This window comes from Bacillus sp. LL01 (genome assembly GCF_001037965.1).
On record NZ_LFEL01000003.1, the window covers coordinates 286,589 to 344,259 of the forward strand.

A 57,671-nucleotide genomic window follows, 5' to 3' on the forward strand; every position below is an offset into this window, starting at 1 on the left:
GATTCTTCCGGTTGTTTTAAAGGAAGAGGAGGTGGAAGCTCTCTTTCAAAAAGCCTTCAAAGAGTCAATTGAGGTGAAAGTGGATCTTGAGTTTCAGGAGATTACTGTGGGAGGAAACTTAAAGTATCAATTTGAGACAGACGAATACCGCAAGCAGATGTTATTAAAAGGTCTGGATGATATCGGGTTGACCGAAATGTACATGGAACAGATCAATGAATATGAACAAACCAGAAAAGTATATTGAAATGTGTGAGGACCATCGCCATTATGAAAAGGTGATGGTTTTTCTTTGGAATGAGTTTTTATTAGACCCATGTTCTGACTTTTTGTATGATAGATTCATAGTATCAACTCGAGAAGGAGGAAACGGTAGTGGACTTTATTGCACTTGACTTTGAGATAGCCAATAATGATCTGAGTAGTGCCTGTTCGTTGGGAATGGTTTTTGTAGATGATAAAAAGATTGTGGATGATAAGTATTATTTAATTAAACCACCTAGACTGAAGGTGGAGAAGTCCTTTTCAAAAGTACACGGATTGACGGAAGAGGATTTAAAGAATGCGAGGACATTTGATGAAATTTGGCAGGAAATCAGTGGTTATTTTAATACGGACACTTTGGTTGTCGCGCATAACGCCTATTTTGATATGAGCGTACTGAAAAGCTGCTTACTCCACTACTCGTTGGAGATTCCGGAATTCAACTATGCTTGTAGCATACCAATAAGTACTCGTGGCTTGAACGGTTTCAAGGTGGGGAACTCACTTAAAGCTAGAGTGGAGCATTTCGGTGTCACACTTGATCAGCATCATAATGCGTTGTCTGATGCCAGAGCGTGTGCGGAAGTAGTATTAAAATGTGTAGAGCTAAAGCAACGGGAGTCGCTCCAAACTTATTGTAGTACCTTTTCCTCCATCCCTTTGAAAAGTTTTACCGAGTTGAAACCACAGACCAGCTTTTACCCGAGGGCAAGAAAGACAAATGTGCGGAAATCTTTTAATTCAGTGTCGATTAGTGAAATTTCACCAACAAATGACAAGTTCGATGATAAACACCCGCTGTTTGAGAAAAACCTCGTTTTCACTGGCGAGCTGACAAGTGTCGACCGGGCGAAAGCGATGCAACTGGTAGTGGATAAAGGTGCTGTCATTAAAAGTGGTGTCAGCGGGAAGACAGATTATCTTGTAGTAGGCCAGCAGGATCCGTCTATTGTAGGACCGGATGGCCTGAGCTCCAAGGAAAGAAAAGCGCAGGAGCTTATGAAAAAGGAGAGTAAGATTAAGATCTTACGAGAAAAAGAGTTTTTGAAACTATTGTCTTAGAGCAATGTACTAGGACTCTCTTGTTTATATAACGCCATGCACCCGATAACCAGGGGGCGTGGCGTTTTTTCTGTGAGCTGTATTTGGTTAAAACAAGCGCTTCAATCGACATAAGTTGCTTCAATAAGAAAAAATGGGTATATTTAACTATTTATTCTTCATTTCGAAACCTATTATTAATAACGACCGTAATATAGTTGTAAAACAAAGAGTTTGGTAGCGTGAATATTACATATGAACTTTTTGTTAATATTGTTATTTTTATCCTGAAAAAGGGTAAAAAAGATGTAGATAAAATAAACAATCATGAATGGGAGAGGATTTTGTGAGGTTTTTGAAAATGATGCTGGTGGGGATTATGGCTGTTATGCTATTGACGGCATGTGGAAATACCTTCAATGAGGTCAATGGAAATGTAGAAGAAAATGTAACAGCAGACGACACAACCAGCGAGGAAACAAATTCCAGCGATGTAGAGGAAGTGGATGCAAAGGAAGAAACGGAAGCAACTGAAACGCTGACTGCTGATGAAGTGTTGGCAAAATCTACAGAAGCAATGGCTGCATTGTCCAGTTATTCGATGGAAATGGTTTCTGATCAGGAGATTTCCATGGAGGGGGAAGACACCATTAAGATGGTTACAATAACTTCAACCGATATGTCTTTAAATCCATTGGCAATGTATCAAGTTACATCCATTGAAGATGCAGACGGTATGATGGGAAGTATGGATAATGAATCCTATTTTTCTGAATCAGGATTTTTCGTCTATGATCCAATGGCAGGACAATGGTTTAAAATGCCGGATGAATTTGCTGGAGAAATCCATTCCATGTCTGACATGCAGACAAATCCTGCAGAACAGTTGGAAATGTTGAAAGCTTATTCCGAAAACATGACAGTTTCAGAAGAAGAAGATCATTATGTTCTGAATTTTGAAGGATCTGGTGAACAATTCAATGAAATGGTTTCTATGGTTGGCGGAATGATGGGTGATGATATGGGTGGCATGATGGAAGAGATGCTTTCCATGATGACGGTGAATAAATTAAGTTATGTCATTCATGTTGATAAAGAGACATTCTATCAAACTAGAGTACTGGTGAACATGGATATGGAGATGGATGTTGAAGGGGAAAAAGTAACAAGCATCCAAGTAATGGACTCCACTTTATCCAATTTTGATGAAGTAGGGGAAATCACTGTACCTCAGGAGGTTATTGACAACGCCCAGGATATTTCCATGGAGGACCTAGAACAAATGGAAGAGACAGGGAGCTATTAAACTAATAGCAGGAGTAGCATAAAAAGCGGTACTTTTAATGAAAATCGAAGAAACTAAGTTGATCGCAGTGGAAGGCGCGCAGACTCCTGCGGGAAGGAAGGGACAGGGGAGACCCCGCAAGGCGTAGCCTGAGGAGGCTCCCGGACCGCCCGCGGAAAGCGAAGCGCCTGGAACGGAGATCAACAGCTAAATGAAAGTCTATCAGGAGGAGCTTAAACGCTCCTCCTTTACTTTATTGAAGCCGAAGCTTAACAGGTTCATAATCATACAGCTTCCCTTCATACATCCACTCCAATCGGTCGCTCTGTCTGAAGTCATCAGGCGTTACAAGGGAGGGAAGTTTATCCCATAACCTGATACCGGAACGGTGAAGAACATCGGAAACGAACTGAGAACAGAAATAGCTTGAGTCTATTTCGACCGGCTCATTGATGGAAACTCCAATAACTCCAAGCAGATTATAAAACCACTTCTTTTCTTTCTTTTGAAAGATACCGATAATTCTCCTCATTTTGACGACTTCTCTTTCTGTTACCTTTAATTTATATAAAACACAAGTGGTACCGGGATAGTTCCGGTAGGTACCATTTTCAACATCCTCTTTCACAAACCCGCCGTTAAGGGGATTACTCGGCCGTTTTCTTCCAAAGCTGTATAGCTCATTGAGATTGCTGTCGAACGAAAGGGATACGTGATTATATGGTGCTTTCGTATATTTTTTGATTGATTTAGTAAAAAAAGTACCTGTATCTGTCAGCAATATGTAAACATATGTATCTTCCATCATTAACAACACCTTTGTAAAAAAAATTGTTTCTTCTATTATTATATAATTTCTCTTGACCAAAATTAACCATTAATTTCATAATAATAGGTAGATAGGGGGATTATTATGTTTGAGGTAGAAGCAGTCATAACATTACTAGTCATTGCGTTCGGTTTAGGTGTGTTTAACATCATTTTCTACATAGTGAAAAGAAATACAACTTCTAAGGATTTTTCCGATTTATCTGAAAGGGTGAAGACGTGGTGGGGAATGCTTGCGGTATTCAGTGTCGCAACATTGTTCAATCCTCTTGTATCCTTATTTGCCCTCATGTTTCTATGTTTTTTTTCATTGAAAGAATATTTCTCGATATTACGGACCCGTAAGGTGGATCGTCAATTATTCCTATGGGCTTATCTGTCGATTCCCATCCAATTTTATTGGATATATATTGGATGGTACGGTATGTTCATTGTCTTCATTCCGGTTTATGTATTCTTGTTTCTGCCGCTTCCGAGGATCCTTGGGAACGGGACGGTAGGGTTTTTGCGTTCGGTGAGTTCGACCCAGTGGGGTTTGATGCTGATGGTATTCGGTCTAAGCCATCTAGCATTCTACCAAACAGCTACACCGGAGTACGGTGCAAACCTAGTCTTATTTTTGGTCGTTTTGACCCAATTACATGATGTCGTACAATATCTGGTTTCGCTTTATATTGGAAAACGTAAGGTCATCCCATCCTCCAATCCTAATATCACATGGGAAGGTTTCCTGATCTCCACATTTGTGACAACAGGAGTTTCCTATAATTTGTACGCATATTTAACTCCTTTAAATGAGTTGTTCGGATTATTATCAGGTCTTCTCATCAGCGTTGCCTGTTTTGGAGGCAGTCTGGCAGTATCCGTACTGAAGCGGGACCTGTTAATAGGTGACGATGAAAAGGCATCAGTACTTAAGAAAAGCTATTTGACAAGAGTGGATAGCTTGGCGTATTCAGCACCGATTTTCTTCCATGTCATCCGCTATTATTTTGATTTTATGTAGGTTTAAAGAGTTTTTATAAAGGTGGAAAAGAAATACTTCTTTAGAATCACATATTTTCACATGACACCTAATATTTTACAATAAAAGGGTTTTAGGGGGATATGTGATGAAGCTGCTGATATTTTGTGACCCGGGAATTGACGATGCACTGGCTTTGATTTATGCATTATTACATCCGGAAATAGAAGTACTGGGACTTGTTTGCAGCTATGGAAATGTGGATAAGAAAACCGCCGCCAATAATGCATCCCATATCTTAAGTTTGGCTGGACGCTTGGATATACCATTATTCAACGGTGCAGAAATGCCGGTTACAGGGGAATTAGCCAATTATTATCCCGAAATTCATGGCGAAGATGGTATTGGCCCAATCAAGGTTCCAAAGGGTACCTACGATCTTCGCCTCCGTAATCTTGGTGAAGTATTTGATTTGATTAAAAAAAATAGAAGACTAGTCATCGTTGATCTTGGAAGGTCGACAACTTTGGCGGCCTGTTTCTTATTGAATAAAGAAGTAATGGGTATGGTAAAGGAACTGCACATAATGGGTGGCGCCTTCATGGTACCGGGGAATGTTACTCCTGTAGCAGAAGCGAATTTCTATGGAGACCCCACTTCCGTCAATCTATTGTTATTTCACGGGAAAAAAGTTTTCCTCACCCCATTGAATGTCACGCAGAAGGCGATTATCACCCGGGACTTTTCAGAGTCGCTCGGGAACTATGCCAGAAATAAATTCAGAGATATCTATGTCCCGATAATCGGGTATTATGCGGATGCTTATGCTAAATTGGTGCCCGGAATTGAAGGTGCCCCGTTTCATGATCTGTTGACTGTTTATTCCGTTGTCCATCCCAATAGAGTGCAATACTTGGCGAAGAAAGTGAATGTTATTGTAGAAGGAAAGGCCCGCGGGAAATCTTATGCAGATTTTCGAGACATGGATATGGAGGGAAATAGTAAACACCACATCGCTTTAGGGTTTGACTATGAACATTTCTTGGAGGAGATTTTTCAGGTGTTAACACGTTCGCTATAATGGTGATATGTAGTGTATGAAGGAGGAAAAAAAGTGGCTAATGTAATGGTGGGAAGCAATCCTGCAAGAATTCTAAAAGAATTAGAAGTAAAATAAAGAATCTATCATTTTTTCTAGTAATCGTTGCATATAATGTAACGATTCTTCTTTTGTTCTGATGAAAATCATTATAGGAATTCGACTTTATTTGTAGAACTTTACATACTAGTAATTTTTGTGGGAGGGACGGTTTTGGAAAAAGAAGAGCATTCCTTATTCGATCAACCAATCATAGCCTTTGGCTTGCCGATACTTATTATGCTTTTTGGTGTGTTCCTGCTGGTGGAAGCACATAATTCAGGAAAACTGAAATACATCCCGGTAGTTTTCATTCTGCTAGGGCTATCAGAGATTATTCGTGCTGTGATGAGAAGGCATTATCGTCCGACCAAGAGGAAGCGGGCAGAAATCAACCAGAAAAGTGGACATGTTGCCTACCTCTTAATGGCTACAAGTGTTGTCTGCTCGGTCCTGCTTTTGATCATGGAGAGAATTTCGGTGGAGATGGTGCTATATGTTCAGTTATCCATGGCGATAGTGATATATCCGCTTCTTAAGTTGATATTTCTTGTACGGCATTATTAAAGTGACGGGATCCCCGTCACTTTTTTAAATCTTTAATGGAGTAAAAGGTTCCTCTCCAGATGATACCGCCTCTATAATTTGTGAGAATGGTTGCACGTGCAATACTATAAATGAAAAGTAAAACCGTTATTGGGAATACAATTAAATAAAGATTTGCGCCTTTCCCCATTTTATTCGCCGTTTCGTTATAGGCGAGAAACAGCATTAAGATACTTAAAGCGTAGGCAAGTTGAGTGCTACCTGATGTTACGAACAAGGCGATAAAAGGGAAGAGTTGCGAAAGAAACAAACCGCTTATGGCGAACAACACCATGAAATAGCTATAGAAAAGTCCTGCAAAAGTGTTCTTTTCCAACCCGACAAGCGCTGAATGCAAATCAGGATACCACTCCACCTGCAAGTGGTTGAGTGCTAAAGCCAAGTGCTGCCTTTTTCCAGACTGCTTTATCTGACGGCCAAGCATCAGGTCATCATCTGGCCTCATTTTAAATTTCTTGTGCGTACCGATTCCTTCATAGGCTTTTCTAGACAGCAGATTGAAGGCGCCGATTCCGATAGCTGACTTGCTGCTTTGATCATTTGATTTCCAGGGCCTTTTGAAAAAACCGAAACCAAACAGGAAGAAGGAGATAAACGCATTTGTCCAGAAACTGCTCCCTTTCAGATTTGGCGCGAGAGTCAAATGGTCTATTTTATGGTTCTGAAAGTATGTGATTGCTTTTGCGATGGCATCTTTTTTAAATATGATGTCCGCGTCAGTAAATAGGATGAATTCTCCCTTGCTTTGTAAAAAGCCTTCATACAATGCGTGATTTTTCCCAAGCCATCCTTCTTTAAGGTTTTTAATATGGATGATTTTCAATCTGGGTTCAGTAAGAGCCAACTGCTCAAGGATGGCACCGGTACGGTCAGTGGAGCGGTCGTTAACAACGATCCATTCTATATTGGAGTAGGTCTGTTTAAATTGGGATTGTAGGCTTGCTTGAATGTGCTCTTCTTCATCTTTGGCAGCAACAATGATGGATAGAAGGGGACCACTATGGTGTAATCTTTCATCTTCTGTTATATATTCTATCTTTGCAATTTTCCTCATCCCGATTTTTGCATCCAGCCAGACGGCAAACCAGAAGAGGAAAGTGAGTATCGCTAAGTAGAGCATCATAAACCCTCCAGTATTTGATTACAGTATTGTACCAGAAGGAAAGTGAAAAAAGCACCTGAAGAGGTGCTTTTCAAAATTATACCGTTGGCTTAGTAACTGTCCAAGGAAAAGGATCGGGAAGAGCAGACCAGTCTTGATCGAATTCTTCAGGGGTCAAAAGACATCTGTCCAGCTCTCTTGTCAGTTCCCCACGGTCCATATCCACTCCAATTAGTACCAGCTTTGTCATCCTATCCCCAAACTCAAGGTCCCAATCATCGACTATATTCGGGTTCTCCTTTATGACTGCCTCTTGCTCTAATTTAGGAAGGGAGGCTACCCAATAGGAAACCGGTTGTAGTTGAACGGATGGACCTGCCTGGGAGAAAAGAAGCGCAACATTGTTTCTAGTGGCACACCAGACAATCCCTTTGGCTCTGACAATCTCCTCCGGAAGGGCTGCATACCAGTTACTGAATCTTTGAGAATGAAAAGGAAGCCTGCGCTGATAAACAAAAGAGGAAATCCCGTACTCTTCTGTCTCTGGAGTATGATGTTGATGTCCCAATTGAAGTTCCTTCAACCAGCCTGCAGATGCACTTGCTTTGTCAAAATCAAATTTTCCAGTATTCAATATGGAGAAAGGGGGTACCTGTGAATTTGTTGCTCTTATCAAACTTGCTTCAGGTTGGAGCGTCTTTAACACTTTTTCGAGTTTCACCAGTTCGGCTTCGGTTACGAGGTCGCATTTATTTAATATAAGGACGTCGCAGAATTCAATTTGATCTATCAGTAAATCAGCAATTTCTCTCGTATCTTCCTCGCTCATTGCTTCTTTTCTGTCAAGAAGGCTGTCTCCTGATTCGAAGTCATGCCAAAAACGGTAGGCATCCACTACGGTAACCATTGTATCAAGTTTGCAGAACCTGGTTAAATCAATGCCGAGTTCCTCATCTATGTAAGAAAAGGTTTGAGCAACAGGAACTGGTTCACTTATACCTGTCGATTCAATCAGAATATAATCAATATCACCTGATGTAGCTAGCTTTTCCACTTCAACAAGTAAGTCCTCTCTCAATGTGCAGCAAATGCAGCCATTTGACATTTCCACTAGCTTTTCATCTGTTCGCGAAAGGCTACCTCCTTGCCTTACAAGTCCGGCATCAATATTCACTTCGCTCATGTCGTTAACGATGACCGCTACTTTCATTCCATCTCTATTATGTAACACATGATTTAAGAGGGTGGTTTTACCGGCACCCAAATAGCCGCTTAATACAGTGACAGGAATTTTATTTATAGTCATTTCCAGGTCTCCTTCAGCTTATAAATAGTAATGATTACGATTTATATAGTATCCTACTAGAGCCGGTATGTAAAGATATTTGATAGTGCCGTTATTTCAAAGGTAGAGTCATCTTTTTTTATTTGCCTTCTAATATCTACTAATTGTGCATATTCATTAGATAGAAAGGAGGGGGGAAAGATAGAATCTACCAACCGAACCGGATTTTTTCTATTTATTAATAATACCGTACTTTTTATGATCATCCTATTTGTGGTCATTTCCACTATCACCACCGTCCTATCTACTAGACTTTCCTCTGAGTATATTGGAAATATATTAAGAAATGTACAGTCAACAGAGCTGTACTTGACCATCATTCAAAGCCAGAACCATTATATGACCGGCAAGAATGTCGACGTTCCGAAGCTTCCAATCATGGAGTTCACTTTTGAACTGGCAACCAATTTAAAGCCTTATGATATTAGAAGCTTCTTGGGAAATGAAATCCCCGGTTTTTATGCCTATGACACACAGTTTTATGTGGCAGGGAAAGGAACCGACTATACGGATATTCCATTTGAATCCGTAGCCCCGATGGAAGTCCTCCTGAAGGAGCGGGAGATTGCGCAAGAAATGCTACTGGATGATGAGAAGGAAGAAGAGCCCGCACCTGCACCGGAAAGGTCGATGGATGAGACCATTGTGCATATCTATCAATCTCATAGTTGGGAATCATATTTGCCACTTTTGAAGAATGTTACTAATCCGAATGATGCGACAAGCAACAATCCAGATGTGAATGTCATCGCTGTAGGAAAAATGCTGAAGGACGAATTGGCCGACAAAGGGATAAAGGCAAATCAGGATACAAGGAATGTACCTCAAGATTTACAAGCAAGGGGATGGACTGCCAATCACTCTTATAAATATTCGAGAGAAACGGTTGAAGCAGCCATGATTTTTAATAGTGATGTAAAATACTTGATTGATATTCACAGGGACTCCGCTCGAAAAAATAGGACAACAGAAGAAATCGGAGGAAAGAGCTATGCAAGGCTCATGTTTGTAGTGGGAACCGCCCATAAAGACTATGAACAAAATCTTGAGTTTGCAGAAAGAATTCATCATGCCATTGAGCAAAAGTATCCAGGTCTCAGCAGAGGTGTCTTTCCAAAAGGAAAATCAACCGGAAACGGATTGTACAATCAAGATTTATCCGAAAGAGCCATCCTCTTGGAAGTTGGCGGCGTGGACAACAATTTGGAAGAAGCACGTAACTCTATCAAAGCATTTGCAGATATCTACAGTGAAATTGTCTGGGAAGAACGGGAAGCTGGCGAGTTCTGATGAAGGAGTGATTGGGATCAAATATGCATTTTTTTGGCTGGTTATCATGTTTGTAGCAATTGTCATTTCGTTTTTACATTTTCACTGGATTGCTACGTTGGCATCTTTTTTGGCAGGGGTCATTGTGATTTCGGTTTCGTTATTTGAGGATTTTTATATGGCTAAATGAGGGGGGCAGGGATTATTCCTGCTCTTCTTTTTTGGATTTTTCAAAGGGATTGGGAAATTATTGTAGAAATATGAGTGTAATAACTACTTAGGAGATGATTATTAATGTGTGGGATTATTAACTAAACACGAACAAAGAGATAAAACTTTACCACTAAAGAGGCAAAAATTAAGAGAAGCCATTTATCAGGACCTTGTCCAAGATCCGAACATACTTGCCTTCTTTTACGGGGGATCTCTCGCAAAAGGAAACGAGGATCTGTATTCTGATTTAGATCTCCGTGTCATTGTGGAGGATGCTGTGTATGAGGACTATAGGTTAAATAAAAAAGAACGGGCCAAAAACTGGGGTGATGTATTATATTATGAAGATTTTGCTTGGGCAACATACTCGATTGCTCATTATCGCTCTTTTATCAAAGTAGATACATTCTATTATCGCAAATCAGACATTCAACCTAGCGCTTATTTGAAACATCTTTTAATTGAACATGATCCTACCGGCATTGTCCATCAATTAAAAGACCAGTCGCTATCTTTGGAATATCTTTTTTCTGAAGGGGAATTTGAAGTGTGGCAGGGCAAATTTTTTGCTTATTTACATGAGGTGTATCGTCGAGTTAAACGGGGAGAATTCAATTATGCTTTCCAGATGATAAATTCCTTAAGCTATTCCATCGTGATCGGATGGTATGTGGAAATGGGAGAGGTACCGAATTCATTTGGGGATTGGTCTAAAGTCGAAGGGCCGAGAAGTCCATTGAGGAAAGAGCAGTTGTATATGCTTGCAGAATGGGATGTCGTAAAGCGAGATGGGGTAGGATTGCTTGAAATTGCAAAGTGTCAGGTGAAGGAGTTTATCCGGGTTCATCGAGTACTTGCAGATAGAATTGGGGTACCTGTGTATGAAAAACAGGTAAAAGAAATAATTAGATTGGTTTTGTAAGCATATAGTAGATGAATGTGGAAGGAAGTGATCAGTTGGTTAAAGTAAAAAAGGAAGTTTTATGGTTATTTTATTATGTGGGGTTGATCGTAATAGCTACGAGTGCATGGAATTATGTAAATTACAGGATGAGAATCTGGGCTGAGACCTTTGAATTTGGTCCTCTGTATCTGATTGGAATTTTGACTACACTAGTAATCTCGTTATATTTAAGTGTACCTCATTTTATAAGACAATATAGCGCTAATGGCAGTTGGTCATTTAATTTCATCAGGGCAGGGATAATTGGTGTCCCATTTTTGGCAGTCTCCATTATGACCCTGGGAGTGTACAATTTCACTGCTCCAGGATTGCTCAATGAATTAGTATGGTACCTCATCATTGATGGTCTTACCATGGGTCTTGTACTTTCCACTGTTTTTGGCTATGTAATCTTCACTTGCATTGCTAAGAAAGAGGAGGATACAGCCTTTGGTAGCAATAGCAAGCAACATGTCCTCTAGTGACATGTTGCTTTTACTATTTTGGGGAAGGTTATTAGTGAGCAGTTCCTTTGCATTCGATTTATCTCTTTGTGATAATGTTCACTAAAGAAAGGAGAGTGTTATCAATGAAAGTAACAGTTGTTGGAGCAAACGGACAAATTGGCAAACAGCTCGTGCATTTCTTAAAAGAAGAAAAAGGTTACACCCCTATCGCAATGGTTCGGAAAGAGGAACAGGCAGATAGTTTTGCAAAAGATGGTATTGAATCGGTTTTGGCTGATTTGGAAGGATCGGTAGAAGATCTTATGAAGGCCTTTAGCGGAAGTGATGCAGTGGTATTCACAGCGGGGTCTGGAGGAAACACGGGATTAGACAAGACGTTATTGATTGATTTGGACGGAGCTGCAAAAACGGTGGAAGCGGCTGAAAAAGCAGGCATTTCTCGTTATGTGATGGTAAGTGCGTTCCAAGCTGACAACCGTGAAAATTGGAATGACGAGCTTCGTCCTTATTATGTAGCCAAGCATTATGCAGATAAGGTGCTAATGGCAAGCGGCTTGGATTACACCATCGTGCGACCTGGTGGTTTGGTGAATGAATCAGGTACTGGCAAGGTGAAGATTGGAGAGAATATAGAGCCCGGATCCATTGCTAGAGAAGATGTGGCAAAGGTGTTGCTAGCAGTGCTTGGTGCTAAAAACACGTATGGAGCTGCGTTTGACGTAGTTGCTGGTGAAGACAACGTCGAGGATGCTGTTAGTAAGGTATAATATTGAAGTTAAGGCTGTCTCTATAGATGAGGCAGCCTTTTTTATGCTCATTCTAAACTTATTTTCCAAACTGTAGATTTTATTTTCCGTTAGCGGATTATACGAGCCGATGTGGCTAAAATATTTTCCAAACGCCGTAAAATTCTTTCCGTTACAGAAATATTCGTGCTGTTCGACACCCTCTCTTAAAAATCGACAAGCTAAAAATGAAACAATTACCACTCCCATTTCGTTATAGTAGTAGACAGACTATAACGGAAAAGGAATTAGGAAAATGATAACTAAAAAGAGAGTAAAAACCATGGTGAAGATTGCTCTTCTTCCTCTGTTAATCTACCTTATTATCGTCCACTCCCTCATCTATCAAACGGCAAAGCAGGAGCCACCTGAAGATATTGATTATTTGATTGTTTTAGGTGCAAGGGTGAAAGGGGAAATGATGACTAAAGCCCTTTTGTTCAGGGTGGAGGCAGCGTTGGAATACCTCAGGGAGAACCCGAATACTAAAGTCATCGCTTCAGGAGGGCAGGGCCCTGGGGAGGACATTACCGAAGCAGAAGCTATGAGAAGGTACTTTGTAGCAAATGGCATTGATGAGGATAGAATCTTGTTGGAATCCCGTTCTACCACTACCTTTGAAAACCTGTCATTTTCAAAGGAACTGATTGAAGAAGATGCCTCCATTGCCATTGTGAGCAATGACTTTCATATGTACCGAGCGTCCATTATCGGGAAAAGGCTGGAATTTGCAGAAGTTCATACACTTGCGGGGAAGACTCCCAAGGTAGCCATCTTTAAGCTTTGGGCACGAGAGTACTTTGCTGTTGCAAAGACTTGGTTGGTGGATAAATAGAAGTTGAGTGTTTTGGAGTTATGCGCGAGTCATAGAAGGTCAATGAAACCCGAAAACAAGTACAGCAGGGAAAAGCGGGAGTCATAGAAGGTCAATGAAACCCGAAAACATGTACAGCAGGGAAAAGCGGGAGTCATAGAAGGGCAATGAAACCCGAAAACAAGTATAGCAAGGAAAAGCGGGAGCCATAGAAGGCCAATGAAACCCGAAAACAAGTACAGCAGGGAAAAGCGGGAGTCATAGAAGGTCAATGAAACCCGAAAACAAGTACAGCAGGGAAAAGCGGGAGTCATAGAAGGTCAATGAATCCCGAAAACAAGTACAGCAGGGAAAAGCGGGAGTCATAGAAGGTCAATGAATCCCGAAAACAAGTACGGTAAAGGAAATCAAGCGCCATAGAGGACCAACGAATCCCAGAAACCCAAACTCAAGGCCAAGATGTATCAAATAAGTAGGCTCTTTTCTCAAAGATTGTTGCTATTCACTAGTAAAAAGTCGGCTATTGGACTTTTTACTAGAAAAATCGGCCTTTGGATTTTTCACGGCTTATCTACTCAAAAATAGGCATGTAGTTTACTCTGGATACCCGAGAAAAGAGCACGACAGCAAGGAATATAACGGTTGGTTAATAAATACGAAAAAGCAACAAAGTTTACGAAAATAGCCAATAAGTAAAATTAGCTCCCTTCTCAAAACCTCCAATTAGGAGGTTTTTTCTATCCTGCTATGTTTTCCCACCCGCTTTGCTATATAATAATCTGTACTAGATTGAATGGGGTGACATGATGCTTTATATTCTTTCGCAGTTGGGTTTCAGCTTCATTGCCGCTGCCGGTTTTGGAGTCCTGTTTAATGCACCTAGAAGGGCATTGGTAAACTGTGGAGCGGTTGGTATGATTGGGTGGATCTTTTACATAGTGTTGGCGGATGCAGGAGTAGATCCGGTGGTGGCGTCATTTGTCGGGGCATTTATGGTGGCGCTTGTTGGTCATATCATGGCAAAGCGGTTCAGGATGCCGATGATTATATTCAGTGTTGCAGGGATTATCCCTCTTGTTCCTGGTGGTCTGGCCTATAATACGATGAGGCATATTGCGGAAAATGATTATTTGGCGGCCATCCCTTTGGCAGCAAAGGCATTTATGATATCAGGGGCCATTGCAATGGGATTGGTGTTTGCGGAGGTTATCATGCAGATTGTGATGAAAATAATTAAAAGATTATCCATGAATGTAAAACGTGAGGTGAGTTAGGTGACGATGGAAATGACAGAGCGGGAAACGGAGAAAATCCTTCAGGTCTGCCTGCTTGCCGGGAGAATCATGATGGAAGGGGGAGCGGAAACATACCGGGTTGAAGATACAATGACGAGGATTGCAGCTTCGTATGGAATCACGGAAACACATAGTTTTGTGACACCAACAGGAATTATTGTTTCCCTTCAAGGAGATAACCCTACACAGCTTGTCAGGATTAATTTCAGGACAACTGATTTGGAAAAAGTGGCCCAGGTAAATCATATTTCTCGTAAAATTGCTGCAGGTGAGCTTAGTATTAAAGAGGCCCACCAAACTTTAATTAATCTGGAAAAATCTCATCTTCTTTATCCTATTAGTTATCAGATTATCGCTGCAGCTTTTGTCAGCGGTTCTTTTCTGATTATGTTCAAGGGTGTATGGACGGACTTTCTGCCAGCTATGCTTGCTGGGGGGATGGGCTATAGTGGACTCTTATTGATTCAACATTACACGCGAGTAAAATTCTTTGCAGAGTTTTTCGCATCGTTAATTATAGGACTGGTCGCTTTAGCCATGGTGAGCTTAGGGGTTGGTTTGGAACTTGATAAAATCATTATCGGATCTGTCATGCCATTGGTTCCAGGGTTACTTATAACCAATGCCGTCCGTGACTTGATGGTGGGGCATTTTGTTTCAGGGCTTTCAAAAGGTGCCGAAGCACTATTTACTGCCTTTGCAATAGGGGCGGGGGTAGCCGTAGTTTTTCTTTGAAACGACATGGAATAAATTTCTCATTACAGTCATGACAAGCAATTAACAGTATATTTCGTTATTTTACAATAATTACTTGTATCCAATTCCGCTGAAACATATTAGATTAATAGTATGAAAACTTTACAGAAAGTCCTCATAACTTTGTCGGTTGTCGCACTAGTCTTAGGTGGAAATGCAGCTGCTCTGGCAGCAACAAGTCACACGGTTCAATCAGGTGATACAATGTGGAAGATTGCGGTAAAATATCAAGTTGGAGTATCCGAACTGATCGCTGCCAATTCTACAGTAAAGAACCCTGACCTAATCTATCCAGGTCAAAGAATTACTATTCCAGAAAAAGGGGAGGGGCAAACACAAGAAGAGCAAGTTGCTACGTTAGTGAATCAGGAGCGCGCAAAGCATGGTTTGAAGCCATTAAAGCTTAACTGGGAGTTATCAAGAGTAGCAAGATACAAATCACAGGATATGATTGATAAAAGATATTTCAGCCACACGTCACCAACATATGGATCTCCATTCGATATGATTCGTAACTTTGGTATTTCTTACCGAACAGCAGGTGAAAATATTGCTGCTGGGCAAAAAACACCACAAGAGGTCATGAATGCTTGGATGAACAGTGAAGGGCATAGAAAGAATATTTTATCAAGCCAATATACAGAAATCGGGGTAGGCTATGCCAAGGGTGGCCAATATGGTCATTACTGGACACAGATGTTTATTTCCAGATAACATTAACATTGCAGTACCTTTAAGAGAGGTGCTGCTTTTTTTGTATGATAAGAAAGAATATAATGGGGATACTTCACTAAGCGGTTGATCTCCGTTACAGGCGCTTCGCTTTCCTGCGGGCGGTCCGTGAGCCTCCTCGGCAAGCCTGCGGGGTCTCCCTTGTCCCTTCCTCCCGCGGGAGTCTGCGCGCCTTCCACTACAATTAACTTTCTAGTGTAAATCATAGTAGGAATATCCTTATTCGTCACCGGCTTTATTAGTTGTTACGGTTCATATTAATTTGAAATTTATAACGGTCGCCTCTATACACTGATTTAACGAGTTCAAGCGGTGTTCCGTCCTGGAGGTATGTGTTGCGTTGGATATAAAGCATGGGATGCCCCTTGTCTATTTGCAGCAGTTTTTCGTCCTCCGCTGATGCCTTGACCGATTCGATTGATTGGTCCGCATGTGCAATGCGGAGATTCAACTTTTCTTCGATATAGGCATAGATGGAAGCGTTGACCACTTCTTCTGTCAGGCCTTTTACCAAATTTGCAGAAAGGTAGTTTGTTTCAAGTGCCATAGGTTCTCCATCGGCAAGGCGGATTCTTTTTATCTCATAGACTGGTGAGTATTCGCGGATGTTTAGTTCGCCGGAGATAAAGCTGTTTGATGGAATGATTTCAAAATGAATCAACTCGCTGGTCGGGTTAAGCCCGCGTTTTTTCATATCCTCTGTAAAGCTTGTGAGACCTTGTAGAGGTTGTTCGATTTTCTTCTCGGAAACAAAGGTTCCGCTTCCTTTTTTACGGTATAGGAGCCCATCATTCACGAGGGAGTTGATCGCTTGTCTTACCGTCATCCTGCTAATTCCATAATTCTCAGCATATTCCCTTTCGGAAGGAATACTGTTACCAGGGAGGATCATCCCAGTAGTAATTTGATTTTTTATATGAGATTCCAGTTGATAATACATAGGAATCGGAGAGGATTTATCAATCATGTATGTTTGCTGGCTCCTTTCAGGCAATGATACTGGATTGCTCAAGTACAGTGCTCTCTGCATATATTTTAACACAAGGATGTTTCTTTAGGACCGAAGCGGGAAAGCTCTCGGATACTACTCCATATACGAGCTGTTCCAATGCTTTGGCTTTGTTTTTGCCGGCTACAAGAAGTATTATTTCTTTTGCCCGCATGATGGAATCTATCCCCATTGTGAGTGCATGTGTAGGAACATCTACTGGATTAGGGAAAAAGCGTGCATTGGCTTTTCGTGTTGAATCTGTCAATTCCACTACGTGTGTTTTGCTGTTAAAGGGGGTCCCTGGTTCATTGAAACCGATATGTCCGTTTTCTCCTAATCCTAGGACTTGAATGTCTATTGGACCATAAGTGTTCAGTTTTTCTTCGTAACTTTTACATTCGTTTTCAAGTTGTACCGCAAGTCCATCTGGAATGAATATCTTTTCTTTTTGGATGTCGATATGTTGAAAGAGGTGCTTCTCCATAAATGCATAATAACTGTTCGAGTCCAATTTGTGCATACCTATATATTCATCGAGGTTGAAGGTGACTACGTTCCGGTAAGAAGTCTTATTGACAATGTGATCCTCCAATAGGTGTTTGTACATACCAGTGGGAGTGCTTCCTGTGGCAAGTCCAAGAACGACATTCGGATTGCTTCGAACCTGCTTTGCTATATAATTGGCTACTTCTTGACTTAAAGCTTCATAGGATGGGGTGTGGATGATATCCATGCGTTTACTCTCCCTTGTATGATAGTTGTCCATTGCAGAATGTCATTTTCACTTGCATTTCATCGTCGACAATGACGATATCCGCATCTTTTCCAACAGCGATGCTGCCTTTTCGATCCCACACGTTCAGACGTTTGGCTGGATTGCTGGAGGCCATTTGGACAGCATGATTCATGCTGCAACCTGTGTAATCCATCATATTTTTGACCGCTTCATTCATTTTTAGTACACTGCCAGCAATTGTGCCATCTTCCAGAAGTGCAGATTTATTTTGCACCTTCACTTTTTGACCAGCAAGATCATATTCCCCGTTTTTCAGCCATTTAGCTCTCATGGAATCTGTAATCAACAGCATTCCATCAGCTCCTTTTGCTAGATAGGTGGCCTTCACTACCGCAGGGTGCACATGGATGCCATCAGCAATCATCTCCAAAAATAGTTCTGGATGTGCAAGTCCCGTTCCGGCAACACCTGGTTCACGGTGGTGGTTGCCTCGCATTCCATTATAGAAATGGGTTATATGTTCTGCGCCGGCTTTCATTGCCTCTAACATTTCAGAATATAACGCATCCGAGTGGCCGATGGAGGTTATGACACCGGATTTGGTCAAAAATTCAACGAGAACGATTCCTTCTGTAAGTTCCGGTGCCATCGTTACAATTCTGATATTATTACCTGAGTCAGACTGAAACTGTTCAAAGATCGGTACATTTGGTTCAAGTATGAAAGGAGTCGGTTGTGCACCGGCCCTTTTTACATTTATGAATGGCCCTTCTAGATGGACTCCCAGCAGTTCACAGGACGGGCTTCCGTTGTTAGTTTGTTTTTCCATGTATGCGTGGATATTTTGTAAAGCTGTACTTATGAGGGACTTATCCTGTGTGAGGGTAGTTGCAAGGAAGCCGGTGGTACCTTCCTTTGGTAAAGTGGTAGCCATGGAAATAAGGGCTTCTTCAGTAGCATCCATCACATCTGCCCCATTTAACCCGTGTATGTGAATATCAATGAACCCAGGAACAGCTAACAATTCTTTGTGGATATGAACTTCCTCGAGTTTTTCAGGATTGGAGTATTGTTCCATATGGCCGAGTTCTGCAATTTTTCTGTTAGATATTTTTATATAGCCATGTTCTATTATTTCATCTTCCATCACGATTTTCATGAATAGGAGGGCATAGCTGTTTGATGAAACAGTTGTCATAAAATGAACCCCTTTACCTTCTATTATATGTACATATTAGCAGAAGATTGTATAGTTGTATATACCACTTTTCGTGTGGAATTCAACGTGTTTCTAAAAATTCATCTATTCATATTTCAAATGAAATAATATACTATAAACAGAATGTGTGCATAGAATACTAGAAAGGTGAATCATCATGAATAACTTGCCTATTAAAATCAGAAACGCAGAACTGGAAGATCTTCCAAAAATAGTTGAAATCTACAATTCAACCATTGCAAGCAGAATGGTAACCGCGGATACATCCCCGGTTGAGGTCGAAAGCAGAACAGAATGGTTTTATCAGCATAATGAGAAGCGTCCATTACGAGTGGTGGAGCTTGAGAATAAAATTTGTGCCTGGATTAGTTACCAGGACTTTTATGGTCGGCCTGCATATAAGAGCACCGCGGAGGTAAGCATCTATCTTCATGAGGATACAAGAGGTAGAGGACTTGGTGCAGTATTATTGGATAGAGCTGTTAAGGAGTGCCCATCTTTACGGATTGAGAATTTACTGGCTTTCATCTTTTCACACAATGTACCGAGCATAAACTTGTTCAAGAAATTCGGGTTCGAACAGTGGGGGTTCCTCCCGGAAGTGGCAGAACTTGATTCTGTAAAAAGGGATTTGGTGATTATGGGGAGAAGAATAATAGAGTAGGGGGCAGAAGAATGAAATGGAAATGGGCAATAGTCATTTTCACAGGCATACTTCTAGTTACAGGAACACTTCTAGCATTTAATGGACATGTTAGGGGAGCTGCAAAACTTGCGCTAACCACCTCACCAATTGTAACTCTTTCATCAGCTGATGACACAACGACTGTCATGGCGAAGGTGAATGATGGGGCAGGATTTCAAGACGTATTATCGCACGTCGAGGCGGATGGTTGGATCTTCGAAGAACAGGTAGGTTCCATGTTCCTCTATTCAAAAGGAGAGGAAAGTCTCGTCATCATGCTGAAAATGTGGACAAACCAATATATAGTGGCAGAAATGACAAAGGGGTAGGGAAATTATGTTAAAGCCGGTACCAATGCTTAGGACGGATAGACTGCAACTAAGAAGCTTAACATTAAGAGATTCAGATATTATCTTTGCATACTTCTCTGAACCGGAGATGACCAAATTCTACGGTATGGAGCCATTCCAAACAAAGCTGGAAGCTGATAAATTCATCAAGGATTTTATGGATGACTACACCACCCTTTTCAGATGGGGCATTGTTGAAAAGGAGACGGGAACACTGATCGGTACATGCGGCTTTCATGCTGTATCGGATAAACACCGGCGGGCGGAAATCGGTTACGAAATAGATATACCATACTGGGGAAAGGGTTACGCAACAGAAGCCATTCAAGCGTTAGTGAAATTCGGCTTTGATTCAATGGAACTGAACAGGATAGGGGCAAATGTGTACCCTGAAAATATAGGCTCAAGAAAAGTTCTTGAAAAAGTTGGATTTACTCACGAGGGGCTTTTAAGAGGCTATCTATTCCAAGGTGGTAAATTTCATGATGCAAACGTCTTTTCGATATTAAGAGAAGAAGTGAATGAATAATTTCTTAAAAACACAGTGAATGAATTGCTGTGTTTCTTTGTGTGGAAATAATTGTGTAAACAGAAATAATAATAGATAATAAAAGTGTTAGAATTTACTGTTAGTTTAGATCTTGAATCTTTCTTAGTAAAAAGTTAGAAAAAAGGGTGTGGTAGCAATATGTATCGAATTAGGAGATTATCTGAATGTACTTTGAATCAGGCACTTCTGGCTTGGAATAGAGGTTTCGAAGGGTATTTTTTCGATGCTAGAATGGATGTTGATCGATTTACCACTAGAATTGGTAATGAGAATATTTCTGCCGACCTTTCTATTGTCGCCTTTGATGAAAAAGAACCTGTAGGGCTCCTTCTAAGTGGGTATAAACGGATAGGTAAAGAAATGGTCGCATGGAATGGAGGAACCGGTGTAGCTGCAAGTCACCGGCGAAAAGGTATAGGAAAGCTTTTGGTGGATAAGGCTTGTGAGCTTTATAAGGAAAAGGAGATACACACCTCCACTTTAGAAGCCATCTCTGAAAATAAGCAAGCAATCCTTTTATATGAATCTAAAGGATACAAAGTAGTAGATGAAGTGGTGCATCTTACACTGGAGACTCCCGGGGACTTTGAAGATACATTGGATTATCATCCCGTGTTTAGTTCCTCCCAAGCCGCCCAGTATCTATCCCTTTACCAACATAATACGGCTTGGCAAAGTCAGTGGTGGTGCATGAAAGAGGGGCAATTGATCCAACTTCTGGACAATGAAGGGGAAACGGTGGCATATGCCATGTTCAAAAGACAATACTCTGCTGATGGAACATTAAAAGCTATTGTGGTAACACATTGTTATATAAAAGAAAATTCATCCGATCCTAACAAAGTGTTGGAAGCTCTCTTCTCCCACCTTTTCCCACCATCTGCTACAAACTATCAATGCACTATCGCTTTTTTCCATACATCTAATGAAACAGTGTACAAATTCCTGACAGATAGAGGGTTTAATAGGAAAGTGGAGCAGGTCTGGATGAAAAAAACGATTGCATCTGAGGTGGCGGGGAGGATATAGAATGTTTGAGATAAGAGAACTGCATCCAGGAGAATTTGGTAGTTTCGTAGAGATTGCGAGCAATGCATATCCCGGAATGTCTGTGAACACAGATGAGGAGAAACAGGCACTTTTAGAACGACTGGAGAAACAGACGCAGAATTCCGACAAGCGCCTTTTCGGTTGTTTTAAAAACAATTTATTGGTTGGTGGGATGCTATTACATAATTTTCTCATGAACTTTCATTCCCAACAAATGCAGGTAGGCGGGCTGGGGTTTGTTTGTGTGGATCTGCTTCATAAGAAAGAAAAAGTGGCAAAGTATCTTGTTACCTATTTTGAAGAGTATTATAGGGAGCGTCATGTTCCCATTACGGCACTCTATCCATTTAGACCGGATTTTTATCGCAGGATGGGTTATGGGTATGGCACTAAAATGAATAAGTTCCGTTTTAGGCCGGATCAGCTTCCAATCCTATCCAAAAAGGATGTGGTTCTACTCACAGAAAAGGATGCATCTGAACTGTTCTGTTGCTATGAACGATACATGCTAAAAACGCACGGTATGATGGCACGTTCCATTGACTTGATGAAAGCTCTCTTCCAAAATCCAAAAGTGAAAGTATATGGGGTAAAGGATGAAGAGGCGATTATGGGGTATTGTTCCTTCACTTTTGAATCAGAAAAACAGGGGAACTTCTTGAGCAATAACATTTTGATTAAGGAACTGATAACAGAAACCCCTGCCGCTTTACAACAATTAGTCGCATTCCTGCGCTCGCAGCAAGATCAGGTTGCCAATATCATTTTGCATACACAGGAAAGTGACTTCCATTATCTATTACAAGATCCAAGAAACGGAACAGACAACATTATGCCTCATGTTTATCATGAAAGCCATACTTCAGCTGTAGGGCTTATGTATAAAGTTTTAGATCTGAAGAAAGTGATAGAAGCAGCTACCTATGGTTTGGAATCTATTTCGGTTGTTTGGAAAGTGGAAGACACTTTTATGCCAAACTTCAACTCCAGTGTTTATGTTCAATTCAAGGATGGCAGAGCAAACGTTTTAGAGAAGTCAAATGCAGAGGTATCTGTTGACATCTCCATTAGTGATTTTTCTTCCTTGATAATGGGCGCTGTGAGTTTCTCATCACTCCATCATCTTGGCTTGTTAAGGGTTTCTGATGAAAGCAAACTTGGAAATTTACATAACCTTTTTTCAGGCTTCACTAAGCCGGTATGTTTGACGGCATTTTAAAGTTACGGAGGGATATTTATGATAATCAAAAATTTTTTGAAAGAACAGAATGAACAATTTCAGACCTTGCTGAAAAGATCCACTCATGCCGGTTGGATGGCACAAACGACCGGGGAAAAGAAGTGGGCAGAAGAAGCAGGAAAAGCATCTAGTGAATTCAGCCTCTTCTACGCAGATAAAGAAAGGTACGAACAGGTCAGGGCATTTCTAAAAGAATCTACTTTGACACCAAAGCAAAGAAGGCAATTGGAGATACTGGAGTATGGAATTAGAGAAAATCAATTAGATAAAGAGACAATCGAAGAGCTTTCCACGATGTCTTCTGAATTGAATTATCTTTTCAATACGTATTTGCCTGAAGTGGATGGGGAAAGGTTATCAGCCAACGATATCCGAAACGTGTTGTTGAACAGTACAGAAAGCCTGGAGCGTGAAAAAGCTTGGAAGGCAAGCAAGGAAGTGGGTCAGGTTGTTTCGGAAAAGCTATTGGCACTTGTGAAAAAACGCAATGTCGCAGCTCGTAAATTGGGATATGACAACTTTTATGAGATGTCTTTTGCCAATCAGGAGCTTGATATGGAAGAGATTTTTTCCATGTTCTCCGATCTTGTTGAACAGTCAGATGAAACGTATCGAAAGTTAAAAAGTGAACTGGATCAGGAGTTGGCCGTAAAGTTTGGCATTAATGTTGATGAATTGAGACCGTGGCATTATGTCGACCCGTTCTTCCAGGAAGCTCCTGCCAACGAAAAAACGAACCTAGATTCTTTCTTTAAAGGAAAAAATCTTGAACAGATTACGGCAGATACCTTCGATTCCATGGATATGCCAATCGAAGGATTGTACGCTTCTTCTGACCTTGAGCCTCGTGAAGGCAAAAATCCTACAGCATTCTGTATGGACATGAACAGGGAAGGGGACATCCGCGTCCTCTGCAATAATGTGGATAATACTTATTGGATGGGAACCATGTTACATGAGTTCGGCCATGCAGCCTACAACAAGTATGTGGACCGTGATCTTCCATATCTGCTTAGAAGCTTTGCCCATATCCTGACAACCGAGTCCATTGCCATGTTATTCGGTAAGATGACTGAAAATCGGGAATGGTTGTCCAAATTCTTGAAGTTGGAAGATAGTAAGCTTGATGAAATGATGCCGTCGCTTGCGAAGCATGAACAATTGAAAATGCTTATTTCCGGACGCTGGATTATCACATTTGTGTTCTTTGAAAGACAATTATATGAAAATCCGGACCAGGATCTCAACAAACTTTGGTGGGAAACGGTTGAAAAGATTCAACTGTTGAATCCACCAGAGGATTGCACAAATCCTGATTGGGCGGCGAAAATTCACTTCACCCTTGCGCCAGTTTATTATCAGAACTATTTGCTTGGTGAATTGACTGCAGCCCAGCTCTATCAATATATCAAGAACAACATATCCGATGAGTTCTTTACCCTTAAGGTTGGAGCATTTATACGAGATGAGTTTTTGGCACCAGGTGCAACCTATCATTGGAACCAGAAAATAGAGAAGGTGACAGGGGAGCCGCTGAACCCTTCCCATTTTGTAGAAGCTTATTGTCAAAACGAAAAAGTGAATAATTGATAGCATGCGGGTAAATGGGGATCCTCTCTATTTACCCTGTTTCATGGGGGGATACAGATGTTGACCTTTATTAAAAGTGATGCGTCATTTTTGGATATTGAACTGGACATAATGAATTCACAGCCTGAATATAACCTTATTTCAAGCGGGCGGGAAAAATTGACTCTTCATGATATCAGAAAAGAGCATCTGGAAGAGAAGGTCGAAAAAGAGCGATATATCATTAGCTGGGAAGGGAATCCAGTTGGAATCATAGATTTTACGATGAATAATCCCAAAGATCTTTATCCCTGGTTGGGTCTGTTTATCATACATACGGGGTGGGAAAGAAAAGGCCTAGCACAAATTGCATATCAACATTATGAGAATTTGATGATAAGAAGACAGGTGAAAACGGTAAGGCTTGGATGCTTAGAAGAAAACGAAAAAGGTTTACGATATTGGAGGAAGCTCGGATTTGGTGTAGTGAAGAAGGTATTCTACAGGGACAAACCACTACTGATTATGGAAAAGGATATAGTAAAAGCGGAAGAGGATTAATTCTCTTTCGCTTTTTATTTGAAAAGTAAGAAAGCATATAATTCTGTGGATTTCCGTTCCAGGCGCTTCGCTTTCCTGCGGGCCGTTGCGGGGTCTTACCTGTCCCTTCCTCCCGCGGGAGTCTGCCCGCCTTCCACTACAATCAACAAGGTAATACCATTCACCGAAAGGGTAACTAAATATCTAAATGAGATGACTGGTTTCTAGCTGTGGATTGGAGCAAATGGCGAAGACTCCTACGGGGAGTAGCGACAATCTTGAGACCCCGCAACGAAGTGAGGAGGCTCAAGGTCGCCCCGTGGAAAGCGCGCAGCCATTTGTGGAAAGGAACAGCGGCGATTAACCAATCAACTAAATATTTTAGATTTAAAAGGACCGGGCGGTTCTTCTTGTTAAGTTTTTATGACTTTTTTAACAAATCCTTCATTTTGCATGAAAATACAAGCAATATAATATAAACTGAAACAGAGTGAGGTTTTTCGAGCTTTTATGACATCAAAAATTTAGGATAACTACCAAAATAAACAAACTTAGTAGAAAGGTTTGTCTCAAATATGATGAAAAAAATTCTCCCTTGTGTACTTATCTCCTTCATTTTGTTGGCGTTAGGGAACACACAAGAAACAAAAGCGAATGGACCTGATGAACTGTTCAGTGAATCAGTCTTATTAATAGATGCAAAATCAGGAAATATACTATATGAAAAAGATAGTGCACGTGTCATGTATCCAGCAAGCATCACCAAAATTGTAACAGCCATTATCGCACTAGAAGAAGGCGACTTAGAAGATACGGTGACCGTAAGTAAAAATGCCCGAGATCAGGATGGTTCCAGGGTTTATTTACTTGAAGGGGAAAAAGTAACCCTTGAAAAATTGGTGAAAGGCCTCCTGATCAATTCAGGAAATGATGCTGGTACTGCCATTGCAGAACATTTTGATGGCAGCGAAAAAGCCTTTGCGAAAAGAATGAATGAATTTATGGAAGAAAAGATAGGAACGGAAGATACGAAATTCAAGAACCCGCATGGACTATTTCATCCTGATCATGTAACAACCGCACAGGATATGGCGAAAATTGCACAATATGCAATGAAAAATGAAAAATTTCGAGAGATTGTTGGCACAAAGGAAATGGAATGGGTAGGCGAAGGTTGGGAAACTACGTTGTACAACCACCATCGCTTACTATGGGACTATGAAGGGACAACTGGTGTGAAAAATGGATATGTGCCAGAAGCCGGTCATACATTGGTCACTTCTGCCCAAAGAGATGGAATGGAGCTTATTGCTGTTACATTAAAAGCTTCGTCCAAATATTACAGCTATTGGGATACAATGTCTCTCTTGGACTATGGTTTTTCAAACTTCATGACCGAAGAAATTGAAAAGGGAGAAATGGTAGAGGATGCAAGAGGAACGGAATACATGTTGGCCAAAAACGTATTTGTTGCAAAACAGGAGAAAGAAACCATTTCTCTTGCAGTAAATAAAGACAAAGATCTGATTGTAAAAGTAGGAAATAGAGAACATATTAAAGAAAATGTGTTAGTGGAACAGGAGAAAAGTGTCCTCACCCCGGTACCTTCTACTGCATCGACAGGATCAATGGATGCTGCGGGTCCAAACGGAGAAACAGAGGCAAAAAGCAGTCTCGTTTCTACTATATTCCTATTCTTTATCCTATTAATCTTCATTTTTGTTATGAGCTTTTTTCAAAGGAGAAAAAGAAGAAAAAAGCTGCAACAGCGCTACTCTGAATCTATCACTTATTCTAGAAGAAGTAATTTTAACAGATAGTCTAAACAGCTACTCATCCTTGATATGACAGGATGAGTAGCTGTTTTATTTTTTGTGCGAAGGGTATTTGTTACATATAAAATGGAGCACGTTGAGCAGTTTTCTAAAGGCATTTGAAAAAGGAGTTTGGCTTGTTGTCCAAACATTGTATATAATGGTGATATGTAGAAATAGGAGGGATTTGTTATGCCAAGATTAGAAAATGCACTGAATGAAAAATTGATTGACTTGCTACAAGGTGAAAAAATTGTGTCTCTAATTACAACAGACAAGGAAACCAATAAACCAAATTTGAGTATCGTTTCCTGGCTTGTTGCTCACCAAGACGGGAAAACGATTAAATTTGCATTGGGACATAAGGCAGAAAGTGCCTTCAATATCGAGAAGAATCCGGACCTTATTCTTGGAGTGGTTGGTGCAGGCAGCTGCTATTCCATAAATGGAAGAGGAACAGTATCAGATGTGATCGACAAAACGATGAAGTATCGTGTGGTAACCGTTGAGGTGGAATCTGTGGAAGATGTGATTTTCTATGGTGGAAAGATTACACAGGAGCCAGACTATGTGAAGACATATGATGCGGACCTTGCAAAGAAGTTAGATGAGGAAGTATATGGATTGCTAAAAGCTTAAGCCCTAATGAATATGAATGAAGTTGTGAGCTGCACCTTTTAAACGGTGTGGCTTTTCTTGCTGCCAATCATTTCAACTTTTCTGAAAAATAATACCATTCATGATAAAATATCTTTAAAAAATGATTTCCTTTGTTTTCTATATATTAGTAGAAACATGGAAAAGATAGAGTGATAACTTTATAATAATAGAGTAAAGAAAAAAGGAGGATGTTATGAAAAATTGGTTAAAAACAAATAAACGCAAACTCTTCCCTTTTGTGGCAGTCCTGCTTCTAGCGGGAGCTTTAGTCACCTACTACATATATACCTCTCCACTTCAGGAATCAGGGAGCAGTGGGATACTAGGTAACCGGTCGTCCTCACAATCATCGGGCTCCAAAGGTATAACCGTTGAGAAAGATAATCCATTCAAACACAAAAACAAGCTGAACGAAGTGGATGTCCAAAATTATATTCATTGGATGTCCCACCAGAAGGTGAAAGCTGAAAGTAAATGGACCCATTATAAGCTGACGGATGAGAGAGTGGATTGGCTTCTTCAGAGAGTAAAGGAAGGGAACTATAAACATGAACAACTATATGTTGAAATTCTCACCAAATGGCAGAATGACGATTTTTCTACTGCTGATATGGACCATAACCGGGTTTGGGCTTTACAAAACGGTAATGTCGGGAAGGCTACCGGTATAATGTCAGAGAAAGAGGAAAAGGCGTACCTGCAAAACCCGAATATTAAGTTTAAATAGAGTTTAGATTTTTTCAGTATGGTAAAATGATTGGTAAACTTGCATAGGACAAAGGTGGTTTATAAACGGATGAACGGTATCAGAAACTTTGCGCAAACGAAGAGACAGGAAGACATCGTAAGAAAAGCGGGAATACTGGCTACGGATTTTTCCGAACGAGCCGCCCACTATGATCAGAATGCCGAATTTCCCTTTGAGAATTTCGAAGTGTTGAAAGAAGCGGGATATCTGGACCTTACCATACCAGAAAAGTATGGTGGACAAGGTGCGGGATTATATGATTTCCTCCTCCTGCAAGAAACGATAGCTCAGGGTGATGGACCCACAGCACTCAGTCTCGGTTGGCATCTCGGAATCATGATGAATGCTTCAACCTATTCCTCTTGGCCGGAAGCTACCTATGAAGAAATCTGCAAGGAAATCGTGCAGAACAAAAAGCTGATAAATAGTGCGCACAGTGAAGCGAAAACAGGCAGCCCAGCAAGAGGCGGGAAACCGGGAACGGTGGCAAAGAAACTCCCTGATGGTAATTGGTTGATCAACGGAAGAAAGAACTTTGCTTCCCTTGCACCGGCCCTGGACTATTTTATCATTTCTGCTACGATCGACGGGACAGACGATGTTGGTGAATTCTTATTGCCTCGTGAACTGAATGGCATTTCCATTGAAGAGACCTGGAATACGATGAGTATGCGTGCGACAAGAAGTGATGACTTACTGATAACGGATTGTTTAGCACCTAATCGGTCTTTGTTATACATAAAAAAGAAACAGGCACCAAAGCCGCAAGGGTGGCTACTACATATACCAGCATGCTATTTGGGAATAGCCATTTCAGCCAGAAACGAAGCTGTTTCCTTTGCTGATACTTACCATCCCAACAGCTTGCCCCATCCTATCAGGGAGGTCCCTAAAGTGAGGGAGAGGGTTGCAAAGATGGACTTGGAACTGACATCTGCAAGGCATCTCCTCTACAGTGTGGCAAGGATTTGGGATGAACAGCCCGAAAATCGGCAGGAGCTTGTTGGAGAATTGGCTGCTGCCAAACTTGTTGCGACCAATAGTGCAATAGCTGTTGTGGATGAAGCAATGAGGATTGTCGGTGCGCAAAGCCTTCATGCGGAGCACCCGTTGCAGAGACATTACCGGGATGTCCGGGCAGGTCTTCATAATCCTCCTGCTGATGAACTTACCATTGAATTGCTGGCAAAACAGGCGTTTCATAATGAAAGGCTCTGATAAACACCGCTGTTGATTTCCGCGAAAGGGCTACGCTTTCCGCGTGGCGCCGCTGGAGCCTCCTCGGCAAGCCTGCGGGGTCTCCACCATGCGCTACCTCCCGCAGGAGTCTTCGCCTTTTGCTCCAATCAACAGCTTGAATGTCTAAGAATCAATAGCATCCTATAAACACATCCGAATGTAAAAGACTGATGGATAAAGAGAGTGGTTTGATGGACAAAAAGTTAAAACGAAATACCAAAAGAGATTGGCGATATCCCATTGCCCATAAGGAAGCGTGGATTGGAATAGCGCTTGTCATCTTTCATTTTGCATGGTGGTATGGCTTTGCCTATGGATTTGGGACTCAACCTGTCGAATCTTATACGTATGTGTTTGGTTTTCCTGCATGGTTCTTCTATAGTTGCATCGTTGGCTTCATCGTCATCATTCTTATTGTTATAACAGTGGTGAAATTTCTGTTTGAGGATATTCCCCTGGAATCAGATGAAAAGGGGGATCCTTCATGAACATCCAAGTAATTATTCCATTGCTTATATTTCTTCTGATCATGTTTTTCATAGGAGTGACAGCCTCCCGTAAGCTTTCCAACTCTTCTTCTTTTGTCCAAGACTATTTCCTTGGTGGCAGAGAGCTTGGAGGACTTTTGCTTGCAATGACGATGGTAGCCACTTATGGGAGTGCATCCAGCTTTATTGGAGGTCCGGGTATCGCCTATCACACTGGCCTTGGGTGGGTACTATTAGCCATGATTCAAGTAGTTACTGGCTACTTTGTATTAACTATTCTAGGGAAGAAATTCGCCATTATGGCAAGGAAAATGAAGGCTATCACATTGATTGACTTCTTGAAGGAACGCTACGGGAGCAAGTGGGTCGTTCTGTTGTCGGCGTGTAGCGTCATTATCTTTCTTTTTTCTGCAATGGCAGCACAATGGGTCGGTGGAGCAAGGCTTATTGAATCCATAACAGGCCTTTCCTACACAACTGCCCTGTTTATTTTTGCAGCATCTGTGTTGGTCTATGTCATAATTGGTGGGTTTCGTGCTGTTGCCATTACAGACGGGATGCAGGGAATTATTATGGTTCTAGGGACCATTGTCATATTGGCGGGCACAATCCTTGCTGGTGGTGGCATCCCTGCCATCATGAGTGACCTTATAGCGGAAAACCCAAACCTCGTTACTCCTTTTGGTGCTGATGGATCATTGACGCCACTTTATGTGTCGTCCTTCTGGATTTTGGTTGGAGTGGGAGTAGTAGGACTTCCACAGGTGGCGGTAAGGGCAATGTCCTACAAAAATTCTAAAGCGATGCATGCGGCCTTGATTATTGGAACAATCGTAGTAGGATTTATCATGCTTGGTATGCATCTTGCAGGAGTCTTCGGGAGAGCGGTGCTGCCAGGATTGGATACTCCTGATACCGTGATGCCTCTTTTAGCATTGCATGTTTTGCCACCTTGGCTGGCTGGAATCGTTTTGGCTGCACCAATGGCGGCCATCATGTCGACGGTGGATTCACTATTGCTGATTGTCAGTTCTTCCATCGTAAAGGATGTTTACTTGAACTATATTCGTCCTGACGCACCAGAAAAGAATATAAAAAGGATAAGTATAGGAATAACGGCAATTGTAGGAATCACCGTCTTCTTCTTGGCTATTGACCCACCAGAATTTCTCATCACATTGAACCTGTTTGCATTCGGCGGATTGGAGGCAGCATTCATTTGGCCGGTTGTATTGGGGCTTTATTGGAAGCATGGAAATGCTGATGGCGCACTCGCTTCCATCTTGGTAGGGGTGTTTTCCTATATCGGGATTTCGCTGTTCTATCCCGACGCATTTGGCATGCACAGTGTGGTCCTTCCGGTAGTGCTATCCCTAGCCGCCTATATCCTTTTTAGTTTAATTGGGAAAAATAGAAGAAAACACGAACAGGAAGAAATCATGAATAAGTATTTGATTTAGTCGTAAAAAAATACAGATGACTAGGGGATTGCAATGAACAAGCTTAAAACGCTGTATTTTAAAAGCTTAGAAAAAGCTGCTGATTTTGTGACATCAAGCTGGAGATATGTTGTGATTGGTCTCTTATTCTATATGACCGCCTTCGTAATGTTTATGGGCTATTTCTATTACACAGGTGCGGGAAAATGGTTCGATATCCTATTTGTTTTTGGAACAGGTCTCCTTGCTTTGGTGCTGGGGGTGTTACTGTCTATCATTCTGCTTAAGATGCTGGAGAGGTTACCTAAGATACTGGTTGCTGGCATCATTGGATGTATTTGCGTAGTCTATAGTATCGGAACATATATGGGTCCCTTTTTCCGATTGATGGGGTTTTTCGTTATCGTTTTAGGTGCACTCATTGGAATAGCAGCATTCTTATTTAAAAGAAGGAGTACAGCTTTCTTTCTCACTTTTTCTGTTTTCACACTTATGGTTCACGGCATACTTTTGTACTATACATTCACTGATGGAAAGGAAGGGCAGTGGTCCCTTGATCTTTCACAAGAAGAATCAGCGCTTGAAAATCCTGCAGAAGAAGGCAGTTACACTATTGAACATTTTACATATGGAAGTGGCGAGGATAAGCAAAGAGAAGAGTACACAGACGTTATGTTCCAAACACATACGGTCAATATGTCGCCTTTCATCGTTCATCCTAAAGGTTTGAATAAATGGTATCGGGAAAAATTCTGGGGCTTTAATCTGAATAGCGCTCCTTTGAATGGGAGGGTATGGATGCCAAAAAGCGAAGAAGAAGGCGAGTTTCCCTTAGTGCTTATTGTCCATGGAAACCATAATATGGCTGATTTTTCGGACGGGGGCTATACTTATCTTGGAGAATTACTTGCAAGTAAAGGGTATATCGTAGTTTCTGTCGATCAGAACTTCATCAACTCCGGAAAAACGGGGCATATCGGATGGGATAATGCAGGAAGGGCTTGGCTGTTATTGAAGCATTTAGAACTCTGGCAGAAATGGGATACAGACAAGGCACATGCCCTTTTTAACAAAGTGGACATGGATCATATCGCGCTAATCGGCCATTCAAGAGGAGGGGAGGCTATCAGCATAGCTACGATGTTCAATGAGTTGGACCGCTTTCCTAACAATGCCAAAATCAGTTTGAACTTTGACTTCTCCATTAAATCCTTAATCGGACTTTCCCCGGGTGATGGACGTTTTAAGCCTGGAGACAAGCCGGTCGACTTAAAAGATGTCAACTATCTCACTATACAGGGTGGAAATGATACAGATCACACGAATTATCTGGGCATGAGGCAATTTCAGAGGGTTGAATTTTCCAATGATTTTAATGGGTTCAAAAGCAGTGTATACATAAATGGGGGGAACCATGGTCAATTCAATTCGGATTGGGAAGTCGATCAGCCAAGCCCCTATTGGTGGTTTATGAACCGCAAAGAATTGATGGAGCCAAAAGTGCAAAGAGACATTACCAAGCTATACGTTGCTTCTTTCCTTGATGCAACGTTAAAGGGACAGGAAGAATATCGAACCTTCTTTTCAGATAAACAGGCTGTAGCTTCGTTTATTCCTGTAGACCCGTTACGTGTAAGGTATGAGGATAGTGACTTCGAGATTGTATCTACATTTGAAGAGGATGTGGATGTTATGAGTACAACTCAGGAGGATGGCGGGCTGCAAGGATACAATCTTCATGTGTGGAAAGAAGTGAATTTGCTTCAAAGAAATAAAGAGCAGCAGGATAATCAGGTCGTAAAGCTTGGATGGAAAAATAGGAATAGTCGCTATAATTTGAGCTTGCCGGATGAAACGTCAGGTGGACTTACACAAGAATCTGTCTTAAGATTTGATGCGGTACAAGCCCATCCAACAAGATACGAATTCTATCATATACCAATTCCAGAAGGGTACAAGGAAGAAGCCATTCCAATTACAGTAACCGTCAAGCCGAAAGGGACCAATAGATTAGACAGCAGAATTAGAAAAACAGTATTCATTGAGCCGACATATACAACGAAGCTCTATCGATTTGATTGGTGGAATGAGCGCTTCGGCAACCAGTATGAACATATGTTGCAAACATACGAAGTACCTCTGGATTTTCTTGAGGAAAGCTTTCCAGGCATGGATTACACAAAGATAGATGAGATCACCTTTGAATTTAACCAGACGGAAAGCGGTTTGATATTTTTGGATAACATCGGCTTTGACAACTAGATGTCTGATAAGAAAAATATGTTTTTTAACCTTTGGTAATGAATAAAATCTCCTGCTCTCCCTCATAGTAATTATAGTATCTTACAACCAAGGGGGAGAGTGGGTTGAACATGAGAAAAATACAACTCCTATTAATGACTGCTTTTCTTCTATACCCTCTTAATGCAGCAGGAACCAGCTTGTTGCCTTCTCAAACAACCGAACAGGATCCACCATCCCGTCATATCCTATACGACATAGACAAACCGAATGTAAAGAGGGAGAAAGCCCCACTTCTTGTCCACTTTATTGATGTTGGACAGGGCGATGCCATACTTTTGCAAACCCCAAACAGTTCCAACGTATTGGTAGATACGGGACCCAAAAATTCTTCCTCCCAATTACTGGCCTATCTGAAAAAAATAAATGTGACCTCCATTGATCTCTTGGTCATCACCCATCCGGATTTCGACCATATTGGAGGTATTCCATCCTTATTGGAAAAGATCCCTGTCAAAAAAATACTAGATAGTGGAAAGGCCCATACAACGTTAACCTTTATCCAATACAAGCAATATGTATGGAACAATATCGTTCCCGTCCAGTATGCAAAAGAAAAAATGAAACTTGAAATCGATCCCGATATTAACATTAAAGTGTTAAACAGTGGGTCAGAGGACAAGGAGACCAACAACGCCTCCATCGTTCTGCACCTCTCTTACGGAGATATGAAATATTTGTTGATGGGTGATACCGAGGAAGAGGAAGAAAAGAGACTTAGCAGGAGATATAATCTGGAATCCACCATTTTGAAAGTGGCTCATCATGGATCTAATAGCTCATCAACGGCTTCTTTCTTAAAAGATGTGAAACCGAAAATAGCGGTCATATCTGCGGGAAAGGATAACGATTTTAATCATCCCCATCTGCCAGTCATCAATAGGCTAATTGAGAGTGGATCTGACATCTACAATACAGCAGAATCCGGAACCATTGTTTTTTCGACGGATGGAAAACTGCTGTATGTAAACAATCGACCATGGCTTTATGCTAACCAAAATAAACAGGATACTAAAAAGTCAGTTGTCATTACGGATCTGGATGTAAAAGGAGAGATGGTAACGATTGAAAATAAAAGTGATGAGACAGTGGATATGTCTTACTGGAAGTTGGTAAGTAAAAAAGGATATCAAACGTACGATTTTCCAGTTAATTATGAGCTTCAGTCGGGAGAGACAATTTATATTGCTTCTGGTGCTCAAAAACAACATTTAAAGCGTTATATACACTGGTTGAGCGATCATTTGTGGAACAATAACGGAGATAAGGCGCAACTTTACGATGACAAAGGCGATTTGGTGGATGAGTTTGAAGTGGTGGTGGAAGAAGAATAGGTTTCAATTCTCTCGATTTGTGCTAAATAAGATGGTAAGATACCTTTTATGTTTATCTTGAGAGAAAAATGCGAGGAGCCTATCCATTGAGAAAACTTCGAAAACCCGTACGAATAGTATTAGCCTTACTGATAAGTGTCTTTTTATTTTTTTCCTATATCCATTCAACAAAAGAAGAGGTAATTGCTTCTGCAGTGAAGGAGTCCAATCTAAACGGTGTTTCGTTAAGTATCCAAAACCCTTACATAATGCCGATTAAAGTCTACAAAGCCTCCATGGTGGATAGCAATCAAAATGAATTGCCAATCACGGTTTACAACATCCAGTTAAGTGGAGTCTACAGTGGTGGAGAATCAAGTATTGACCAATCATTCATGTCTACCCAGACAGATGAGTTCGAGGAATTAGACGAAGTTACTATCCCAAGCGACGCTTCAAAATCCGAAAAGTTCTACAGCATTTACCTTAAGGATAAAAAAGGAGAGGGAACGGTTGAAAATGCAGAGAAAGTAACAGTATCTTTTAAAGTGTTCTCATTAATCCCTTTCACCACCACCATTTCCATCTGAAGCGCTGCCGCAAGCAGCGCTTTTTTAGTTGGCATGGAGAGAAAAATGTGGATTAAAAATGACTCGGTTCGGGGAAATTAAGGTAAGTTATGACCAGCAAAGTACTTTTAAGAATTCTTTAGTGTTTAAGGCGATTAGGAGAGGGAATGTACATAATGGAGATTGTCAATTTCGACTACCTTTACAGCTGGATAGTTCAAAGTTCAATGGCGGAACCCCGTTGGTGGCTGTTATTTGCGTCAATCTTTTTCTCTTGGATTATATGGTGGAAAGCAGTAGATAGGTCTAGGTTATTTGAGATTTTATCCTTTGGGCTTTTCTGGGCAGTAATGGCGACATGGCTGGATTTACTGGGGACAACCTATCACATGTGGAGCTACCCAATCAAATTAATAGACCATACTACTACACTTCTCCCTGCAGACGTAGCAGTGATACCAGTTATGTATATGCTTCTCTATCAGTATGCATCCCATTGGAAGTCATTTGTTGCAGGGAGCATAGGAATTGCACTGGTATTATCATTCATCTTTGAACCACTATTTGTTCTTCTTGACATGTTGGATTTAAAAACCTGGACACATACGAAGTCTTTTTTTTCCTTCTTTACGCTGGCAATAGTAACAAGGGTCATCTTTTCTTTTTTACAAAAGGCGCAAAAACCTTTTAGTTGACGAGCATGTATATACAAGTTAAAATTGTAACCGTTAGCATGTATATACAAGTTGTTGCAGAATGTAAGCGTTTGTTTATATTGCAAGGTAGTAATCTGTCAACGATTAGAGAACAACATAATATGATAACTTCAACACTGATAATGAAAATGGAGGGATATAATATGTTCAAAAAACTATTTGGTATGAAAGATACGGCTGAAACTCCAACAGAAGAAACAATTCTAGCACCACTTAGCGGTAAGGTTACAGAACTGAGCGAGGTTCCTGACCCTACTTTTTCACAAAAAATGATGGGAGATGGACTGGCTATTGTACCAACGGAAGGGGAAGTCGTATCTCCGGTGGATGGGGAAGTTGTACAGTTCTTCCACACAAAACATGCAATAGGTATCCGGTCCAATAGTGGTGTGGAAATTCTTATCCATGTAGGGCTGGAGACGGTATCCATGAATGGAGAAGGCTTTGAAGGTCATGTTAGAGAAGGGGATAAAGTGAAAGCTGGCGATACACTGATCACTTTTGATTTGGATCTCATCAATGAAAGAGCTGCAAGTACGATTACTCCAATTGTGATTACCAATGGAGAAAAAGTGGAAAGTCTGGACAAAAAACTAACAGATCAAGCCGTGAAGGGCCAAACAGAATTATTCCATTTAAAAACAAAGGCATAAAGAGAAGGCGTACAGGAGGAAACAGACATGGACATCAGAAAACAGACGGAAGAAATTGTCCAAGCCTTAGGGGGAAAAGAAAACGTAAGTGCAGCCACACATTGTGTGACTCGTCTCCGTTTGGCTTTACATGATGAAAGCAAGGTGGATCAGGATGCCTTGGAAAACATTGATGTGGTTAAAGGTTCATTTTCCACTAATGGACAATTTCAGGTCGTAATTGGACAAGGAACTGTCAATAAAGTATATAAAGAATTTGTGGAAATAACTGGTGTTGGGGAAGCCTCCAAGGATGAAGTAAAAAAAGCGGCAGAATCCAATTTGAATCCGCTTCAGCGGGCAATCAAGACGTTGGCCGATATTTTCATCCCGATATTACCTGCAATCGTAACAGCAGGTCTACTCATGGGAATAAATAACCTTCTGACAGGAGAAGGCATCTTTTATAGTGGACAGTCTGTAATTGATGTACATCCCCAATGGTCGGACATTGCAAGTATCATTAACCTTATCGCAAATACCGCTTTCGTCTTTCTACCCGGACTGATTGGTTGGTCGGCAGCCAAACGGTTTGGAGGGAGCGAACTGTTAGGTATCGTGTTAGGACTCATGTTGGTGCATCCCGACTTACTTAATGCCTGGGGCTATGCAGAGGCACAGGAAGATGGAGCCGTTGAAACTTGGAAGTTCTTCGGTTTAGAAATTGAAAAGGTTGGATACCAGGGGCAGGTACTGCCTGTACTAGTTGCGGCTTATGTATTGGCGAAAGTGGAAAAGTTCTTAACTAAGCGTGTAAGCGATGCATTCCACATGCTGATTGTCCCACCGATTACGCTATTGCTGACAGGATTTGTAACGTTTGTTGCAATCGGACCTGTTACATTTGCAATCGGGAACTTCCTTACTAATGGATTTGTTGGCATTTTTGATGCGGTACCAGCACTTGGTGGACTTATCTATGGTGGTTTATATGCACCGCTTGTCATTACAGGGATGCATCATACATTTCTTGCGGTTGATTTCCAGCTAATTGCTACAATCGGCGGAACATTCCTATGGCCAATGGTCGCCCTTTCAAACATTGCACAAGGATCAGCTGCATTTGCCATGATGCTGGCGACGAAGGATGAAAAGCTGAAAGGATTGGCGTTAACTTCCTCCATCTCTGCATGGTTGGGTATTACCGAACCAGCTATGTTCGGGGTTAACTTACGTTTCCGCTATCCATTTTTTGCAGCTATGATTGGTTCAGCTATCGCAGGTATCATCATTACATTGGCAGGAGTAAAGGCTCCATCTATCGGAGTTGGCGGTATTCCGGCATTTTTCTCAATCATGGCAGAATACTGGCCAATCTTCTTCCTTGGAATGGGAATTGTACTTGTCGTGCCGTTTGTGATTACATTCTTAATAGCAAAAGTGAAAATGAGAAAAGAAGCTTAAAGATTGTAAAAAGGGGTCTGACCCCTTTTTGCAATTTTTTCAATTTATGAGACGTGCACAAACCGGAAGGGAGAGGTTTATTGATGAAGCATTCCTGGTGGAAAGAAAGTGTCGTATATCAGATTTATCCTCGTAGCTTTATGGATTCTAATGGAGATGGCATTGGTGATATCCAAGGGATCATTATGAAGTTGGACTATTTAAAGGAGCTTGGTATCGATACCATATGGCTATCACCTGTCTTCGAATCCCCAAATGATGACAATGGCTATGATATCAGCAACTACCAAAAGATAATGGATGAGTTCGGAACAATGGAAGATTGGGAAGAACTGTTACATCAGGTACATATGCGGGAAATGAAATTGATTATGGATCTGGTGGTAAACCATACTTCTGATGAGCATGAATGGTTTGTACAAGGTAAAGCCTCTAAAGATAACCCTTACCGGGATTATTATATTTGGAGAGACGCGAAAGAGGATGGTAGTGAACCAAATAACTGGGCCTCCAATTTCGGAGGGTCAGCATGGGAATACAATGAAAAGACGGATGATTACTATTTGCATCTATTTTCGAAAAAACAGCCAGATCTCAATTGGAAAAATGCAAAACTTCGAGATGAAATATATAGCATGATGAAATGGTGGCTGGATAAGGGGATTGACGGATTTCGCATGGCTGTCATCAACTTCATATCAAAAGGGGAAGGGCTTCCTGATGGTGAGGTTAAGCCAGGAAAACAGTATGCTTCCGGAAGCAAGCATTACCGCAATGGCCCCAAAATTCATGAATACCTGAGAGAAATGAATGAGAAGGTATTATCTCATTTTGACATAATGACAGTAGGTGAAATGCCGGGTGTTACTCCGGAAGAGGCTAAAGACTACACAGGTGAAGAACGAAACGAATTGAATATGGTATTTCAATTTGAACATGTAGGCCTTGACAATGGACCGAACGGAAAGTGGGATATAAAGCCGCTTGACCTGAAGGAACTTAAACAAAGCTTGTCGCGGTGGCAGTATGCATTAGCGGAAAGTGGATGGAACAGCCTATATTTTAATAATCACGACCAACCCCGCTCTTTATTAAGGTTTGGAAATGATGGAAAGTATCGTATCGAGTCGGCGAAAATGCTGGCAACACTTCTTCACATGATGAAAGGAACACCTTATGTGTACCAAGGGGAAGAATTGGGTATGACCAATGTCAAATTTGAAACAATAGACGCCTATAAGGATATCGAAACCCTTCAAGCCTATTCCGAACTGAAGGAACAGGGTTGGTGTGAACAAAAAGTTATGGACAGTATCCATCAAAAAAGCAGGGATAATGCCAGAACTCCAATGCAGTGGAATGGAGAGGAATATGCAGGATTCTCCACTGTAGAACCATGGTTAGCGGTCAATCCGAATTACCGTTCCATTAATGCTGAAGCAGAGATGGCTAATGAAGATTCCATCTTTCATTATTATAAGCTTTTAATTCATTTGCGTAGGCAAAATGACCTGATTGTGTACGGGGACTATCAATTGATTCTCGAAGATGACCCTGAGATATTCGCTTATGTAAGATCTTATCAAGACAAGAAACTCCTTGTAATTTGTAACTTCTATGATCAGGAGCCGTCATTCAGGCTTCCAAGAGAAATAAACTTTATGACGAAGCAGCTCCTTTTAAGTAACTATAAGATCGATGAGCAGACAAGTATTTCAGAGTTTAATCTGCAGCCTTATGAAACAAGAGTCTACTTATTAAACTAGAGTAAAGCGCAAGTAGGTTTTATTTTGAAACAAACCATTAATTAAATTGAACAGAGGTGTTTTTAAATGACTATTATGGAAAAAGAGCCTTGGTGGAAGAGATCAGTCGTTTATCAAATCTATCCAAAGAGCTTCAATGATACAACAGGAAATGGTGTAGGAGATATTCAAGGAATCATTGAGAAATTAGATTATTTGAAAGAACTAGGTGTCGATGTAATTTGGTTGACCCCTATTTATAAATCGCCTCAAAAAGATAATGGCTACGATATTAGTGATTACTTCTCCATCCACGATGAGTATGGAACTATGGAGGACTTTGACCAGTTGTTAACACAAGCGCATAGTAAGGGAATCAAAGTTATCATGGATATCGTGGTAAATCATACTTCCACAGAGCATGAATGGTTCCAGAAATCGAAAGAAGAGAAAGAAGATAATCCTTACCGCGATTTTTACATTTGGAAGGATTCCAAGGAAGATGGAAGTGAACCAACCAATTGGGAGTCAAAGTTTGGCGGGAATGCCTGGCAATATGATGAGAATACCAGTCAGTGGTATCTACACCTATTTGATGTTACACAAGCCGATCTTAACTGGGAAAATGAAGAGGTACGCAAGCAAGTTTATGACATGATGACCTTTTGGTTTGAAAAGGGAGTGGATGGCTTCAGGCTTGATGTTGTTAACCTCATTTCCAAGAATCAGGATTTTCCTGATGATGACGGCTCCGTACCTCCTGGAGATGGGCGTAAATTTTACACAGACGGACCTAAAGTCCATGAGTACATGAATGAGATGTATGAAAAAGTTTTTGCCAAATATGACAGCATGACAGTAGGTGAGATGTCCTCAACAACTATCGATCATTGTATCAAATATACCCGTCCTGAACGTAATGAACTAAGCATGACTTTCAACTTCCATCACTTGAAAGTTGATTACCCGAATGGTGAAAAGTGGTCAGTTGCCGAATTTGATTTTCAACAGCTGAAGGATATCCTATCCACTTGGCAGATTGAAATGGAAAAGGGCGGCGGCTGGAATGCCTTGTTCTGGTGCAACCATGATCAGCCTCGTGTTGTTTCCCGTTATGGTGATGATAAGAAATATCATAATAAGTCTGCTAAAATGCTGGCAACTAGCATGCATATGATGCGTGGTACCCCATATATCTACCAAGGGGAAGAGTTCGGAATGACAAATCCCGGATTTGTGAAAATAAGCGACTATCGCGATGTGGAGTCGTTAAACACCTTTAAGCTGAAAAAAGAAGCAGGTATGAGTGAGGAGGAGATCCTGGAAATCCTTCGTCATAAGTCACGTGACAATTCCAGGACACCGGTACAATGGAATACAAAAGATAATGCAGGATTTACTGAAGGTATGCCATGGATAGGGGTAGCGAACAACTATCCGGAAATTAATGCGGAGGTTGCGTTGAAAGATGAAGATTCGGTTTTCTACCATTATAAAAAATTGATTGAGCTTCGCAAGCATTATGATGTCATTACTCATGGTGATTTCCAATTGATTGAAGGTGAGCATCCGGAAATTTTTGCTTACATTCGGAATAGTGAAAACGAGAAACTGCTTGTACTCAGCAACTATTACGATAGAAACACTTCATTTGTTTTGCCGGAGGATATTGATGTGGATGGCTACCGGTCAGAGATACTTCTGAGCAACTATGAAGATTCAACAGCTGACTTCAAAGAAATTTCCTTACGCCCTTACGAATCCATCGTTTATCACCTGAAAAAGTAATGCTACAATAACTGTAGGTGGTAGAAAATGAAAAATAATAAATATCATGCAATATATCAAAAGCTTGTTTCTAAAATTGATCGGCAGGAGCTTGTTGCCGGAGAAAAGCTTCCGTCCGAACATGAACTGTTGGAGCTTTTTGATACATCCAGAGAGACTGTAAGAAAAGCATTAAATCAGCTTGCCCAAAACGGTTATATTCAAAAAGTTCGAGGTAAGGGATCCATTGTGCTAGATCGTGATAAATTTGACTTTCCCATTTCAGGTTTGGTCAGCTTTAAGGAATTAGCGGAGAAGATGGGTAGACCTTGGGAAACGATTATTCATGAACTGCAAACGGTTGTGGGATCCTCTGAATTACAAGGTAAATTGGGGGAGAGCAAGCTTTGGAAAGTGGTTCGTTCACGTAAAGTTGATGGAGAAAGCATCATTTTGGACAAGGATTACTTTATTAAAAGTCAGGTACCTTACCTTGATCATAAAATTTGCAGCAACTCCATCTATGATTATCTAGAAAAGGAAGTAGCATTACAGATCGCCTTTGCCGACAAAGAAGTAACGGTGGAAGAAGCGACAAATGAAGACAGGGATTACCTTGATTTAAATGGTTTGACACATGTAGTGGTCGTAAAGAGCATTGTTCATCTTGACGATGCGAGCCCGTTTCAATATACCGAGTCGCGTCATCGATTGGACAAGTTTCGTTTCGTTGATTTTGCAAGAAGAATAAAGTGAATAATGAATTTTTAAGATGCAGGCACTCTTCATTTAAAGGAGTGCCTGTTTTTCTATGCTCTTTACATTTTTCTATGATTGGAAATAACTTATTATAATTTTCTAAAAAATATACAAATAGAAACACTGTTCGTTTATAATAGGAGGTAATAATTCGATTTTCGAAATAATTGGAGGGACCAAGATGACGCAGTTATTGAAAAGTGCATGTAGCAGAGAAGAAGTTCCATTGGAGCAGACGTGGAATTTAAGAGATTTATACGACTCAACAGAAGCATGGGAGCAAGAACTAGAAGCGGTCCAAAAAGATCTGTCGAACGTAACACGTTATAAAGGAAGAGTGGTAGCTGATGCGAAAACACTACTTGCGTGTCTAAAGGACAAGGATGCGTTAACGGAGAGAGTTGCAAGGGTGATGACCTATGCTTCCTTGAAGCAATCAGAGGATGGGACCAACCCTGAGAACCAGGCAAACTCAACGAGAGTCGGTGCAATGTTATCCAAATTCAGTGCAAGCACATCGTTTATACAATCTGAAATTCTCCTATTGGACGAGGAAGCGATAAATACCTACATAGGTGATGAACGAGAATTGGAAGAATTTCAAAAGACCTTGATGGATGTATTGGAAACAAAACCTCATAAACTCTCGCCAGAAGCCGAAGAAGTACTATCAGCTTTTGGCGAGGTGCATAATGCTCCATATATGATCTATCAAAGAAGCTTGATATCCGATGTGAAATTTCAATCATTTACAACAGACGATGGACAAGAGCATCCTTTATCATTTAATTCATTTCCAAACTACGAAGGAACGCCAAATACAGAACTGCGAAGAAAGGCCTACCATTCTTATATTGAAACACTGAAACAGTATAAGAATACGTACGCAGCAACCTATGCAACAGAAGTGAAGAAACAGGTGGTGGAGGCTAGATTACGGAAGTATGAATCGGTAACGGACATGCTGCTTCATGATCAGCAGGTAACAAAAGAGATGTACCATAATCAATTGAATACGATCCAACAGGAATTGGCTCCTCATATGCGCAGATTTGCCAAATTGAAACAGCGAGTATTAGGACTTGAAAAAATGCAGTTCTGTGACCTGAAAGCTCCACTTGATCCGGAATTCAATCCGGAAATTACTTATGAAGAAGCTTCTAAGCTTATCTTGGAATCATTGGAAGTAATGGGACCTGAATACATGGATATCATGGAGGAAGGATTAAATAATCGCTGGGTAGACTTGGCTGATAATGTCGGGAAAGGCTCCGGGGCATTCTGTTCCAGTCCTTATGGAGTCCATCCATATATCCTGATGACGTGGAGTGACTCCATGAGAAACGCCTATACCCTTGCACATGAACTAGGCCATGCCGGCCATTTCCGTCTCGCTGGGCGTTATCAGCGGATATCCAACACACGTCCTTCTAGGTATTTTGTAGAAGCACCATCAACCATGAATGAAATGCTATTGAGTCAGCATATCCTTTCAAAACCAAATGATGAGAGGATGCGTCGTTGGGTAATTCTGCAATCGCTTGGAACTTATTATCATAATTTTGTTACACATATTTTGGAAGGGGAGCTTCAACGTCGGATCTATGGACTTGCCGATAGTGGAACTCCAATTACCGCTAACGTTCTTTGCGAACAGAAAACAACACTGCTATCTGAGTTCTGGGGAGATGCAGTGGAATTGGACGAAGGAGCCGGGTTAACCTGGATGCGTCAGCCTCATTATTATATGGGTCTATATCCATACACATATTCAGCGGGGCTGACCGCTTCAACAACGGCAGCTAAACAGATTCAAGAAGAGGGGCAACCTGCTGTAGATCGTTGGCTATCCGCATTAAAAGCCGGGGGAACGTTAAAACCACTGGAATTGATGAGATTAGCAGGAGTGGATATGACATCACCTGAACCAATTAAGATAGCTGTCGCTTATGTCGGGTCGTTGGTTGATGAATTGGAGAAGAGTTTTTCCTAATTAATCAAAACACTTCCGAAGGCATTGAAAGAAACACCTTTCCAAATAGGAAAGGTGTTTCTTTCCGTTCATAATTTGATAAAGGAAATCCGAACTCACTCAAACAAATCTCTAGATAGTATCAACAACTCTACTTTATTTCCGATAAAAATAGAAGAGTCGCATCTAGTTTAGAACGGAAGGGCGTATTGAATTTGAAAAATAAAAATGGTGTTCTTTTAGATTCAGGTACAAATGAGGTTGAAATTCTGGAATTTTTGTTAGGTGATACAAGCTTTGGTATAAACGTATTAAAGGTCCGGGAAATAATTAAACCTGTGTCTGTCACTAAAATTCCTCATTCGCACGCAAATATCGATGGGATCATGGAATTAAGGGGAGAAGTACTGCCTATTATAAATTTAAGAAACGTTTTGAATATTGAAGAGAAAAGCAAGTATATGGAAGAGAAATTCATTGTCTCTGAGCTAAATGGCATGAAAGTAATTTTGCGAGTGGATCATGTTACACAGATTCATAGGCTTTCGTGGACAGACATGGAAAAACCGCTTTCCTTGCAACAAGGGTTTGAAGACCATATGACTGGAGTCATAAAACAGGAATCCAATATGATTCTTCTTGTGGATGTGGAAAAGATATTGTTTGATATCTATCCGAACCTTGATAAAGACGCTTTGAACCTCGATAAAAATGTTAACCCGGCAAGAAGAGAAAAGCGGATTATTGTTGTAGAAGATTCCCCTATGCTTAAAAAAATTCTTGAGGAAACCTTGCATGCTGCAGGATTTGCACACCTGCTGTTCTTCGAAAATGGAAAAGAGGCATGGGAGTTTATGCTGAATAAAGTGAAGAATGGTGAACACCAAGTCGATTTGCTAATTACTGATATTGAAATGCCCCAGATGGATGGCCATCATCTTACTAAGAAAATAAAAGAGGATAGTTTACTTTCAAAAGTACCTGTAATTATTTTCTCCTCATTAATTACGGAACATTTAAGACATAAAGGCGAACAAGTAGGGGCTGATGCTCAATTAAGCAAACCACAAGTAACAAAACTGATAGAAATGATGGACTCTCATCTCTTTGCTTCATGAAAAAGGAGCCCATTCTAATATGAAATGGGCTCCTTAGACTGTATAGAACTTAGAGGTAGCTTTCACCGAGTTTTTTAAAAACCGGCTTCTGGTACTGCCTCTTAGCAGGTTGCTTCAGTCCATCTGTAGGATGAAAATTTGTGTATCGTTGAAGTAAATTCTTCGCAACAGATAAAGACATATTAGCTTTTGGGTTACGGTAATGGTCGTTCAGTTCCCCAAGGTGGGGCAGATCTGTAAAATCTTCTTTCGTAGGTGGAAGGTGAAAATAGTATTCTCCAGCCAATACGAGAACATCGGATTGTTGTCTGCTATTTTTGGGGTTTCTAGAAAAGTGTAAACCTTTTTTGGTCGCCTTTCCTTCGGTAATAAGTTTCTCCAAAGCTTTTCTTTTTAGTGTGTAGAGAAACTTTGGATCCGGCGCGGTTTTTGCGTGCCGATTTACTGTAAAGATGGCACGAGAGAGGTTTTCGATTGAAGATTCGATGGAGGTATCGGGTTTTCTTTGATTAATATAACTTTGTTTATGCATAATAGGCTCCTTTCCTTTCCCTTATTATACTGTTCCTTCACTGAAAATGAAAGGGGAGCTCCAATTTTGCTCTACTAAATTGTAGGAGAAAGGGAGCCGAAGCTACTATGGCCGAATTAGGACACGGGTTCCGTTAGGTACGATAGAAGCGAGTTCCAGTACATCCTGATTGTACATGCGTACACATCCTCGAGATACGGCATTTCCGATAGAACTGGGATCATTAGTTCCGTGAATGCCATAAGATAGTTTAGAAAGGGAGAGCCACATTACCCCAAATGGACCACCAGGGTTAGGTTGACGGTTTACGATAATATAGTCTCCGACAGGGGTTTCATATAGCATTCTGCCAACTGCAATAGGGTAAATTTTCTTAACAACTTCTTTGTCCTTTAGAACTAGCCTTCTATTGGCAATTGAGATCTCGATTGAAAAGGGGATGGTATCTGCATCGGGTAAACCGGGGATATTAATTCTCTGGCCAGGAACTATAATGTTGGGATTTTGAATGTTGTTTGCCATAAGCACCTCAGCTAGCGTCCGTCGGTAATCCATTGCAATCGAGCTTAATGTTTCTCCAGGTTTTACGATATGGATTGCCATTGATTCCTCCCCCTTTTCCCCGTTTAATTGATAGGCTGTTTTCGTAAACTTTGTTGCTTTTTCGTATTTATAGACCAACCGTTATATTCCTTGCTGTCGTGCTCTTTTCTGGGGTATCCACAATAAACTTCATGCCTATTTTAGAGTAGGTAAACCGTAAAAATCCCAATAGCCTACTTTTTACTTTGAATAGCAACAAACTTTGAGAAAAGAGCCTATTGTTAAAGTCTTCAACAAAAAGCCGATGCAGGGGTGCAGCGGCTCTTCATTATTGTTTCATTATCTATAATAATATGGATATGGCGAATACGGTGGATACGGAGGATAATAAGGATAGGGTGGATAAAATGGCCTTGGTGCCAATAGGGAACCTACTGCTAATCCTCCTAAAAATGGAATGAAAGGAAAGCCGAAACCAAATCCTCCAATTATTCTGTGATTTGGATAATTTCGATTCATCAAGACGTACGCCTCCTTTAAAGGGTCTCTATAATGTATGGAGATAAAGAAGGGTATGCGCTTGTACCGGTAAGCCCATTTAAGATCCTATTCCCGTTCTAAGGTGAAAAAGGTGATTTCAGGAGGTGCCAAAAAGCGATAAGGCTGTCTGGTTGTTCCTAACCCTTTATTGACATAGAGCGTCATATCGTCAAACTGATGAAAGCCTTCGTAAAACTTTGATCCAAGCGGCGGGGTTATAAGTGGTCCAAAAAAAGGGAGCTGCACCTGACCGCCGTGTGAATGACCTGATAATTGCAGGTTTACCTGGAATTGTTTTGCAATAGAATCGGCTGCATCCCCTTCATGTGCCAAAAGGATCGTGTATGCGTCATCAGGAATATCACGTAACGTTTCACGGAAGTCAGGTCTCCCCAGCATCAAGTCATCAACACCCGCAATATAAATGCGGCTGCCATCTATTAACTCTACATACGTATTTTCATTTTTAAGTACGGTGAATTTAGATTTTTCCATAATTTCTTCATAGGTCTCAGTTCCGTATCCACCATGGTCATGGTTACCGAAGATCGTAAATTTTCCTAGTGGGGCTTTAATTTTCCCTAATATTTCTATTAGATTATAGGAACGATCGTATTCTAAAGGGTTGTCCATCAAATCTCCTGTAAAAAAGACGATGTCGGGCTTTTCCTCATTTATTTTCCGGACCACCTTTTCCAAGTCTGTTTTATTGAAGTGGTGGCCGACGTGAGTATCTGAAAACTGGGCAATCTTTATCCCAGAAAAACTTTCAGGGATATCTTTATGAGTAATGGTATAATTCAGTTTGTTCATTTGTTTAGGCTCTATATATCTTGCGTAATAATAGCCGATTCCACTTGTTAGAAAAGCAGTGAAGGCCACTGTGAAAATTCGTTTAAAAAAGCCTCTTCTAGTTACTTTAGCCATATATATATCAACCTATCTATTATTTATTAATGATGTTGGTTCACCAATCTAAATGCATAATCATTATAGCACCATTTATATATGAATTTCTCTATATACCATTCTACTTTTGTATGGAAACTTCTTGGAATAGATGGAATAAAACATTTCAATTATTTAGAATATTATGTTAAAATAATAGAGAGACATTGGATTGGGGGAGAGTTCATGGGAGAAAAAAAGGTTGTCATCATTACGGGCGGATCTAGTGGCATGGGGAAATATATGGCCATGAAGTTTGCAAAAGAAGATTATAATGTGGTAATAACAGGTCGGGATCTTGACAGGCTTGCACAGGCTAAAGAAGAAATTGAGGGGTATGATGGTCAGGTGTTAACCATCCAAATGGATGTAAGGGAACCGGAACATGTGGAACGGATGGTCAAGTTGACTGACGAAGCATTTGGTAGGATTGATGTACTTGTCAACAATGCTGCCGGGAATTTTATTTGTCCAGCCGAGAAGCTGTCGGTAAATGGATGGAAGTCTGTCATCGACATTGTCTTGAATGGAACATTTTATTGCAGTTCTGCAGTAGGTAAATATTGGATGGGTCGGAACGAGAAAGGCAGTATGATCAATATGGTTGCTACCTATGCCTGGAATGCCGGGGCAGGTGTCGCACATTCAGCTGCTGCTAAAGCAGGAGTACTTTCACTTACTAGAACCCTTGCGGTCGAGTGGGGGACCAAATACGGTATTCGAGTGAATGCGATAGCTCCTGGTCCTATTGAAAGAACAGGTGGAGCAGACAAGTTGATGCAATCGGAGGAAGAGGCCAAAAAGGTTGCCGAAAGTGTACCATTAAAGCGATTTGGGACACCTGAGGAGATAGCGGAATTGGCATTTTTCCTAAGTTCAGACAAAGCAGGATACATAAATGGAGAATGTGTAACCATGGATGGTGGTCAATGGCTCCAGCCGTTTCCGTTTTAATTATAGTGCTAACATAGAGATCAACACGAAGTCTTCAGAAAAATCAAATCTTATGAAGCTCATGTAAAGCATTGACAATAGGATGCTTTAACATGAGCTTTTTTCATACTTATACACTTGTTTTGTTCATACTAAGCAAAAAAGGAGGAAAACAAGTGAATATATTCTATAAGTATGAATGGGATGAAGCAAACAGAGAATTGACTGTTTTCATCAATCCGACGGAAGCCTTTTATGAATTTGCTGCAGAGTACACAACAAACAATCAAAATGAACCGAAAAGAAAAAACCTATTGGAATCAGCGAGAAGATTTGCACAAACGGTACTTCCAAATGGTACTAGTGTAAAAAGTTATCGTGTGAAATTCCAACAGTTTCTTGTCGCAGTTTTAGATGAAAAGAATGGGGCTACCAGAGAGTTGATGGAAGGTCCAGCCCATGTCAACTATAAAGTCAACAGTAATGAAACTCTGAAAGATATCGCACAAATGCTTACCATTGATGAGGCTTCTCTGAAAAAGGCCAATCAATTGGAAGGGGATACAGTATTTGTAGGGATGAACCTAAAGGTCCCATGCTACCTTCATACCGTCGTTACGTCTGACAGTATCCTGAAAATTGCGCAAAAGTACGACATATCAAGAGATTCCATTAGAAAATTGAACACCCTCAGTACAGATTGCCTAAAGATCGGACAAGAGTTGATGATTCCGAAAAGGCTATATTGATTACTAACAAAGTGGCCGTTTTTCTCTGATGTCGTGATATAATCATTCCAAAACTAAGGCGAAGGGGAGAAAAGGATGGATCCACTTGATATCATGACCAATTTAGATAAGGTCACCCCTTATTTTCAAGCTGTTTTCAGTGCAGACGACCAAGAAGTGATAGGGTATGAGGTGTTGGGTAGATTCCAGACAGAGAATGGTGAAGTGAAAAGTCTGGGACCTTTTTTTCGAGACAATACAGTACCTAGTGAATACCAGCTTGAAGTGGATAAGCTTATAATTAATAAGGCTTTAACCTATTATACTGACCTTGAATGCATGCTGAAATTATTTTTCAACCAAAAAGCAGACCTTCTTTTAGAAGATCAGGGGAATTCATTACTGGAACTCCTCCTTTCATTTGTCCCAAAAGGTTTAAAGTTAGAGAACGTCGTAATAGAGATTGATGAACATTCTTCTAAAGAAGATAATGAATTTCTCCAACATCTTTTTAACTATTTCAAAACATACGACATCCAGATATCTATAGCAAATATTGGAGATGTAGGTGCAAATATGGACAGAATTGGACGTCTTAGCCCTAACATATTGAAGGTGAATCTGGAAATTCTCAGACAATCTTATGAAGTGGCAGCGCATCAAGATATTCTGCACTCTTTAGCCGTTCTTTCGAGAAAAATCGGAGCTGCCTTATTGTATGAAAATATGGAGGCATCCTTCCAACTCCAATACGCATGGAGAAATGGCGGTAGGTACTACCAGGGTTTCTATTTGCATAGACCTGGTCCGGATTTTATAGAAATAGACCATGCTAAGAAGATCCTAATCGGAAAATTTCAGCAATTCATCCGTTATGAAAAACGAAAGCTCCACGCTATTCATCAGTTTACTGGCATGTTGCAGAACAGAATTCAGCCCTTTTTTTCAAAAATCCTACAAATGAGGCATTTGGATGAATGGTTATCATCCATTTCAGAGGAACTTTCAGAAATAAGCTTCCGCATGTATGTTTGTGACGAAAATGGTTTTCAACTGTCTTCCAACTTTGTAAAAGACGATGGGAAATGGAGAATTGATAACACAGCCAAAGGGAAAAATTGGAGTTGGAGGCCATATTTCCTGGAGCATGTAATGAAAATGAGCATGGAACGTAAGGGTATCCTGTCGGATCTGTATAGTGATATAGAAACAGGTACGACAGTAAGGACGTTTTCCTGTCTTATCGCTCAAGATCAATTCCTTTATATTGACATTTCCTATGAATATCTATATGAAAACCAGGATCTACTCTGAGTTGTGAATAGAATTTTACGGTTTGTTTACCTTAAGAGTATAAATTGCTCGGTGAGGTGAAAAGAATGGGTTCCTTTGGTTTTATATTGGCCATAGTGGCATTGATCATTGTAGCTGTTGCAATGGTTTATACGTATAAAGTTGGTCGTCAGGCAGAAACGCAGGCAACAAACCAGGACTCTTCCATCAGTGAAAAAGTTCAAGATCATTATGTGATGAAGAATCCGGTATTCTTAGCCTATGGTATAGCAGCGGTATTAATATTGTTATATATCGCTTATGCAGCTTTAAATTCAACCTGGTAATACAAAGGTGAAACTCTCTTACACAAATTGTAAGAGGTTTTTTTGTTTTGCCATATATATAGAGGGTAGAAGTAAGTAGAGTAAATAATTTGTCAGTTTTAATAGGAATTTTGCGAACGGTTTCAAACCCTGGTCCAACCTGTTATTGATACAATTAGAAGACATCATCTGAGGAGGAAAATACATTGTTGAAAACCTGGACAGGCATTATCGCGATAATTACCATTTTATTTATTGGTTCTGGAGTAGCCTCTGCGGAACAGCCACCTACAGATCAAGATTTACATTCTTTATTGAAAGATGCTTTTCAATCCCAGGTTTCTTTAGGGGAGAAGCATCATACGTTAGGTGAAATTGAAGATATTTTAAATCCTTATTTCTCTAAAGAATATCAGAAATCATTTTTAGAGGAGCATTTGTTCGAGGAGAAGGAAGGTTACATTACATATGGTACCGACTTTCCGGTTTTTTACATCCCATTTTTCTCTTATGATGAAAACACGAAGATATTAAGGGAAGAGGAAGGAACTATTACTGTTTACGAATTCTTTGCAACAGAGGAAGATATGCCAAGTCTTTATGATGACCATTACGAGTATGTAAAGCTTAAAGAGACATCATCGGGTTGGCGAGTTGTAGAATATGGTTTCGAATATGAAGAGCCAGCTTTTGTAAAAGAAAGTGAAACCAATGAATTGTCCACCATAGCTGAATCGGAATTTCAGTCACCAAAAGTCTTGTCTCGTCTATATCCTATCGGCATGATTGCTTTCCCATTTGCTTTTCATTCTCTTCACCTTTCCTTGCCTCTGATGGCAAACCAATTATTTCATGACATGAATGATCAAGCACTTCTAGTTGCCAGATGATCAAGGAAAAAGCGCTGATTCCGCTCTTTCTGAAAGAGTACATTTGGAATATGTAACAACCAGGTGATAGTAGTGGAAGGCGCGCAGACTTCTGCGGGAGGAAGGGACAAGGAAGACCCCGCAGGGCGATAGCCCGAGGAGGCTTCCGGACCGCCCGCGAAAAGCGAAGCGCCTGTAACGGAGATCAACAGCTAATAAGGAATTAAAGAAATTACAGACTTTTCAACAATCTTAAAGAGCGAATCACGCTCTTTTTTTTGGTCGAAAAATAAAAAAGCTTTCATCCACTATCTCATTAATGGTATGATGTATTCTCTTGCAAAATGAGCTTCAGTCAACTATTCCTCGATGCCAATTAATTGTTGCAGTAATGGCAGATCAAATCCTTTTACAACTTGCTCATCGACTGTTACAGTAGGAGTGGAAAATGACTGTAATTCATGCACCAAATAATCTCTTGCCTCCAAGTCCTCTGTAATGTCAATTACCTTATAGGTGATATTATGGTGAGTTAAAAATTGCTTGACCACCTGACAGGGCGGACAATCTGGTTGAGAGTAGACGGTTATATTCATGGATACAGCTCCTCGTAAGAAAAAATTCACAACTTCGCATGTTTTATTTGTCATTTTAGACTACAATAAAAGAGAAGTTATGTTCGAACACTATAATAAATGTATTCCTGTTTTTATTCTACCGAATATTATAAGGTTTTGTACAAAAATACGAATGGCCTTACAGTACAAGGTGAATGATAAAGATAGGAAGGAATAGAAGGAGAGTTGTTACATGTCACTATTAGTAGGGATTGTAAAAAGATTGAATGATTTAAAGGAAACATCAGAAGCTGGAAATGAGCCGGCACAGCGCTTTTTTGAAGTAAATGGAGAAAAGGTGTGCAGCGTGAAATTCTTCGACAAAACGAATACATATGAATTAGAAGTATTCTTAAAAGGCGAAAACCCAAAAACATATCAATTTGATAATATTGATATGATTGCTATTGAAATTTTTGACCTGATCCACTAAGAAAGGGCGGGGAGACCTGTTATTTCCATTGGAGAGGAAGATGAATATGGGAAGAAATATTGATGATTATATAGATAGGGGCTTAAAAGGGACACCGGAAACCAAGCCGAGTGAAAGAAAGGAATATCTTTCACAGTTACGTGAACGGATTATTCTGGCTTTAACGAATGGACAAGTAATCCAGCAAAATCCTTATAAACCGATTGCGGATCTTATGAAAAGGCATCCTTCTTCACGATTGTACTTGGATGGAGACTTGGATTACACCCACCTTTCCAAATATATTCGTATTGCAAATGAGTATAAAATTCCTTTTACCATCGTGGACGACAAAGCCTCCTCTACAAATATAGGACTAGTGCTTGCGAATCCGACAGCCATTGATAAAGAAGATATTTTTGTATCAAGGGAAGAGTTTCAACGACATTTATAAATAGGAGTGGTTTAGATGATGCCAACTGTTCATTGTCCAAAATGTAATAAGGATGAAGCAATGGATAAAGTACTAACTGCACATTCTAATCAAAATGTCATGTATCGATGCCCGCATTGCGCCTATTCAAAAACACAGATCAATACGAGTAAAGGGTAAACCAGGCTGAAAACTCAGCCTGGTTTTTTTTGTGGGTAAAAATCCTTTTTAGTTAGGTATAAACCACATGGAATAGCGACTATAATGTAGATACTTCGGATATTCAATCCTATAAGAACTAAGAAATTAATAATTTTTTTGGAAAAAGGAACATATAAGTATAAGGGAAAGTACGGAAAAGGAAGTGGATAGATGGATAACCCCAGTAAGTTTATTAATATTACCCACGGCTACCTTACTTTTGAACAAGCTTATGAAAAAATCCTTACCTTTATCCAAAAAGATGTGAGAGCACCTTACTTATTATCCATTGGAACGGATTCGCAGGTGTATCAACAGGAAACCAAGTTCATGACAGCTGTGCATCTTCATAGAGTGGGTAAAGGCGCTTGGGGATGTGTTAGACCTTATATCGTCACTAGGGCCATCAGGAGTCTGCATGAAAAGATCTCCCTTGAAACTGCTTTAAGTCAGGAAATTGCGATGTTGTTTACAATGGAGAGATTAGAAAGAATTCAAGATCTTTTATTGCCCCACTTAGATCACGGAGCGGATTTCCATTTTGAAATCCATTTGGATATTGGACAAAAAGGTGCAACTAAAGATTTTATTCAGGAAATGACAGGAAGGATCACCGCTATGGGGTTGGACGCCAAAATTAAACCTGATGCATACACCGCATTCTGCTATGCCAACCGCTATACAAAGTGAAAAGGAGTTGTAACGTAGCTATGTTAACTTTAACCCAAGAAGAAAAAGAACTGCTTGTTACCTTATTGATATCAACGGATGTGGTCAAGGAGTTGGTAATTAGTGAAATAAATGATATAGAAATAGGGGAAAAGAAACTGGAAACGAAGACTTATCAGCAGCTTATTGAATTGTACGATAAAATTTCATAGTTTGTTGCTGTTTGGAGCTGCCTTATAGGGCAGTTTTTGTTTTTCCAGAATACTATGGAGACAAAAATATAACTAAGTCAACAAATTTTGGCTCTGAACATGTCGAAAACCGGCGACAACTTTATCTTTGTAAAAATTCGAGTCCGAGTCCAATTTGTGCTACAATGATATTGGTCAATTACATGATTCAGCATATAGTATTAGAGAGTAAATAAAGAGAGGAAGAACATTTATGATCAGCCTCCAAAGTGGTAAGGTTTTAGGAGCATCTATCAAAGATTTGATTATTCCCGCAGAGCGGGTGGCACATGTGCAGGTGAAGAACAACCTGGAACATGCATTGTTGGTTCTTACAAAAACGGGATATACAGCCGTGCCGGTTTTAGATCCCAAATATAAGCTTCATGGTCTAGTCAGTACAACTCATATTATGGATTCCATTTTGGGTTTGGAACGAATTGAATTTGACAAATTGGAGCATATGATAGTCGAAGATGTCATGAATAGAGAGCTTCCGTGCTTAAATGTTAACGACACGGTTGATAAAGGCTTGAAATTACTAGTCGATCACCCTTTCGTTTGTGTACAGGACGAGGAGAATGTGTTCGAAGGAATATTGACAAGAAGAACAATTTTAGACCGTTTGCATACCCAATTTTTAAAGAGTGGTGAAAAAAAAGACCTTGTACTTTAAGGTCTTTTTTTTATTTCTTAATAAAAGCTATTGGTTGCATTAAAATAGATAACCGGTACAATTTACATAGAGGCACGAAATTGTTGGTTATAACCCAACAGTACATTTATCATTGCCAAAGAAAATAGAGAGAAGGGAAGGAAATGGGAACAGCAACACTTGAGAGGAAAGCAATTGATCAAGCCTCTCCCAATAAGACGAAAAGGCCGTTTGTATTGGCAGCAATTATGCTTGCCATGTTCATGGCTGCCATTGAGGCTACTATCGTTTCCACCGCGATGCCTGCTATTGCAGCGGATCTCGGAGGTTTTTCCCTATACAGTTGGGTATTCTCATCCTACCTGTTGATGAATGCCGTAACCGTCTTGATTTATGGTAAGCTTTCCGATTTATTCGGAAGAAAGCCCATCCTAACATTCGGCATCATTGTTTTTTTGGTAGGGTCTTTGTTATGTGGAATGGCGACATCCATCGAGATGCTGATTGTCTTCCGCTTTATCCAAGGGTTTGGTGCAGGGGCGGTCATGCCGATTGCCTCCACGATTGTCGGGGATATGTACACCAAGGAAGAAAGAGCAAAGATTCAAGGATATCTTTCAAGCGTATGGGGGATATCAGCCATACTAGGTCCTGCTATTGGGGGAATACTTGTCCAATATGTCAGTTGGAGATTTGTGTTTTGGGTCAACATACCGTTAGGCATTTTGGCAATCATAGGGTTATATTTGTTTCTTCACGAGGGAGTGGAAAAGAAGAAGCATTCGATTGACTACGCAGGTGCAGGACTTCTATTTATATCTGTCAGCTCATTCATGCTGGTAATGGTGGAAGGCGGTGTAAGATGGGCATGGACTTCAGGTCCAGTTCTCTCGCTTATTGCACTATCTGCTCTAACATTCACACTGTTTGTGTTTCAGGAAAGAAGAGCGAAGGACCCAATGATGCCATTCGATATTTGGCAGGAGAGGTCTATCCTGATTGCCAATACGACTTCATTGACAACAGGGGTCATGCTGATCGGGATTTCCAGTTTTCTGCCTGCTTTTGTACAAGGTGTAATGGAAAGGCCACCGATTGTCGCAGGCTTTACATTAACTACCATGTCGATTGGTTGGCCGATTGCAGCAATGATAGCAGGAAGGCTTTTATTGAAAATAGGTTTCAGAACCACTTCCATTATTGGGGGAATAGCCTTGATTCTTGGGAGCATCATATTTATGACGCTCAGTCCTGATGACGGACCTGTATGGGCGGCATTCGGCTCCTTTATAATCGGTGTCGGAATGGGCTTTTCCACGACCGCATTCATCGTGTCCATCCAGAGTAATGTTCCATGGCAGAAACGCGGTGTGGCAACGGCTTCGAATATGTTTATGAGAACACTCGGCAGTACGATTGGAGCGGCACTACTTGGAGGAATATTGAACTCCCGTATCCAGGAGCATTTACGCGAAAATGGGGCGTTGGAACAATTTTCTCTTGATTCCACGACACTGTTACTGAACGAAGATCAGCGGAATCAATTATCCGATTCCATGAGAATATTGCTACAGGAAGGACTTTCTTCTGCACTGCATACTGTTTATCTAGTGGTTGCTGGATTTGCTGTCGTCAGCTTTCTATTGATTTTGCTTTTGCCTAAAAAGGAATAGAACAAGCCCCTGCATTCAATAGTGACAACTTGAATGCAGGGGCTTTTGGTTATACTTTATGCGTCAAATCACCATTTATATTAATATTTTTACAAATAAGTAGCCTATTAGAAAAACGGAAAAAACACTAAGTATCTTTTGCCATGGTAGAAATGCAAGTCTGTTTGCGAGCCTTACTGCTGTTTGGGCACCCAAGAAAGAACCTGTACCTAATGCCACCCCTATCTTCCAATCAAAGTGACCCATTGAAAAGTAAACAATAAAGGAAACAAAACAACTTGCAAAGGTTTGTAGTCTGGTGAGTCCGATGCTGGTGAGAAAAGAATAGCCTGCATTTAGAAAGGAATGCATGAGCAGGGTGGCTTGGCCTGGACCAAAAAGCCCATCGAATGCCCCGATGCCAATATAGGTCGGATAAAATAATTGTGCAGGCGAACCGTCTTTCTCCTTTCCTTTAAGCTTGGATTTCAAAATGTTAAGCGAGGTTGCAAATACTAACAACACTAAGGCTACTTTTAACAGAAGTTCCTCCGTGAGAAAGGAGGCGAGTAATGCGCCTAGGATCCCAC

The 57,671-nt window shown here is 40.6% G+C and carries 63 protein-coding genes (2 of these 63 running past the window's edge); 51 read left to right on the plus strand and 12 right to left on the minus strand.

Annotation, left to right across the window (positions count from 1 at the left end; genetic code table 11):
* From leuD to AB685_RS10930, 3 genes are all read left to right on the plus strand, one after another.
* A protein-coding gene (leuD, locus tag AB685_RS10920) for a 3-isopropylmalate dehydratase small subunit (protein WP_047970634.1) crosses the window boundary here: on the plus strand, window positions 1-247 show its 3' portion. It extends 344 nt beyond the left edge of the window; only the last 247 of its 591 coding nucleotides appear in the window; its start codon lies beyond the left edge, outside the window; its stop codon occupies window positions 245-247.
* Window positions 248-375: 128 nt separating this feature from the next.
* Entirely contained in the window at window positions 376-1,326 is a 951-nt protein-coding gene (locus AB685_RS10925) for an exonuclease domain-containing protein (protein WP_047970635.1), read from the plus strand.
* A gap of 325 nt (window positions 1,327-1,651) precedes the next feature.
* Complete coding sequence (locus tag AB685_RS10930; protein WP_047970636.1) at window positions 1,652-2,611, plus strand: DUF6612 family protein; 960 nt, start codon at window positions 1,652-1,654, stop codon at window positions 2,609-2,611.
* 232 nt (window positions 2,612-2,843) lie between these two features.
* Here AB685_RS10930 and AB685_RS10935 read toward each other — a convergent pair whose 3' ends face one another.
* Complete coding sequence (locus AB685_RS10935; protein ID WP_047970637.1) at window positions 2,844-3,398, minus strand: hypothetical protein; 555 nt, start codon at window positions 3,396-3,398, stop codon at window positions 2,844-2,846.
* A gap of 105 nt (window positions 3,399-3,503) precedes the next feature.
* Between AB685_RS10935 and AB685_RS10940 the strand changes: the two genes are divergently transcribed.
* From AB685_RS10940 to AB685_RS10950, 3 genes are all read left to right on the plus strand, one after another.
* Window positions 3,504-4,424, plus strand: a complete 921-nt coding sequence (locus tag AB685_RS10940; protein ID WP_047970638.1) for a phosphatidate cytidylyltransferase — start codon at window positions 3,504-3,506, stop codon at window positions 4,422-4,424.
* 106 nt (window positions 4,425-4,530) lie between these two features.
* Window positions 4,531-5,463, plus strand: coding sequence for a nucleoside hydrolase (locus tag AB685_RS10945; RefSeq protein WP_053073793.1), 933 nt, complete (start codon window positions 4,531-4,533; stop codon window positions 5,461-5,463).
* Window positions 5,464-5,694: 231 nt separating this feature from the next.
* Complete coding sequence (locus tag AB685_RS10950) at window positions 5,695-6,087, plus strand: hypothetical protein (RefSeq protein WP_047970640.1); 393 nt, start codon at window positions 5,695-5,697, stop codon at window positions 6,085-6,087.
* 16 nt (window positions 6,088-6,103) lie between these two features.
* Here AB685_RS10950 and AB685_RS10955 read toward each other — a convergent pair whose 3' ends face one another.
* Together AB685_RS10955 and AB685_RS10960 are read right to left on the minus strand one after the other, a co-directional pair.
* Entirely contained in the window at window positions 6,104-7,249 is a 1,146-nt protein-coding gene (locus AB685_RS10955) for a glycosyltransferase family 2 protein (RefSeq protein ID WP_047970641.1), read from the minus strand.
* A 76-nt stretch (window positions 7,250-7,325) separates the two neighbouring features.
* Window positions 7,326-8,528: a GTP-binding protein gene (locus AB685_RS10960; protein ID WP_047970952.1), complete on the minus strand. Its 1,203-nt coding sequence runs from the start codon at window positions 8,526-8,528 to the stop codon at window positions 7,326-7,328.
* 243 nt (window positions 8,529-8,771) lie between these two features.
* On the opposite strand from AB685_RS10960, the gene AB685_RS10965 reads away from it, so the two are divergent.
* From AB685_RS10965 to safA, 9 genes are all read left to right on the plus strand, one after another.
* On the plus strand, window positions 8,772-9,863 hold the full coding sequence (locus tag AB685_RS10965) for a stage II sporulation protein P (RefSeq protein ID WP_047970642.1): 1,092 nt from the start codon (window positions 8,772-8,774) through the stop codon (window positions 9,861-9,863).
* 7 nt (window positions 9,864-9,870) lie between these two features.
* Entirely contained in the window at window positions 9,871-10,032 is a 162-nt protein-coding gene (locus AB685_RS31685; protein WP_198530491.1) for a hypothetical protein, read from the plus strand.
* Between the two features lie 108 nt (window positions 10,033-10,140).
* Window positions 10,141-10,977, plus strand: coding sequence for a nucleotidyltransferase domain-containing protein (locus AB685_RS10970; protein WP_047970643.1), 837 nt, complete (start codon window positions 10,141-10,143; stop codon window positions 10,975-10,977).
* A 35-nt stretch (window positions 10,978-11,012) separates the two neighbouring features.
* A complete protein-coding gene (locus AB685_RS10975) occupies window positions 11,013-11,480 on the plus strand; it encodes a hypothetical protein (RefSeq protein ID WP_047970644.1) in 468 nt (155 codons plus the stop codon).
* A 107-nt stretch (window positions 11,481-11,587) separates the two neighbouring features.
* Window positions 11,588-12,232: an SDR family oxidoreductase gene (locus tag AB685_RS10980; RefSeq protein WP_047970645.1), complete on the plus strand. Its 645-nt coding sequence runs from the start codon at window positions 11,588-11,590 to the stop codon at window positions 12,230-12,232.
* A gap of 274 nt (window positions 12,233-12,506) precedes the next feature.
* Window positions 12,507-13,085 (plus strand): YdcF family protein, encoded by a 579-nt coding sequence (locus AB685_RS10985; RefSeq protein ID WP_047970646.1) that lies wholly within the window; start codon window positions 12,507-12,509, stop codon window positions 13,083-13,085.
* A gap of 785 nt (window positions 13,086-13,870) precedes the next feature.
* Entirely contained in the window at window positions 13,871-14,338 is a 468-nt protein-coding gene (locus AB685_RS10990; RefSeq protein WP_047970647.1) for a threonine/serine exporter family protein, read from the plus strand.
* 6 nt (window positions 14,339-14,344) lie between these two features.
* Window positions 14,345-15,094 (plus strand): threonine/serine exporter family protein, encoded by a 750-nt coding sequence (locus tag AB685_RS10995; RefSeq protein WP_047970953.1) that lies wholly within the window; start codon window positions 14,345-14,347, stop codon window positions 15,092-15,094.
* Between the two features lie 114 nt (window positions 15,095-15,208).
* Window positions 15,209-15,829, plus strand: coding sequence for a SafA/ExsA family spore coat assembly protein (gene safA, locus AB685_RS11000; protein WP_082153604.1), 621 nt, complete (start codon window positions 15,209-15,211; stop codon window positions 15,827-15,829).
* Window positions 15,830-16,085: 256 nt separating this feature from the next.
* Here safA and AB685_RS11010 read toward each other — a convergent pair whose 3' ends face one another.
* Genes AB685_RS11010 through nagA form a run of 3 tightly spaced genes read right to left on the minus strand, consistent with a single transcriptional unit; the run spans window position 16,086 to window position 18,772 of the window.
* Complete coding sequence (locus AB685_RS11010; protein ID WP_047970649.1) at window positions 16,086-16,814, minus strand: GntR family transcriptional regulator; 729 nt, start codon at window positions 16,812-16,814, stop codon at window positions 16,086-16,088.
* 19 nt (window positions 16,815-16,833) lie between these two features.
* Window positions 16,834-17,571 carry a glucosamine-6-phosphate deaminase gene (gene nagB / locus AB685_RS11015; RefSeq protein WP_047970650.1) on the minus strand — a complete coding sequence of 246 codons (738 nt, stop codon included), beginning with the start codon at window positions 17,569-17,571 and terminating at the stop codon, window positions 16,834-16,836.
* A gap of 4 nt (window positions 17,572-17,575) precedes the next feature.
* Window positions 17,576-18,772, minus strand: a complete 1,197-nt coding sequence (nagA, locus tag AB685_RS11020) for an N-acetylglucosamine-6-phosphate deacetylase (RefSeq protein ID WP_047970651.1) — start codon at window positions 18,770-18,772, stop codon at window positions 17,576-17,578.
* Between the two features lie 178 nt (window positions 18,773-18,950).
* Here nagA and AB685_RS11025 point away from each other — a divergent pair, with 178 nt between their 5' ends.
* The 24 genes from AB685_RS11025 (at window position 18,951) to AB685_RS11140 (ending at window position 45,521) form a co-directional block, all read left to right on the plus strand.
* Window positions 18,951-19,457, plus strand: coding sequence for a GNAT family N-acetyltransferase (locus tag AB685_RS11025; RefSeq protein WP_047970652.1), 507 nt, complete (start codon window positions 18,951-18,953; stop codon window positions 19,455-19,457).
* Between the two features lie 11 nt (window positions 19,458-19,468).
* Window positions 19,469-19,807: a hypothetical protein gene (locus AB685_RS11030; protein ID WP_047970653.1), complete on the plus strand. Its 339-nt coding sequence runs from the start codon at window positions 19,469-19,471 to the stop codon at window positions 19,805-19,807.
* A gap of 7 nt (window positions 19,808-19,814) precedes the next feature.
* Window positions 19,815-20,357 carry a GNAT family N-acetyltransferase gene (locus AB685_RS11035; protein ID WP_047970654.1) on the plus strand — a complete coding sequence of 181 codons (543 nt, stop codon included), beginning with the start codon at window positions 19,815-19,817 and terminating at the stop codon, window positions 20,355-20,357.
* Window positions 20,358-20,609: 252 nt separating this feature from the next.
* Complete coding sequence (locus tag AB685_RS11040) at window positions 20,610-21,407, plus strand: GNAT family N-acetyltransferase (RefSeq protein WP_198530492.1); 798 nt, start codon at window positions 20,610-20,612, stop codon at window positions 21,405-21,407.
* Between the two features lies 1 nt (window position 21,408).
* The gene (locus tag AB685_RS11045; protein ID WP_047970656.1) at window positions 21,409-22,647 is read left to right on the plus strand and encodes a GNAT family N-acetyltransferase; all 1,239 of its coding nucleotides are present in this window, start codon (window positions 21,409-21,411) and stop codon (window positions 22,645-22,647) included.
* A gap of 18 nt (window positions 22,648-22,665) precedes the next feature.
* Window positions 22,666-24,258, plus strand: a complete 1,593-nt coding sequence (locus tag AB685_RS11050) for a M2 family metallopeptidase (protein WP_047970657.1) — start codon at window positions 22,666-22,668, stop codon at window positions 24,256-24,258.
* Between the two features lie 57 nt (window positions 24,259-24,315).
* Window positions 24,316-24,798 carry a GNAT family N-acetyltransferase gene (locus tag AB685_RS11055; protein WP_047970658.1) on the plus strand — a complete coding sequence of 161 codons (483 nt, stop codon included), beginning with the start codon at window positions 24,316-24,318 and terminating at the stop codon, window positions 24,796-24,798.
* Window positions 24,799-25,352: 554 nt separating this feature from the next.
* Complete coding sequence (locus AB685_RS11060) at window positions 25,353-26,597, plus strand: D-alanyl-D-alanine carboxypeptidase family protein (RefSeq protein ID WP_047970659.1); 1,245 nt, start codon at window positions 25,353-25,355, stop codon at window positions 26,595-26,597.
* A 186-nt stretch (window positions 26,598-26,783) separates the two neighbouring features.
* On the plus strand, window positions 26,784-27,230 hold the full coding sequence (locus tag AB685_RS11065) for a pyridoxamine 5'-phosphate oxidase family protein (protein WP_047970660.1): 447 nt from the start codon (window positions 26,784-26,786) through the stop codon (window positions 27,228-27,230).
* A 214-nt stretch (window positions 27,231-27,444) separates the two neighbouring features.
* Window positions 27,445-27,978 carry a DUF6241 domain-containing protein gene (locus tag AB685_RS11070; RefSeq protein WP_047970661.1) on the plus strand — a complete coding sequence of 178 codons (534 nt, stop codon included), beginning with the start codon at window positions 27,445-27,447 and terminating at the stop codon, window positions 27,976-27,978.
* 69 nt (window positions 27,979-28,047) lie between these two features.
* Window positions 28,048-29,217 carry an acyl-CoA dehydrogenase family protein gene (locus tag AB685_RS11075; RefSeq protein ID WP_047970662.1) on the plus strand — a complete coding sequence of 390 codons (1,170 nt, stop codon included), beginning with the start codon at window positions 28,048-28,050 and terminating at the stop codon, window positions 29,215-29,217.
* Window positions 29,218-29,429: 212 nt separating this feature from the next.
* Window positions 29,430-29,726 carry a YhdT family protein gene (locus AB685_RS11080; protein WP_047970663.1) on the plus strand — a complete coding sequence of 99 codons (297 nt, stop codon included), beginning with the start codon at window positions 29,430-29,432 and terminating at the stop codon, window positions 29,724-29,726.
* Entirely contained in the window at window positions 29,723-31,186 is a 1,464-nt protein-coding gene (gene panF, locus AB685_RS11085) for a sodium/pantothenate symporter (protein ID WP_047970664.1), read from the plus strand. Before AB685_RS11080 ends, panF begins: the two co-directional genes overlap by 4 nt.
* Before the next feature lie 33 nt (window positions 31,187-31,219).
* Window positions 31,220-33,427 carry a hypothetical protein gene (locus AB685_RS29735; protein ID WP_053073794.1) on the plus strand — a complete coding sequence of 736 codons (2,208 nt, stop codon included), beginning with the start codon at window positions 31,220-31,222 and terminating at the stop codon, window positions 33,425-33,427.
* 110 nt (window positions 33,428-33,537) lie between these two features.
* Window positions 33,538-34,800, plus strand: a complete 1,263-nt coding sequence (locus tag AB685_RS11095) for an MBL fold metallo-hydrolase (protein ID WP_241773286.1) — start codon at window positions 33,538-33,540, stop codon at window positions 34,798-34,800.
* A gap of 86 nt (window positions 34,801-34,886) precedes the next feature.
* A complete protein-coding gene (locus AB685_RS11100) occupies window positions 34,887-35,369 on the plus strand; it encodes a hypothetical protein (protein WP_047970665.1) in 483 nt (160 codons plus the stop codon).
* A 155-nt stretch (window positions 35,370-35,524) separates the two neighbouring features.
* Window positions 35,525-36,043: a CBO0543 family protein gene (locus AB685_RS11105; protein ID WP_198530493.1), complete on the plus strand. Its 519-nt coding sequence runs from the start codon at window positions 35,525-35,527 to the stop codon at window positions 36,041-36,043.
* A gap of 164 nt (window positions 36,044-36,207) precedes the next feature.
* Window positions 36,208-36,717: a PTS glucose transporter subunit IIA gene (locus tag AB685_RS11110; protein WP_047970666.1), complete on the plus strand. Its 510-nt coding sequence runs from the start codon at window positions 36,208-36,210 to the stop codon at window positions 36,715-36,717.
* A gap of 27 nt (window positions 36,718-36,744) precedes the next feature.
* On the plus strand, window positions 36,745-38,160 hold the full coding sequence (gene treP, locus AB685_RS11115) for a PTS system trehalose-specific EIIBC component (protein WP_047970667.1): 1,416 nt from the start codon (window positions 36,745-36,747) through the stop codon (window positions 38,158-38,160).
* A gap of 83 nt (window positions 38,161-38,243) precedes the next feature.
* The gene (locus AB685_RS11120; protein ID WP_047970668.1) at window positions 38,244-39,926 is read left to right on the plus strand and encodes an alpha-glucosidase; all 1,683 of its coding nucleotides are present in this window, start codon (window positions 38,244-38,246) and stop codon (window positions 39,924-39,926) included.
* Window positions 39,927-40,001: 75 nt separating this feature from the next.
* Entirely contained in the window at window positions 40,002-41,693 is a 1,692-nt protein-coding gene (treC, locus tag AB685_RS11125; protein ID WP_047970958.1) for an alpha,alpha-phosphotrehalase, read from the plus strand.
* A 27-nt stretch (window positions 41,694-41,720) separates the two neighbouring features.
* Window positions 41,721-42,428 carry a trehalose operon repressor gene (gene treR, locus AB685_RS11130; protein WP_047970669.1) on the plus strand — a complete coding sequence of 236 codons (708 nt, stop codon included), beginning with the start codon at window positions 41,721-41,723 and terminating at the stop codon, window positions 42,426-42,428.
* A gap of 184 nt (window positions 42,429-42,612) precedes the next feature.
* On the plus strand, window positions 42,613-44,424 hold the full coding sequence (gene pepF / locus AB685_RS11135) for an oligoendopeptidase F (RefSeq protein ID WP_047970670.1): 1,812 nt from the start codon (window positions 42,613-42,615) through the stop codon (window positions 44,422-44,424).
* A gap of 194 nt (window positions 44,425-44,618) precedes the next feature.
* A complete protein-coding gene (locus AB685_RS11140) occupies window positions 44,619-45,521 on the plus strand; it encodes a chemotaxis protein (RefSeq protein WP_047970671.1) in 903 nt (300 codons plus the stop codon).
* Between the two features lie 49 nt (window positions 45,522-45,570).
* Here the strand turns inward: AB685_RS11140 and AB685_RS11145 are convergent, their stop codons facing one another.
* The 4 genes from AB685_RS11145 to AB685_RS11160 all read right to left on the minus strand — a co-directional run bounded on the left by AB685_RS11145 (window position 45,571) and on the right by AB685_RS11160 (window position 48,063).
* Window positions 45,571-46,053, minus strand: a complete 483-nt coding sequence (locus AB685_RS11145) for a YkyB family protein (protein ID WP_047970672.1) — start codon at window positions 46,051-46,053, stop codon at window positions 45,571-45,573.
* A gap of 105 nt (window positions 46,054-46,158) precedes the next feature.
* The gene (locus AB685_RS11150; RefSeq protein ID WP_047970959.1) at window positions 46,159-46,656 is read right to left on the minus strand and encodes a L,D-transpeptidase family protein; all 498 of its coding nucleotides are present in this window, start codon (window positions 46,654-46,656) and stop codon (window positions 46,159-46,161) included.
* A gap of 279 nt (window positions 46,657-46,935) precedes the next feature.
* Window positions 46,936-47,115: a hypothetical protein gene (locus AB685_RS32100; protein ID WP_047970960.1), complete on the minus strand. Its 180-nt coding sequence runs from the start codon at window positions 47,113-47,115 to the stop codon at window positions 46,936-46,938.
* Window positions 47,116-47,202: 87 nt separating this feature from the next.
* A complete protein-coding gene (locus tag AB685_RS11160) occupies window positions 47,203-48,063 on the minus strand; it encodes a metallophosphoesterase (RefSeq protein WP_047970673.1) in 861 nt (286 codons plus the stop codon).
* A gap of 207 nt (window positions 48,064-48,270) precedes the next feature.
* Here AB685_RS11160 and fadH point away from each other — a divergent pair, with 207 nt between their 5' ends.
* The 5 genes from fadH to AB685_RS29740 all read left to right on the plus strand — a co-directional run bounded on the left by fadH (window position 48,271) and on the right by AB685_RS29740 (window position 52,233).
* Window positions 48,271-49,038: a 2,4-dienoyl-CoA reductase gene (gene fadH / locus AB685_RS11165; protein WP_047970674.1), complete on the plus strand. Its 768-nt coding sequence runs from the start codon at window positions 48,271-48,273 to the stop codon at window positions 49,036-49,038.
* A gap of 155 nt (window positions 49,039-49,193) precedes the next feature.
* Complete coding sequence (locus AB685_RS11170; RefSeq protein ID WP_198530494.1) at window positions 49,194-49,766, plus strand: LysM peptidoglycan-binding domain-containing protein; 573 nt, start codon at window positions 49,194-49,196, stop codon at window positions 49,764-49,766.
* A gap of 75 nt (window positions 49,767-49,841) precedes the next feature.
* On the plus strand, window positions 49,842-51,059 hold the full coding sequence (locus AB685_RS11175) for an EAL domain-containing protein (protein ID WP_047970676.1): 1,218 nt from the start codon (window positions 49,842-49,844) through the stop codon (window positions 51,057-51,059).
* Window positions 51,060-51,124: 65 nt separating this feature from the next.
* On the plus strand, window positions 51,125-51,364 hold the full coding sequence (locus AB685_RS11180; protein ID WP_047970677.1) for a hypothetical protein: 240 nt from the start codon (window positions 51,125-51,127) through the stop codon (window positions 51,362-51,364).
* 185 nt (window positions 51,365-51,549) lie between these two features.
* Window positions 51,550-52,233 carry a DUF3993 domain-containing protein gene (locus AB685_RS29740; RefSeq protein WP_053073797.1) on the plus strand — a complete coding sequence of 228 codons (684 nt, stop codon included), beginning with the start codon at window positions 51,550-51,552 and terminating at the stop codon, window positions 52,231-52,233.
* Between the two features lie 338 nt (window positions 52,234-52,571).
* On the opposite strand, the gene AB685_RS11190 is transcribed toward AB685_RS29740, so the two are convergent.
* The gene (locus AB685_RS11190) at window positions 52,572-52,808 is read right to left on the minus strand and encodes a glutaredoxin domain-containing protein (protein WP_047970678.1); all 237 of its coding nucleotides are present in this window, start codon (window positions 52,806-52,808) and stop codon (window positions 52,572-52,574) included.
* Window positions 52,809-53,022: 214 nt separating this feature from the next.
* On the opposite strand from AB685_RS11190, the gene AB685_RS11200 reads away from it, so the two are divergent.
* The 7 genes from AB685_RS11200 (at window position 53,023) to AB685_RS11220 (ending at window position 57,102) form a co-directional block, all read left to right on the plus strand.
* The gene (locus AB685_RS11200) at window positions 53,023-53,262 is read left to right on the plus strand and encodes a YkuJ family protein (RefSeq protein WP_010192712.1); all 240 of its coding nucleotides are present in this window, start codon (window positions 53,023-53,025) and stop codon (window positions 53,260-53,262) included.
* Between the two features lie 46 nt (window positions 53,263-53,308).
* Entirely contained in the window at window positions 53,309-53,695 is a 387-nt protein-coding gene (locus AB685_RS11205; protein WP_047970680.1) for a YueI family protein, read from the plus strand.
* Between the two features lie 15 nt (window positions 53,696-53,710).
* Window positions 53,711-53,854 carry a hypothetical protein gene (locus AB685_RS31690; RefSeq protein ID WP_198530495.1) on the plus strand — a complete coding sequence of 48 codons (144 nt, stop codon included), beginning with the start codon at window positions 53,711-53,713 and terminating at the stop codon, window positions 53,852-53,854.
* 192 nt (window positions 53,855-54,046) lie between these two features.
* Complete coding sequence (locus AB685_RS11210; RefSeq protein ID WP_047970681.1) at window positions 54,047-54,565, plus strand: ribonuclease H-like YkuK family protein; 519 nt, start codon at window positions 54,047-54,049, stop codon at window positions 54,563-54,565.
* Window positions 54,566-54,585: 20 nt separating this feature from the next.
* On the plus strand, window positions 54,586-54,756 hold the full coding sequence (gene abbA / locus AB685_RS30895; protein ID WP_128755847.1) for an antirepressor AbbA: 171 nt from the start codon (window positions 54,586-54,588) through the stop codon (window positions 54,754-54,756).
* Window positions 54,757-54,988: 232 nt separating this feature from the next.
* On the plus strand, window positions 54,989-55,450 hold the full coding sequence (gene cbpB, locus AB685_RS11215) for a cyclic-di-AMP-binding protein CbpB (protein ID WP_047970682.1): 462 nt from the start codon (window positions 54,989-54,991) through the stop codon (window positions 55,448-55,450).
* Window positions 55,451-55,593: 143 nt separating this feature from the next.
* The gene (locus AB685_RS11220; RefSeq protein ID WP_047970683.1) at window positions 55,594-57,102 is read left to right on the plus strand and encodes an MDR family MFS transporter; all 1,509 of its coding nucleotides are present in this window, start codon (window positions 55,594-55,596) and stop codon (window positions 57,100-57,102) included.
* A 75-nt stretch (window positions 57,103-57,177) separates the two neighbouring features.
* Here the strand turns inward: AB685_RS11220 and AB685_RS11225 are convergent, their stop codons facing one another.
* Window positions 57,178-57,671: the 3' portion of a sulfite exporter TauE/SafE family protein gene (locus tag AB685_RS11225; RefSeq protein ID WP_047970684.1), read on the minus strand. The gene runs 247 nt beyond the window's last position; the window shows 494 of its 741 coding nt (coding positions 248-741); the start codon falls outside the window, past its right edge; it ends in the stop codon at window positions 57,178-57,180.

Bases quoted from the DNA above. Each gene is read 5' to 3' on its own strand.
- AB685_RS11110 (WP_047970666.1), top strand. From the start codon at position 36,208: ATGTTCAAAAAACTATTTGGTATGAAAGATACGGCTGAAACTCCAACA.
- AB685_RS11205 (WP_047970680.1), top strand. From the start codon at position 53,309: ATGGGAAGAAATATTGATGATTATATAGATAGGGGCTTAAAAGGGACA.
- AB685_RS11095 (WP_241773286.1), top strand. From the start codon at position 33,538: ATGAGAAAAATACAACTCCTATTAATGACTGCTTTTCTTCTATACCCT.
- AB685_RS11010 (WP_047970649.1), bottom strand. From the start codon at position 16,814: ATGATTGATAAATCCTCTCCGATTCCTATGTATTATCAACTGGAATCT.
- AB685_RS11065 (WP_047970660.1), top strand. From the start codon at position 26,784: ATGCCAAGATTAGAAAATGCACTGAATGAAAAATTGATTGACTTGCTA.
- AB685_RS10945 (WP_053073793.1), top strand. From the start codon at position 4,531: ATGAAGCTGCTGATATTTTGTGACCCGGGAATTGACGATGCACTGGCT.
- AB685_RS10980 (WP_047970645.1), top strand. From the start codon at position 11,588: ATGAAAGTAACAGTTGTTGGAGCAAACGGACAAATTGGCAAACAGCTC.
- AB685_RS11035 (WP_047970654.1), top strand. From the start codon at position 19,815: ATGTTAAAGCCGGTACCAATGCTTAGGACGGATAGACTGCAACTAAGA.
- AB685_RS11025 (WP_047970652.1), top strand. From the start codon at position 18,951: ATGAATAACTTGCCTATTAAAATCAGAAACGCAGAACTGGAAGATCTT.
- AB685_RS11190 (WP_047970678.1), bottom strand. From the start codon at position 52,808: ATGAATATAACCGTCTACTCTCAACCAGATTGTCCGCCCTGTCAGGTG.
- pepF (WP_047970670.1), top strand. From the start codon at position 42,613: ATGACGCAGTTATTGAAAAGTGCATGTAGCAGAGAAGAAGTTCCATTG.
- nagB (WP_047970650.1), bottom strand. From the start codon at position 17,571: ATGGATATCATCCACACCCCATCCTATGAAGCTTTAAGTCAAGAAGTA.
- AB685_RS11160 (WP_047970673.1), bottom strand. From the start codon at position 48,063: ATGGCTAAAGTAACTAGAAGAGGCTTTTTTAAACGAATTTTCACAGTG.
- AB685_RS11150 (WP_047970959.1), bottom strand. From the start codon at position 46,656: ATGGCAATCCATATCGTAAAACCTGGAGAAACATTAAGCTCGATTGCA.
- AB685_RS11200 (WP_010192712.1), top strand. From the start codon at position 53,023: ATGTCACTATTAGTAGGGATTGTAAAAAGATTGAATGATTTAAAGGAA.
- AB685_RS32100 (WP_047970960.1), bottom strand. From the start codon at position 47,115: ATGAATCGAAATTATCCAAATCACAGAATAATTGGAGGATTTGGTTTC.
- AB685_RS11045 (WP_047970656.1), top strand. From the start codon at position 21,409: ATGTTTGAGATAAGAGAACTGCATCCAGGAGAATTTGGTAGTTTCGTA.
- AB685_RS11080 (WP_047970663.1), top strand. From the start codon at position 29,430: ATGGACAAAAAGTTAAAACGAAATACCAAAAGAGATTGGCGATATCCC.
- AB685_RS10955 (WP_047970641.1), bottom strand. From the start codon at position 7,249: ATGATGCTCTACTTAGCGATACTCACTTTCCTCTTCTGGTTTGCCGTC.
- AB685_RS11145 (WP_047970672.1), bottom strand. From the start codon at position 46,053: ATGCATAAACAAAGTTATATTAATCAAAGAAAACCCGATACCTCCATC.
- treC (WP_047970958.1), top strand. From the start codon at position 40,002: ATGGAAAAAGAGCCTTGGTGGAAGAGATCAGTCGTTTATCAAATCTAT.
- cbpB (WP_047970682.1), top strand. From the start codon at position 54,989: ATGATCAGCCTCCAAAGTGGTAAGGTTTTAGGAGCATCTATCAAAGAT.
- fadH (WP_047970674.1), top strand. From the start codon at position 48,271: ATGGGAGAAAAAAAGGTTGTCATCATTACGGGCGGATCTAGTGGCATG.
- AB685_RS11220 (WP_047970683.1), top strand. From the start codon at position 55,594: ATGGGAACAGCAACACTTGAGAGGAAAGCAATTGATCAAGCCTCTCCC.
- AB685_RS11120 (WP_047970668.1), top strand. From the start codon at position 38,244: ATGAAGCATTCCTGGTGGAAAGAAAGTGTCGTATATCAGATTTATCCT.
- abbA (WP_128755847.1), top strand. From the start codon at position 54,586: ATGTTAACTTTAACCCAAGAAGAAAAAGAACTGCTTGTTACCTTATTG.
- panF (WP_047970664.1), top strand. From the start codon at position 29,723: ATGAACATCCAAGTAATTATTCCATTGCTTATATTTCTTCTGATCATG.
- AB685_RS11055 (WP_047970658.1), top strand. From the start codon at position 24,316: ATGTTGACCTTTATTAAAAGTGATGCGTCATTTTTGGATATTGAACTG.
- AB685_RS10995 (WP_047970953.1), top strand. From the start codon at position 14,345: ATGGAAATGACAGAGCGGGAAACGGAGAAAATCCTTCAGGTCTGCCTG.
- AB685_RS11075 (WP_047970662.1), top strand. From the start codon at position 28,048: ATGAACGGTATCAGAAACTTTGCGCAAACGAAGAGACAGGAAGACATC.
- AB685_RS11070 (WP_047970661.1), top strand. From the start codon at position 27,445: ATGAAAAATTGGTTAAAAACAAATAAACGCAAACTCTTCCCTTTTGTG.
- AB685_RS11030 (WP_047970653.1), top strand. From the start codon at position 19,469: ATGAAATGGAAATGGGCAATAGTCATTTTCACAGGCATACTTCTAGTT.
- AB685_RS10990 (WP_047970647.1), top strand. From the start codon at position 13,871: ATGCTTTATATTCTTTCGCAGTTGGGTTTCAGCTTCATTGCCGCTGCC.
- treP (WP_047970667.1), top strand. From the start codon at position 36,745: ATGGACATCAGAAAACAGACGGAAGAAATTGTCCAAGCCTTAGGGGGA.
- AB685_RS10935 (WP_047970637.1), bottom strand. From the start codon at position 3,398: ATGATGGAAGATACATATGTTTACATATTGCTGACAGATACAGGTACT.
- AB685_RS11060 (WP_047970659.1), top strand. From the start codon at position 25,353: ATGATGAAAAAAATTCTCCCTTGTGTACTTATCTCCTTCATTTTGTTG.
- nagA (WP_047970651.1), bottom strand. From the start codon at position 18,772: ATGACAACTGTTTCATCAAACAGCTATGCCCTCCTATTCATGAAAATC.
- AB685_RS10965 (WP_047970642.1), top strand. From the start codon at position 8,772: ATGATCATCCTATTTGTGGTCATTTCCACTATCACCACCGTCCTATCT.
- safA (WP_082153604.1), top strand. From the start codon at position 15,209: ATGAAAACTTTACAGAAAGTCCTCATAACTTTGTCGGTTGTCGCACTA.
- AB685_RS11175 (WP_047970676.1), top strand. From the start codon at position 49,842: ATGGATCCACTTGATATCATGACCAATTTAGATAAGGTCACCCCTTAT.
- AB685_RS31690 (WP_198530495.1), top strand. From the start codon at position 53,711: ATGATGCCAACTGTTCATTGTCCAAAATGTAATAAGGATGAAGCAATG.
- AB685_RS10985 (WP_047970646.1), top strand. From the start codon at position 12,507: ATGATAACTAAAAAGAGAGTAAAAACCATGGTGAAGATTGCTCTTCTT.
- AB685_RS11050 (WP_047970657.1), top strand. From the start codon at position 22,666: ATGATAATCAAAAATTTTTTGAAAGAACAGAATGAACAATTTCAGACC.
- AB685_RS11040 (WP_198530492.1), top strand. From the start codon at position 20,610: ATGGATGTTGATCGATTTACCACTAGAATTGGTAATGAGAATATTTCT.
- AB685_RS11105 (WP_198530493.1), top strand. From the start codon at position 35,525: ATGGAGATTGTCAATTTCGACTACCTTTACAGCTGGATAGTTCAAAGT.
- AB685_RS29735 (WP_053073794.1), top strand. From the start codon at position 31,220: ATGAACAAGCTTAAAACGCTGTATTTTAAAAGCTTAGAAAAAGCTGCT.
- treR (WP_047970669.1), top strand. From the start codon at position 41,721: ATGAAAAATAATAAATATCATGCAATATATCAAAAGCTTGTTTCTAAA.
- AB685_RS10940 (WP_047970638.1), top strand. From the start codon at position 3,504: ATGTTTGAGGTAGAAGCAGTCATAACATTACTAGTCATTGCGTTCGGT.
- AB685_RS11180 (WP_047970677.1), top strand. From the start codon at position 51,125: ATGGGTTCCTTTGGTTTTATATTGGCCATAGTGGCATTGATCATTGTA.
- AB685_RS11210 (WP_047970681.1), top strand. From the start codon at position 54,047: ATGGATAACCCCAGTAAGTTTATTAATATTACCCACGGCTACCTTACT.